Below are 55895 nucleotides of genomic sequence, written 5' to 3'. Positions count from 1 at the left end.
GCGGCGTGCATTGCCTGAAGTACGGGCTCACCGTGCACAACGTGCTCAAGCTGCGCGCCTATACCATGGAGGGCGAACTGCTCGAACTGGGGGCGGAAGCGCTGGATGCCGCGGGCTACGACCTGCTGGCGCTGTTCACCGGCAGCGAAGGCATGCTGGGCGTGATCACCGAGGTGACGGTCAAGCTGCTGCCCAAACCCGAACTGGCGCGCGTGGTGATGGCGGCGTTCGACAGCGTGGCCAAGGCGGGTGCCGCGGTGGGGGAGATCATCGCGGCGGGCATCATCCCGGCCGGGCTGGAGATGATGGACAAGCTGTCGATCAAGGCGGCGGAGGATTTCGTCCATGCCGGCTACCCGCTCGATGCCGAAGCGATCCTGCTATGCGAATCGGACGGCACGCCGGAGGAGGTCGCCGAGGAGATCGCCAGCATGGAGGCGATCCTCACGCGTTGCGGCGCCGTCTCGCTGCGCACTTCGGAGAACGAGGCGGACAGGCTCCGGCTGTGGGCCGGGCGCAAGGCCGCCTTTCCTGCCGTTGGCCGCATCTCGCCCGACTATTACTGCATGGACGGCACCATCCCGCGCCGCGAACTGGCGCATGTGCTGAACCGTATCGAAGAACTGTCGCGCGAATACGACCTGCGCGTCGCCAACGTGTTCCATGCCGGCGACGGCAACCTGCATCCGCTGATCCTCTACGATGCCAGCCAGCCCGGCGAATTCCATCGTGCCGAAGAGATCGGCGGCAAGATCCTGGAGTTGTGCGTGGAAGTGGGCGGCACCATCACCGGCGAGCACGGCGTGGGCATCGAAAAGATCAACCAGATGTGCGCCCAGTTCAAGTCTGCGGAACTGCAGCGTTTCCGCGAAGTGAAGCTGGCGTTCGATCCCTCCGGCCTGCTCAATCCCGGCAAGGTGATCCCCACCGCGCATCGCTGTGCGGAATTCGGCGCCCAGCACGTGCACCACGGGCAGCTGCCATTCCCAGAGCTGCCGCGTTTCTGAGCAGTCGTTCTTGTGAGTACGGATAAAGCCATGCAGAACATCATCGAACAATACAGCCAGGCCGTGCTGGACGCCGGGCGCGAGCGCCGCCCGCTGAGCATCCTGGGCTCGGGCAGCAAGGCGTTCTACGGCCGCGCCACCCAGGGTGACGCGCTGGACGCCACGCGCTACCGCGGCATCGTCTCCTACGAACCCACCGAACTGGTGCTCACGGCTCGCGCCGGTACGCCGCTTGCCGAGATCGAGGCGGAGCTGGCCGCCAGGCGGCAGATGCTGCCGTTCGAGCCGCCGCACTTCGGCAGCGGCGCCACGCTGGGCGGCTGCATCGCCGCCGGACTGTCGGGACCGCGCCGTGCCTATGCCGGTGCGGCGCGCGACTATGTGCTGGGTGTGCGCATGATCGACGGCAAGGGCGAAGTGCTGAACTTCGGCGGCCAGGTCATGAAGAACGTCGCCGGTTATGACGTGTCGCGCCTGATGACCGGCTCGCTCGGCACGCTGGGCCTGTTGCTGGAGGTGTCGCTGAAGGTCCTGCCGATCCCGGTGGAAGAGATGAGCCTGCGTTTCGTCATGGCGGAGCAGGAAGCGCTGGAAGCGGTCAACCGTTGGGCCGCGCAGCCGCTGTCCTTGTCCGCGACCTGCTATCACAACGGCGTGCTGACCGTGCGCCTGTCCGGCGCCGCCGCCGCAGTGCGCTCGGTGCGCAGCAAGCTCGGCGGCGACATCGTGGCGGATGCGGAGGCGTTCTGGCGCAGCGTGCGCGAGCAGCAGCACGCGTTCTTCCAATCCACTGGCGGCAAGGAGCAGGCGTTGTGGCGCCTGTCGCTGCCGTCCACCGCAACCGTGCTCGACCTGCCCGGACGGCAACTGATCGAGTGGGGTGGTGCCCTGCGCTGGCTGGTCAGCGATGCGCCCGCTGCGCAGATCCGGCAGGCCGCATCTGCAGTCGGCGGCCAGGCGACGCTGTTCCGCAGCGCTGCCGCCAGCGACGAACCGTTCCATCCGCTGCCGTCCGCCTTGCTTCAGTTGCACCGGCGCCTGAAGCAGACCTTCGACCCGCACGGCATCTTCAATCCCGGCCGCATGTATCCGGAGTTCTGACGCCATGCAAACCAACCTCATCGAATCCATCAGACACACCGCCGACGGGCAGGAAGCGGAATCCATCCTGCGTGCCTGCGTGCATTGCGGTTTCTGCACCGCCACCTGTCCCACATACCAATTGCTGGGCAGCGAACTGGACAGCCCGCGCGGACGCATCTACCTGATCAAGGAAATGCTGGAAGGCGCGGCAGTGACGGAAAAGACCATGCTGCACCTGGACCGCTGCCTCACCTGCCGCTCCTGCGAAACGACCTGTCCGTCCGGCGTGCAATACGGCCGCCTGGTGGACATCGGCCGTGCCTATGCCGAAGAAAAAACCGCGCGCAGCGTGGGCCAGCGCATCCAGCGCGGGCTGCTGCGCAGGGTGCTGCCGCGTCCGGCGGTGTTCAATTCCCTGCTGGCGGTCGGTCGCCTGATGCGTCCAATGCTGCCGCGCGGCGTGGCCAGGAGCATTCCCGTTGCACAGAAGGCGACAGCGCGTCCGACGGCGCGCCACGCCCGCACCATGCTGGTACTGGAAGGCTGCGTGCAGCCGGGACTGGCGCCCAACACCAACGCCGCGGCAGCGCGGGTACTCGACAGGCTGGGCGTCTCGCTGGTCAGTGCCGAAAAGGCCGGCTGCTGCGGCGCGGTCAGTTATCACCTGAACGCGCATGCGGACGGCCTCGACTATATGCGCCGCAACATCGATGCGTGGTATCCGCATGTCGAGCAAGGTGCGGAAGCGATCGTGATGACCGCCAGCGGCTGCGGCGCGATGGTCAAGGAATACGGGCACCTGCTGCGCAACGACTCCGTGTATGCCGCCAGGGCCGCGCGCATCTCCGCACTGACGCGCGACTTGAGCGAGGTGCTGGCGGCCGAGAAAGACAGCCTGCTCAAGCTGCTCACTCCGGCACAGCGCGGCAAGGTGGCGTTCCATGCCCCCTGCACCCTGCAGCACGGGCAGCGCATCGTCGGCGTGATCGAGCAATTGCTGGCCGGGGCCGGCTATGAACTGACGCCGGTAGCCGACAAGCACCTGTGCTGCGGCTCGGCCGGCACCTACTCGATCCTGCAGCAGGAGTTGTCGCAGCAATTGCTGCGCAACAAGCTGGCTGCGCTGCAAAGCGGAAAACCCGTGCAGATAGCCAGTGCCAACATCGGCTGCCAGACGCACCTGCAAAGCGGCACCGACCTGCCGGTGCGTCACTGGATCGAGCTGCTCGACGATGCGCTGGGCGCTGCCGCAAGCGAACGGAATTGAATCGAAGAACGAAAGGGGATCGAATATGGCGGGAGTGTGGGACGAACGTTATGCCGGCGAGGAATATCATTTCGGCACCGAACCGAACGCTTTCCTGGTTACGCAGCGCAGCCTGCTGAAGCCGGGGATGTCGTGCCTCGCCGTGGCCGATGGCGAAGGGCGCAACGGCGTGTGGCTGGCCCAGCAGGGCCTGGACGTGCTGGCGGTGGATTCCTCATCGGTTGCGCTGGAAAAGGCGCGGAAACTGGCGCAGCAACGCGGCGTCACGGCGAAGTTCGAGCAGGTCGACCTGACGCAATGGAACTGGGGCGAGGAACGCTTCGACGTGGTCGCCGCGATCTTCATCCAGTTCGCCGCGCCCGATTTGCGCGAGCAGATGTTTGCCCACATCAAGCGCTGCCTGAAGCCGGGCGGGCTGCTGTTGCTGCACGGCTACACGCCGCGCCAGCTGGAGTACAAGACCGGCGGCCCTTCGCAGGCCGAGAACCTGTACACCGAGGCGCTGCTGCGCAAGGCGTTTTCCGACATGGAGATACTGCACCTGCGCGAGCACGACGACGTCATCCGCGAAGGAACCGGTCACAGCGGCATGTCGGCATTGATCGATATGGTGGCGCGCAAGCCGCGCTGATCGATCCGCCTGGCCGACCTGCATGAACGGCGGCGATTTTATTTCTTCTGGCCGCTGTGCTTCCATCCACGTCGCGAGTGCAATGATCAGCACTCGTCGAGGCCGTGTTACCTGGCAGACTGCGCGTCGCGTTCCTTCCTGTATTCGTCGTAGCTGGGGGCCGGCGCCATGGCGCGTTCCTCCGGCGTCCGCTTCGCATCGTTGTTGCCCTTGATGCCTTCGTACATGTTGCGGGCCGGGTCTGCATCGCACGCAGCCAGCAGCAACAAGGTCATCCAGACGAGCAGAGATCTCATGGTTCCTCCAGTCAGGAGCGAGCTTTCACCCACGCTTCGATACCGGCGGCATCCATCGCACCGGCCTGCCGCGCCACTTCGCGTCCGCCCTTGAACAGCGCCAGGGTCGGGATGCTGCGGATGTTGTATTGCGCGGCGAGCTGCTGCGCCTCTTCCGTGTTCAGCTTGGCGACGCGCAGCTGCGGTTCCAGCCGCTGCGCGGCTTTCTCGTAGGCCGGCGCCATCATGCGGCAGGGGCCGCACCACGGCGCCCAGAAATCCACCAGCACCGGGATGTCGTTGCGCCCGATGTGCTGCATGAAATTCTGCCCGGTCAGTTCCACCGGATGTGCAGTGAACAGGGGCTGCTTGCATTTGCCGCAGGTGGGCTGGGCCGACAGTCTGTCGGACGGGACGCGGTTCACCGCATCGCAATGCGGGCAGACGATATGTTTGGGATCGCTCATGATGGCCTCAATAAATCAGGAGATTCTAATATATGGGGCGAATAACGAGATTTCAAGATGGTGTCGAGTAATCGTTACGAGTGGCCAAAGTACAAGGCGCACGGAGCACAGGAGCCGGAATGTACATGAAGTACATGAGGACTCCGAGCACCGCGCAACGCAGCACTTTGGCTACGCAGTAGATTAGGCGGCGCCAGCTTCAAGGGAGGGCAATGCGCATCGACAGGTCGATGGCCTCGATATCCTTGGTCAGCGTGCCGATGGAGATGCGGTCCACGCCGGTCTCGGCGACCAGGCGCACGTTCTCCAGCGTGATGCCGCCGGAGGCTTCCAGTTCGGCGCGCTTGGCGGCATGGGCCACGGCCAGGCGCATATCCGCCATCGAGAAGTTGTCCAGCAGGATCAGCCGCGCACCGGCGTTCAGCGCTTCCTCCAGCTGGGCCAGCGTCTCCACCTCGATCTGGATCGACGTGCCCGGCGGGATGATCTGGAACGCCTGTTCCAGCACCTCGCGGATGCCGCCCGCGGCTGCGATGTGGTTCTCCTTGATCAGCACGCCGTCGGACAGGCCGAAGCGCTGGTTGTGCCCGCCGCCCACACGAACCGCATGTTTCTGCGCCATGCGCAGGCCGGGCAGGGTCTTGCGCGTGTCCATGATCTTCGCCTGCGTACCTTGCGCAGCCTCGACGTAAAGCCGCGTCCTGGTGGCGGTGGCGGAAAGTGTCTGCAGGAAATTCAGGGCCGGCCGTTCGGCGGTGAGCATGGCCCGTGCATTGCCGTGTATCTCGCACAAGGTCTGGTTCGCTTCGGCGACCTGGCCTTCCTGCACCAGCCATTTGATCTTGCATTCCGGGTCGAGTGTAAGGAAGCACTCCTCGAACCACAGCGTGCCGCACAGCACTGCCGGTTCGCGCGTGATCACCGTGGCTCGGGCCCGGGCGCGCTCGGGAACGAGTTGTGCGGTGAGGTCGCAGTCGTAGCCGTCTTCCGCCAGGGCGGCGGCGACATTGGCGCGGATGTGGTGGGCGAGGCTGGTGTGTGGCATGGGGGGCTGTCCTTGAAAGAGGGCGTAGTATAAGGGAAGCAGCAGGGGGTTGAAATCGCCGTGCCTTGCCCCATTTACCCTGCAGTCAGATATCTCTTTGAGGGAACAGCCATGCGATTCGACAAGTTCACCACCAAGCTGCAACAAGCCCTGTCCGATGCCCAGAGCCTGGCCGTCGGTGCCGACAACCAGTTCATCGAGCCGCAGCACCTGCTGCTGGCCTTGCTCAACGATGCCGACAGCGGCGCGGGTTCGCTGCTGGCCCGCGCGGGTGGCAACGTCAATGCACTGAAGGCGTCGCTCAACGATGCCGTAACGCGCCTGCCCAAGGTGGAAGGCCACGGTGGCGAGGTACAGGTCGGCCGCGACCTGGCCAACCTGTTCAACCTCACCGACAAGGAAGCGCAGAAACGCGGCGACCAGTTCATCGCCAGCGAGATGTTCCTGCTGGCGCTCACCAGCGACAAGGGCGAATGCGGGCGGCTGCTCAAGCAGCACGGCGTGGCACGCGCACCGCTGGAGCAGGCCATCAATGCCGTGCGCGGCGGCGAGTCGGTCGGTTCGCAGGAAGCCGAAGGCCAGCGCGAAGCCCTGAAAAAATACACCATGGACCTCACCGAGCGCGCCCGCCAGGGCAAGCTCGACCCGGTCATCGGCCGTGACGACGAGATCCGCCGTGCCATCCAGGTGCTGCAGCGCCGCACCAAGAACAACCCGGTGCTGATCGGCGAGCCGGGCGTGGGCAAGACCGCCATCGTCGAAGGCCTGGCGCAGCGCATCATCAACGGCGAAGTGCCCGAGACCCTGAAGGGCAAGCGCGTGCTGTCGCTGGACATGGCGGCACTGCTGGCCGGCGCCAAGTACCGCGGCGAATTCGAGGAGCGTCTGAAATCGGTGCTCAAGGAACTGTCTCAGGACGAAGGCAAGAACATCGTGTTCATCGACGAGCTGCACACCATGGTCGGCGCGGGCAAGGCCGAAGGCGCGATGGATGCCGGCAACATGCTGAAGCCGGCGCTGGCGCGCGGCGAGCTGCACTGCATCGGCGCGACCACGCTGGACGAGTACCGCAAATACATCGAGAAGGATGCCGCGCTGGAGCGCCGCTTCCAGAAGGTGCTGGTGGACGAACCTAGCGTCGAATCGACCATCGCCATCCTGCGCGGCCTGCAGGAGAAATACGAACTGCACCACGGCGTCGAGATCACCGACCCCGCCATCGTCGCGGCGGCGGAACTGTCGCATCGCTACATCACCGACCGCTTCCTGCCGGACAAGGCCATCGACCTGATCGACGAGGCCGCCGCACGCATCAAGATGGAGATCGATTCCAAGCCCGAAGTGATGGACAAGCTCGACCGCCGCCTGATCCAGCTGAAGATCGAGCGCGAAGCGGTGAAGAAGGAGAAGGACGAAGCCTCGCGCAAACGCATGGGCCTGATCGAGGACGAGATCAAGAAGCTGGAACGCGAATACGCCGACCTGGAAGAAATCTGGAAGGCGGAGAAAGGTGCGGCACAGGGTGCGGCGTCGGTGAAGGAAGAGATCGATCACGTGAAGGCCGAGATGGCTGCCTTGCAGCGCGAAGGCAAGCTGGAGAAAGTGGCCGAGCTGCAATACGGCAAGCTGCCGCAACTCGAAGCGAAATTGAAGGAAGCCGCCCAGCGCGAGGCCGAAGGTGGCGGGCAGAAGAACAAGCTGCTGCGCACGCAGGTCGGCGCGGAAGAGATCGCCGAAGTGGTGAGCCGCGCTACCGGCATCCCGGTCAGCAAGATGATGCAGGGCGAGCGCGACAAGCTGCTCAAGATGGAAGACAAGCTGCACGAGCGTGTGGTGGGACAAGACGAGGCGGTTCGCCTGGTGTCCGATGCCATCCGCCGTTCGCGCTCGGGACTGTCCGACCCGAACCGTCCGTACGGCTCGTTCCTGTTCCTCGGCCCCACCGGCGTGGGCAAGACCGAGCTGTGCAAGACGCTGGCCAATTTCCTGTTCGATTCGGAAGAGCACCTGATCCGCATCGACATGAGCGAATTCATGGAGAAGCATTCCGTCGCCCGCCTGATCGGCGCGCCTCCCGGTTATGTCGGCTATGAGGAAGGCGGCTACCTGACCGAGGCCGTGCGCCGCAAACCGTACAGCGTGATCCTGCTCGACGAAGTGGAGAAGGCGCACCCGGATGTGTTCGGCGTGCTGCTGCAGGTTCTCGACGACGGACGCATGACCGACGGCCAGGGCCGCACCGTGGACTTCAAGAACACCGTGATCGTGATGACCTCCAACCTGGGCAGCGACATGATCCAGAAAATGGAAGGCGACGACTACCAGGTGGTGAAGCTGGCAGTGATGGGCGAAGTGAAGAACTACTTCCGTCCCGAGTTCATCAACCGCATCGACGAGGTGGTGGTGTTCCACTCGCTGGACGAGAAGAACATCAAGTCCATCGCGCGCATCCAGATGCTGGGCCTGGAGAAACGCCTGGCTGCGATGGAGATGAAGCTGGAAGTGACCGATGCCGCACTGGCGGAGGTTGCCAATGCAGGCTTCGATCCGGTGTACGGCGCGCGTCCGCTGAAGCGCGCGATCCAGGCGCAGATCGAGAACCCGCTGGCCAAGGCCATCCTCGAAGGACGCTTCGCCGCCAAGGACACCGTCAAGGTGGATTGCAAGGCAGGCGTAATGCGCTTCGACAAGGGCTGATCGCGTGCAGATCAAATATGCCTCCCTTGCGCCGGGGAAACCTCGCGGCCCGTTGCGCAAGCTGGCAGCGCTGATCCTGACCGTGGCGATGGTCGGTCTGGCCCTGATGTTCTCGGCGGTATTGCTCGTGGTCATCGCGCTGGTCGGCGCGATGGCCTGGGCATATCTGTGGTGGAAGACGCGTGAACTGCGCAAGCAGATGCGCGACCTGCACTCCCGCGCGACGAGGGCGGCAGCGACGGCGAGCAATGACGCCGTGTTCGAGGGCGAAGTGATCCGCGTAGTCGAGCCGCACGAGGTGAAGTGAACGCGGCTGGCTAGTGCATTGCGAACCCGGCCCTGCTGGGCTCGCCAAATACAAAGCCCGGCATCGCCGGGCTTTTTTCAATCAATGTGTGGCAGGTTGCGTGATCAGGGGCTGCACATCCTGGCTATGTTTCTTCGCATGTTTGGCCGCGCGTTTTTCCTTCGGCGTCATCAGCGGCTTCTTCTTGGTATCTTTGTCCCGGCTGGAATGATGTGAGTGGGGCATGATCGGACTCCTTATCGTGGTTAAGGAAAATTCATGCTACTCCAATAAATCGGCCTTGTGAATGGCGGGCTGGCCCATGATCGGCAGCGCGTTGCGCGGCAGAGCCAGCGCCTCCAGCACCTTCAGCGCGGCGTAGGCATCGTTGGCGGCGTAGAGCATCTGCTGCGGCGTGAGTTCCTGCTGCGACCAGTTGGTGGTGGTGATCTTCTTCGATTTGGCAAAGCGCCGGTTCAGCACCAGCCCCACTGCCGCCCGTGCGCCCATCTCCTTGCGGTAGCCCTGCATGCTGAACACCGTATTCAGATCCACCACGCCGCTGAACCTGACGCCCAGTTTTGCGTAGATGTGGCTGCTATCCGACTTGAGGCCGAAGCCGACCTTGATGAGCTGTTCCGACTGCAGCAACTCGACCAGGAAGGGATGCCCGTCGCTGCGGTGAACCTGGAACAGGTAGGCCTTGTCGTGCAGGGCGAACTGCACCACGTGCGGCCCTTCGCTCACATCGCCGGTGACGAAGGTCGGCCTGGATTCGGTATCGAAGCCGACGATGCCCGCCGCCTTGATCGCCGCTGCGGCAGCGGCGAACTCCGGGCCGCTGGCAGGCACGTGGATGCGTTCCAGCGTGAGGCCGGCGAACGGCGCCAGCAGCGCGATCTCATCCTTGGTCGGGGCGACTTTTTTCATGCATCAGGAATAGGTCAGGCCCTGCTGCGCGGGAATCGCGATCGGATGGTCGCCGGACTGGAAGATGAACAGGCCGACGAAAAAGCTGAGCACCGCGATGAAGATGCTGGCGAAGAACGCGGTCCAGAATCCGGACACCTTGAAACCGGGCACCGCCGACGAAACGAACATCATCATCAGCGCATTGATCACCAGCAGGAAAAAACCGAAGGTGACCATCGTCAGCGGAAAGGTCAGGAAGATGATGATCGGCCGGATGAACGCATTGGCCAGGCCGAGCAGGAGCGCGGCCATGACCAACGCGCCGTTGTTGGCGAATTTGATGCCGCGGAAGATGAAGCTGGCCAGCCAGAGCGATAGCGCGGTGATAACCAGGTGTACCAGAAACAGAAAGATGTCGTCCGTCATGTGCCTGTGCGGGTGAATGGGTGAGTGAGGTCTGCTCGTGCCGGTATTATGCGCGATGCAGCCGTTGCTGGCGACTGTTTGCATGCCCGGTGCAACGGCTGATCCGCAGGCCCCGCAAAACGAAAGCCCGGCAATGCCGGGCTTCCTTATGCGTGGCAGTCGGGGCGGTCAGCTGAACGTTGCGGCCAGCACGTTCTGCTGGATGTCCGCAGTCGCTTTGGCGGCATCCAGCCCGCGCAAGGTTGAGTCGCCGATCCGGCGGCTCTGCGTATCGTCCGCTCCCCAGACCAATTGGAACACCTCCAGCGCATCCTGCTTGCCGCGGAGCGATGCGCGGGCGATGGGGATCGCCCGGTGGCCCAGTTCCGCAGGCAGGACGTCGATGACATCCTGCGTGGTCATGATCTGCCGCGCCCTGGTGATCGAGGCGATGCGGGCGGCGATATTCACGGTATCGCCGAACACATCGTTGGCCTTGAGGATGACATCGCCGAAATGCAGGCCGATGCGCACCGCGATCGGATGTTCGCCGCCGGGCTTCTCGGCATCGAGCACCTGATGCATGGCGCGAGCCGCCTGGGCCGCCCGCGCGGCGTTGGGGAAGGTGCACATGATTTCGTCGCCGATGGTCTTGATCAGCGTGCCCTTGTGGCTGGCGACTTCCTGCTTCAGCAGATTCAGCGTGCGCGTGATCATGTTCAGCGCAGCCTCGTTCCCCAGCTGGTCATACAGGGCGGTGCTGCCGCAGATATCGGCAAACAGCACGGCCATCTTCCTCGTCTGATGGGACGAATAGACGGCGCGGTTCTGGATGGCCATGTTCTGCGTTTCGGCGTAATGCAGGATTTTGGCGATGCGCGCGAAGCGGAGCTTCAGCGCCAGGTCGGTGGGCGTCTGCCCATACTGGTTCTTGATCCTGAGTTTCGCCCCGTGGATCAGCAACAGCAGGACGATATCGGCATTGCCTTTTTCGATGGCGAGGAAGAGCGGGATCTGGCCGTCCTGGCTGAAATTCACTTCCACATCCGAGATGAGCAGCTGATGCAAGGCGGCAAAGTCGCCGTTCAGGATGGCCGAGATGATCGAGAACCTGGAATCGGGGGTGTCGCGCAAATGGCTCACCGATACCGGCACTTCCATCGTCGCCTCGCTGACGCCCTCGGTTGCCGTCGCTGCGCCGGTCGGTTTGCGCTGTTGATACAGCTTGTACAGCAGCGCAACCACCACCAGCAGGCCGGACGCCACAATCATCGCAGTCCGGCTGATGCCGAGCTGGGCGGCCAGCTGATCCGGCAGGTTGGCACCGATGGCCAGGATCGAGACGGACAGGAACAGCATCAATTTGAGGTAGCGGAACAGCGCTATGAAGACCGTCACCGACAGCATGACCAGCAACAGGTTGCGGTCGACCGCGCTCCCGACCAGGTTGTCCGGAAGATTGGCGCCCAGCGCCATCAAGGAAACGATCAGCAGAAGCCAGACTTCGGTGCTCTTGATGTTCAATCGCATGATTCCTCCTGACCGGCACACGCTATCGGGGGAGGGGGCGCAAATTTCGGCAGGACAAGCCTGTGAGGAGCTAACGGAAACCACCCAAAGGGTGTGTGGTTACCGGCAGTCCCGCTGTCCTAGGGCTTCAGGGCCCCTTAGACCGGAAACTTTGCGTCCCTATCTTTCGATAGGTTTGCCTTTAATCGGGCAATATCGCCCAAAACGTAGGGGCATTATGGCCTTGTTCTTTTCGCGCTGGCAAGTGCTTTATTGCGGCACGTTCTGGCGTTGTGGGCGGGCGATGGTGGCCATCCTGGCTGTTGCCGCCCGTGCCCGCAACTGCCCGCAGGCGCCCTCGACCTCCTGCCCGGCCGAGTCGCGCAGGCGGGCGAGGATGCCCCGCTGCTTCAGCGTGCCCACCATATAAGCCATCCGTTCGGCCGAAGGGCGGCGGTAGGGCAGACCCTCCACGTCGTTGAAAGGAATGAAGTTCATCACCGCATACTTGCCGGAAAGGAGCTGCGCGATCCGTTCCACCTCGGCATCGCTGTCGTTCACACCCTCGATCAAGGTCCATTGATATTGCACCGGATAGCCGGTGGCGCGCGCATAGTCCTCGCCGCGCTGCACCAGCTCGGCCACCGCAATCTGCCGCGCCTGCGGCAGCAGCCTGGCGCGCAGCGCCGCATCGGTACTGTGCAGCGAGAGCGCGAGCGCGGGTTTCACCAACTGCTGCGGCAGTCGTTCGAACACGCGCAGGTCGCCCACCGTGGAAAGCACCAGGTTCTTGTGCCCGATGCCGCCCAGCGTCCCCAGCACCTCGATCGCCTCCAGCACGTTGTCCAGGTTGTGCGCCGGCTCGCCCATGCCCATGAACACCACCTTGCTCACCGCGCGGCGTTTGCGTGCCAGCACCACCTGCGCCACGATCTCGGCGCTGCCGAGCTGGCGCAGCAGGCCGTCGCGCCCGCTCATGCAGAACACACAGCCCACCGCACAACCCACCTGCGTCGATACGCACAGCCCGCCGCGCGGCAGCAGCACGCTTTCCACCATCTGGCCGTCGGCCAGCCCCACCAGCAGCCGTGCCACCTCGGCATCGGCGGGGTATTCGCCGTGCAGGCGTGCCAGCCCATCCAGCTCCGCTTCGATGGCGGGCAACTCGTTGCGCAACGCAGCGGGAAAGAACGTCTGCGCGGGGCTGCCTTTCTTGTCGTACGAGCAGAGCTGGCTCCAGCCGCGCAGCAGGCGGTCCTGGTGGCAAGGCTTGCAGCCGAGGTCATGCAGGCGTTGGCGGAGTTGGGAGATGCGCATCGGAAAGATCGGCGTTAGCCTGGGTGGGGCAAGCGTGGCTGGAATGTGGAAATGAAAAATTGGTTCGCAAATGGATGCTGACGGACTGCGGCTGATTTTAACCCAGGATACAGCGCGGATTTGCCGCATCTGCGGCGGGCGCTGCGCAATTGCCCTTTGGGGCCGCACCGGCAAGCCCTTGTTGCGAGCCAGTTCATTCGCTGCCGGTTTGGCACTATCATCCAGTTACTTCAACTTGAAAGTCCTTTTCATGCAAACGCGCAAGCCGATCAACATCCCCGTCGTTGCCGCCGCCACGCAGCAGGACGCCGCACCCGAAAGCAACTGCTCCGGCAACGAACTGGTCGCGCTGATGGTGCTGGGCGACAGCATGCAGCCGGAATTCATCGAGGGCGAGATCCTGGTCATCGAGATGGGCAGGCCGGCAAGGGATGGCTCGTTCGTGATCGCCGAGGTGGCGAAGGAAGACTTCATCTTTCGCCAGCTCAGGCGCAACGAGCAAGGCGGCTGGCTGCTGCATGCGCTCAATACGGCCTACTTGGATACCCCCATCGCCAGTCTCGATTGCCTCAAGGGTGTGGTCATCCACAAGAAGAAGCCGGGGGCGCGGAAGTCGGTCAAGTACTACGAATGAGTTGGGGTGGGGCGGCCATTGCGATGCTGACCCCTCTGACTCCTCATATCGGCACTAATGCACTATTGCAGAATACTCGATGTGTTCTAGTGGACACTTGATAGGTTGGAAATTGCAGGATAGGCCCTTTGGGGCTGTGTTGTGGCGCGGTCGAAGCTGCTGCACCAATATATCGCACGCCAGTTATACGACGATCCTCCGACATATGCAGATGCCCGTGTAACAGCAGTCGAACCTTGTGCGTGACACAAAGCAGATTGAGCATCCGCCTTTGCGACTCCGGCACTTGGTGCCCAATGCGATCGAGCTGCGAAAAAGGGCGCTGTCCACGTTTGATCGCCGTTTTCTCTTCAGGGATGTTCGGGCTGTGGTGCATGGCAATGATTTTCACAGGCACCTCCCGATGCTTGTATAACAAGCTCGCCAAGTCCTTTAGTTGATAGTAACCAATATCACCCATGGCATTGGTGGCCGCGGTGAAATTTCCCAGATTATTCGAGTTAAGTCCAAACACCACGACGCGAGGATCAGGACTATATGCCCAAGGAAACTTGGTCGGCTGGCCGCCCATCAGTAGCCCCTTGTGAGCCTTTGCCATGTCCTCTTCGCGGTACTGTTTACCTGTTTTTGGAAGACGCGCACCCAAACAGCAAACATCATGGTTGCCAGGCACCACACGCACCCGATCTTTGATATTGGCCTTCTCCACTGTGTCCCAGAAAAATTTCCATGTATCGATATCACCACGATCGGTGACATCGCCCGTCACTAATACCAGATCAGATTCCTGGATCGCCCTTGAGGCGACAATCTTTCGGAAGTTGGCATTCATGCCGGTTAGTGCGCCAAAGAGCTTGGGTTCTGAGCGTGCGGCGTTGTCCTTCGCTGTCAGATGCAAGTCGGAAAGATGGGAAATTCTAAAGCTGTTCACTGCGCCTCCTGATGTGCAGAATTCGAGCTGAGCAGCTTCAACCGGAAGCATTTTGATGCTGACCCCATATCATTCTAAAGTAGCCGCTTCTCTGGTTCCAAGATACATCGCTTGTTCAGGGCCATTGAAGGCAGGCCTCCATTCTCGATCCATATCGCCACATGGGTACTTGAAGTCTGTGGAGGAAACCATAATTTGGCCATCTTTTTCGGCAGCTAACTGACTCAGTTCACTAAGGAAGTGTAAAAGATCATCCGTATGGATTTCATGTTGCTTGGGGGTATCCATAATTAAGAATCGGAATGGGGCATCCGGCTTTTCCAGATTGATCTCAAATAAGGCTGCATGAATGGAGAGCACAAGCCGAATCTTGGTACTGCCTTTGATAATAGAGAGTGGCTCTTTTCCGAAGCGGATATCTAAATCATTTTCGATAGTCACATTTCTAGAAACATTAGGTGTCTTAAGAATATCCATCCATTTGACGATCTTTTCCTTCAGGGTAACTTTGAACTTCGAGAAAGTTAGGTCCGTCGCCCCGCCTGTTTCAAGGAGTCCTAGGCGATCCTGCAGCTCATCACGGGAAGTAATGAGTTTGTTGTACTGCTCGATCTGCCCATGAAAGGCAAGAACTTTAGCAAAAAGTTTTTCGGCTTCTATATGCTCTATTGTCAAAAGGCGAATTGCTTCGACGACGCCGGTGGTTCTTCCTTTCTCTTGAGTCTTTTGTAGGCTTTCGCTAATTGATCTAGCCTCGGATTTTAATGCGGCATGTTGACCGTCTAAGAACGCTATTCGCTGCTGTGCGATGTCGGCATTTCTGTCTAAATCCTTAATCTGGTCTTTCAGGTAGAGCAAGTTTTTTGCATAGGCTTGGAAGCTTTTCTCAAAAAGGCAGCATTTTTCAGAGGCGCATATTTCAGAGAAGGACGTGAATATCCGCCGCGCCTCTTCGTTCAAACTGAGAGTGTCTGCTTCTGCAGCTATTTCATTCTTTATACGATCGATGCCAGTTAGTCGATCTCTAAGCAAGCTAATTTCTCTTTCAATGACCTGCACTGTCTGTAACTTTTCGGCGTGCATACTACTGAGGGCTGAATCAGCTTCCTCCTTTTGAACTGTGGATTTCTCAAATTCCTGCAATTGATTTTCCAGCGAACTAATCTTTCTTTGAAGATCCCTCGCATCTGGGATAACGCCAAAGTCTGATCGTAGGTTTTGAATTGTTTGCTCTTGTGTCACGACTTTTCTGTCGATGGAATCAAGTTCCGCTTTGAGCTTTAGTTGTTCCTTTTTTCGGTCATAGGAGTTCTTTGGGGGAAATCCGAAAATGAAACGTACTGTCTCGACAAACTGGTTTGTTATAAATGCTGAGGATGTGGCGTACGGTGTTGTATAGCCACTATCCTGATCTAAATAAAATATTGGCAGCGTTGTCGCCATGTATGGCTGTGTTGGCAGCCCTTTGGTGGATGTCAAAGTCGGAATCTGTAGTTTAGCCTTTTCAAACAAAAAGTTTGAAAAGGCCTTCTCATTGTTGTACTCATAATGCTCCCCATCATCGGTATTGATGGTGGCAAAGAAGTCTTTATCAATGATGCGTTCAATAGTGTAGCTTCCCTCGCCGTGAGTGATCTTAAGGCGGACACTTTGGCATTTGCTAGAAATGTCATCTCTAAAAGTGGCTGGATAGCCAAGGGCATATACAACCATCATTACTATTGGGGTCTTCCCACTACCATTAGGGGCATGAAGGGATGTTAATTGAGAGCCTAATACAAGCTCTCCTGATCCCCATCCCATCTCGCCGCGAGGAATAACCTCTACTGAGTGTATTCTCATAAGACTTTCAACCTTATTTGAGTTTCTCTATTCATGTCGCCATAAAGGCGTTCGGCATGTTTCAGGGTAATGGCCAAATTGCCTTCTCCTTCACTAGCAAGCGCATAAAGGCTGGTTCCCTTTTGAGTGGTGCTGATGAACTTGGTGTTTTGATTCACGTGTACCAGGTCGGCAAGCTCAAGGAAGGCTAAGGCATTGACAGTGCGTACTCTTAAATTACCAGACCATCCAATGTGCTGGCTTGATCCTTTAAATCCAGCTAGTGTTCTCTCGATACATTCCCCCACGGTCTGTCCAAGCTCATCGATACGTGGCTTTTTCCTTCCTTTGGCCATCATCAAAATAAACATAGCGAGGAGAGGAAGATGGAATAACGCTTCATTGGATAGCAAAGGTGAGTCGGCAGCGCCTTCCCCCATAGGCCCTAAACTTAGTTTATTCTGCTTAGCACTTTCCCAAAATTCTTCAATATTCATAGCATTTCTGTTTTTACAAGTGTCGAGAAAATTCCGCCTAGCAATAGTTCCGGTGTAACCGAAGTGCCAACCGGTTTGGCTTTCCACTTATCAGAGAGTGTTTCTAATTTTTCCTGTAACCATTCCCAATTGCTTCCATTCCAGTCCCGGATTACTTGGTGAAGTTCTTGCTGTAAAAGGTTGAAGTCAAACTCAGCCATATCATGGCGTTTCTCCCTCGACCATGCGTCCCAAGCGATCTTTTGGCGGCTGCAAAACTCAATGATGCTAGGTGCCGCGTTGCACCGCGACAACCTCCTTTGAATGATGGATGCTGACTTTAGTGCCTTTGCATCACCGCCATCAGCAAGGACTTTGTAAGCATCCTTGGAAATAGAGAGGACTTTCAGTAAATCATCCAGACCAACGCCAGCAACTTCGTCTAGCTGAATTTCTGTGATGCTGGGGAGAACTTGCTGGAATGATTTGCTGAAAAAGAGCTGTATGCAGCTAAGGGCTATTTCACATGCCTCCTCGTGTTCGAGATCAATCTCACTGTATTTATGAATGGCGTCCCTTGTGCGCATAGTGAAATCGCTAACATTGGGGTCGACATAGCTAACATCAGGTTCAATCGTTAGCTTGGAGAGGAAATCGACTACAGCTTCTTCTACATGCGGAGTTGCAGAGGGATATATTTGATTGAAGTTCTTCTTGATTAAATCGATTCGTCCAGATGTGCTTTTGCTCTGAATGGATGAAATTAGGCTTTCTACGTCATCCTCAAAATGAACATTTGTAAGCAGGGTGGACTCTTTGCAGCTCGATCCGAAGTTGATGCAATGAAGTAGTAGCTTTCCGAAGAAGCTGTTACGAATCTTCTTTATTTCATCCTCATTAAGTTCTCGGGCCTCTTTATCTTTTTTCGTAAGCCCCCATGTGTCATTCAACGACCATTGGTATTTTCTTTTTTCATTGGTTTTAACCTGGAAAAAGTGATAGCTGCGTTTCCCATTTTCGTTAAAACGCACCACGAAATCGTCATGGAAGTCACTGTAGACTCGATCAACACCTTTTCCATCAAGTATTCGCAAGCTGGCATAAGCAGCGGCCATTAGTTGCGCTCTATAGCGTGCTAACGTATCTCGCCCCTTTTGTTCCCTAGGTTGAATTTCGTGTATTTCAGTCATCACTACACCCCCACCCCCAACCACGCATCCGAAGTCAGCGGCCTCTTCAGCGTAGGCAGTGTTTCTTCCAGCCAGGCCAGCGCAAGCTTTTCCTTCTCGCGCCATGCTGAAATTCCTAAAGTCTGCATTTCTTGGCTATGTAGTAACAGCGAGTATTGCAGATTTTCATTACATCGCCGTCATCTGGGTCAATATGCTCGTCAGGTGTATGCATGGGGCGGCCTAACACTTTATTTTCTGGAAACCTTCTCCATACTCCTTTTTTTAATTCCAGTAATTCGCTTCGTAAATCTTGAGTGAAATTTACTCTATGGCCTTGGCCTAGCTTCTCAATAAGCTCTTTGAGTCTTGGATGCGTAGATTTCCAAGATGAGGTGCCTGCCTTCCCAAAATAGCGAAAGTTGCTTGCAACAAGTGCGTTCGCCTTGGGATAACGTCCGTCCTCTCCAAGATCACTGATCCATGCGGTTGGAAAGTCGTGAAATTTCGCATCCGTTCTGCGTACTAACTTTCCTGACTGATTCCGCTCATAAATACAGTCTCCCCTATTTTTGAATTCATCAAGCTCAAAATATTTACCGCCAGAAAATTTGCGTCCTACTTCTGCGATATAGACCAAGCGATTGTTAGGCGTTTCATTGTTTGAGCCAAATGCAAAAATCAAATCACCTTCTCTGGCTGTACTGCGAATGTAGGGTTTGCATATGGTTAGGCTAAGTATGTTGTTGTCGATGCAGGGCGCCCCGCCGTCATCAACGACACATTTATACACATAGAATCGTGGTTCGCGCATTACAGCATCCTTGGAATTATCAAAGATGCATGCGTTTTTGTATTGAGAGTCAACGTCCTCACTTTACCCCCCCCAACCACGCATCCGAAGTCAGCGGCCCCTTTAGCGTAGGCAGTGTCTCTTCCAGCCAAGCCAGCGCAAGCTTTTCCTTCTCGCGCCTCAGCGCTTCGCCCAATCCTTTCTGCATTATCTGTATCGGCGCGCGGCCCTTGATCATGTTGTTCCAGAATCCTTCGGTGCTGCCGGTGGGGAGGGCTTTGGTGACGGAGCGTTGCGGTTGCGGCAGGTAGGGTTTGCTGGCGGCGATGGCTTCGTCGGCGAATTTCTCGAATACCAGCATGGTGGTTTCGGCGCAGCCGTCGGCGACGAGATTCCGGGGTTCTCTGGCGGAGAGGGGATTGGTGGGCTGGCTCATGGAGTCTACCCCCGCCCTAACCCCCCCCTGCATGGGGGAGGGGATGGGTGTGTTGGGTGATGCTGGATGCGTGAGACAAGTGCTTCCCCTTCAGTTCGTGTGCTGGCTACCCGCTGTGCGGGTTCTTGTCTTGCGCCAGCTCCTAATCCGGGGAATCTGCCGTGAGCCTCGCGCTGTTCGTGCGGCGCAATGTGCATCTGGCAAATCTGCAAGAGGGGCAAACTTTATTTGAGGCGGGCGGGGAGTGTCAATGCGAATAGCAGGGAAATGGATAAGCGCTTGCTGGTGCGATATTTCTTGAGGTGAAATTAATGTGAAGTGCCATCAAGCTGCAGATTTGCTGGATGCTTATGCCGCCATCGGTAGTGGCAATTGGAAGTGTCCTTCAACGATACCGCTTACGGAAATATCTTCGTCCAGTTCGTCCCAGCGCAATGCAGTGCCATTTGCTCGCAGTGTGACATTCTTGAGTTGCTCGTCGCTCGCTTTGCTCAATAATTTGAAGCGGGCAGCGGGGAATCCGATCTGCCGACCATCTGTGAGCTCCACAAAGACGATACGACCAGTCACCCAGACGCGGGTGGCGCAATGCTCCAATTCAGTGATGGAAAAACTCATGCCATTTCTCCTTGAACAAATCCTGATGCTCGAATACTGCCGCTTCGATACGTCGCAATTCGACAGGGCCGATGTTGCGGCTTCTGGCCAGTCTGATCGGCTCTAGCCAATACTTGCATTCACCTTCTCCCGTGTCCACATGGATATGTGGCGGCTCCATACCTTCATCGGAATAGAAATGGAAACGCCAGTTTAGTAATCGTAGAACGGGGTTGGCATGCCCAATGAGGCAAGGAGTGGATGAAAAGAATTCTACACCAAAGTAACGCATGCAATTGGAGTGGCAAAATCATAAGGGCCGGGTTAAAGCCCGCGCATGTAATACGGCCGCAGCGGCCGCTGTCCCTCCATCGCTTCACGCAGTTGCTGCAGCAGTTTCTCTTTGTCCCTGGGCAGGTTGCCGGCGAGTGCCAGCGCATTGGAGGCGTGGTTGGAGCGGAAGATCACCGGCTGCGGCGGGTTGAGGCCGCTGACGAGTCTTTCCTGTTCCTTCAATATCGCCAGGTCGTTTGGCATCTCGAATGGTTCGCCGTATTTGCGCCGGAATTCTTCGGCGATGCTTTCGTCCGGATACAGTTGCAGCGTGGAGAGGTAGCTGACGGGTGCGCTGTTGAGCAGGGCGATGGTGCCGTCGATGTGCTCTTCGCTGTGAGTGGTGCCGCCGAGTCCGAGGATGACGGTGGCGGAAACTTTCATGCCGCTGGCATGCGCCTTGTGCAGTACTTCGGCCATGCGCCATTGCGTGGCGCCCTTGGTGATCTTTTTCAGGATGAGGTCGGAGCCGGATTCGATGCCGAAGTAGAGCAGGCTCAGCTTGTGTTCGTGCAGCAGGGTCAGTTCTTCGGTGCTCTTGCGTTGCAGGTTGCCGGGCGTGGCATAGCAGGAAACGCGCGTCAGGCGCGGGAACGTTGCGGCCAGTTCGCGCAGGATGGCGAACAGGTGTTCCGTCGGCAGGGCTAGCGCATCGCCATCGGCGAGGAACACGCGTTGCGCATCCGGCCAGTCGGCGGCGGCAGTGCGGATATCGGCACACACGTCAGCCAGCGGGCGTTCGACATAGTGCTTGCTGCGATACATGGCGCAGAAGCTGCACTGGTTGAAGCTGCAGCCCAGCGTGGCCTGGATGATCAGGTTGTCGCCTTCGGAGGGAGGGCGGAACAGCGGCATGTCATAGGGCAGGGGCATGCCGAATTGTAATATATGAACAAGGCCATTCACCCTTCCGCTGGCTCAGGGCGAACGGGGAACCTGGTTCTCCAACACGCTGAGGATTTGATCAGCGCATTCTCAGGCAAGGCGACATGGGAACAGGCAATGGCGGCGCAGATCGGTCTGCCCAGCCTGCGCCGTCCGGTTACGCCGGCGTGGGGGTGACTGCGCCGCGATAGCCAAAATTTGCGAGCAGCTGCCACACGCTATGGAAGCGGTCGCCGCTCTTGTCGGGCTCGACGCCGACCACGGTGAAGTCGTCGATGTCGTGCTTGATGGCGGCGGGGCTTTCCTCCGCGCCCAGCCAGACGCCGAGCGGCCAGCCATGATCGTATTCGCGGCGGATCAGTTCGGCGCGGCGCGCGCGCCATACTGCCAGCGGCACCAGCACCGGTCCGACCGGCAGCTTGACGCCATGTGGCGTTTCCCCTGCGGCGAGGCGCAGGACCTTCCAGTTGTCTGGCACGTTCTCGAATCTGTCTTTCAGTGTGGACATATGACGCCTTCCTTTCCGTGGATGAGCAGTTGAGTCGATCAACTTGGAGTGCAGTCTAGCGGCGTGCCATATTCCGGTGAAATACTTGTTTGTTACATCCTAATAACCAATGGATATAAGCGGGGTGTGTCGGGGGAGCGGATTTAGAATTGCTGGATGTCGTCCTCCGCTCAGGCCGCGACGGGGTCGGCACGAACGGAGGGCGCGGCTGGAGCAGCCGTTGAATCTATTCTTTGGACGGTTTGACGAAGTTGAGCACGTTCGAATTCGGTTGCTCGCCGTCCTTGTAATAAGGCTTGGCCTGGTCGAAGCCGAGTTGCCCGGCCAATTCCTTTTCGCGGTCGGAGATCAAGGCGAAACAATCCTTGATCTCCTGGATAGTGGTGTCCTTCAGTGGATTTGGGCGTCCGCCGAGCGGGGTGGCGTCCCTGACGACGCTGCCCAGCGTTTTGCGCATCAGGCGCAGGATCTGTTGTTCCTTGCTTAACTCTTCTGTGCTCATGGATATATCCCGGGGTAAGTGGCAGGGAACCACTTTACTGGAATTGCATGGGGCGGGGCCGAATTATTTTCGGGCAATATGCCGCGCATCCGCAGCAGGCGGTCTGCTTACCGCTGCCGACTGATTCTGCGCAGCGTTTCGATCAGTGTATCCGCTTCGGCGCGGGTGTTGTAGAACGCGAACGAGGGACGCACGCTGGATTCGAGCCCGAAGCGCGCGAGGATGGGTTGCGCGCAATGGTGGCCGGTGCGTACCGCGATGCCTTGTGCATCCAGCATTTTGGCGACCTGCAGGTCGGGGATGCCGTCCATCACGAACGAGATGACGCCGCCGCGGTCGCGGGGCATGCCGATCACACGCAGGCCGTCGACGCTGCGGATGCCTTGCAGCGCGTAGGCCAGCAGTTCTGTCTCGTGGCGTTCGATCGCCTCCATGCCGATGCCGTCGAGGTAATCGATGGCCGCACCCAGCCCCACGGCGGACGACACCGAGGGCGTGCCCGCCTCGAACCTTCTCGGCGGTTCCGTGAAGGTGCTTTCCCTGAAGGTGACGTGCCGGATCATGCCGCCGCCGCCCTGCCAGGGCGGCATGTCGTCCCACAGCGCCTGGCGGCCGTAGACGGCGCCGATGCCGGTGGGGGCGAACAGCTTGTGGCCGGAGAATACATAGAAGTCGCAGCCGATGGCCTGCACGTCGACGCGGCGATGCGGCACGCCCTGCGCGCCGTCGATCACCACGGTGGCGCCGTGGCGCTTGGCCAGCACGGTCATCTCGCGGATCGGCATGACGGTGCCGAGCGCGTTGGAGACGTGGGTGATGGAGACGATGCGGGTGCGCGGCCCGAGCAGGCGTTCGTATTCTTCGAGGATGAGGTCGCCGTTGTCGTCCACCGGGGCGACGCGGATGACGGCACCGGAACGCCGGGCGGCGAACTGCCAGGGCACGATGTTGGCGTGGTGCTCGGCCTCGGTGAGCACGATCTCGTCGTTGGGGCGCAGCAGGTGCTCGGTGAAGATGGCGGCGAGCAGGTTGATGCCTTCGGTGGTGCCGCGCACGAACACGATCTCCTGTGGCGATTGCGCGCCCATGAAGGCGGCGACCTTGGCGCGCGCGCCTTCGTAGGCGGCGGCGGATTCCGTGGCCAGCGTGTGCGTGCCGCGATGGATGTTGGAGTTCTCGTGCTGGTAGAAATGCGCTACGCGGTCGATCACTGACTGCGGCTTCTGTGTGGTGGCGGCGCTGTCCAGCCAGATGAGCGGCTTGCCGTGCACCTGGCGCTGCAGGATGGGGAAATCGTGGCGGATGCTGTCGACGTCGAGCGTGGTCGAGTCCGGCTTGAGCTTGCTGGCAGAGTGCGAGGAGGCGTTCTGGCTCATGGCTTCACCCTTGGGGATGGCAGTTATCTTACGCCATAATGTAGCGCATCATTCCGTTTCCGGTGACTTTGCCATGTGGCTGCAAAAAGAAATCTCGCTCAAGCCCCGTTCCCGCGGTTTCCACCTGATCACCGATGAGGTGCTGCGCGAATTGCCGGAGCTGCGCAACTTCAGGGTCGGCATGCTGAACGTCTTCATCCAGCACACCTCAGCGTCGCTGACCCTTAACGAGAACGCCGATCCCACGGTGCGGCAGGATTTCGAAAGCTACTTCAACCAGGCCGTGCCGGAAGACGAACCTTATTACCGGCACCGGGACGAGGGACCTGACGACCTGCCTGCGCACATCAAGTCCAGCCTGCTCGGCAGCAGCCTGAACATCCCGGTCGGCGATGGGCGGTTAAAACTCGGGACGTGGCAAGGGATATACCTGTGCGAACACAGGAACAACGGCGGCAGTCGGCGTATCATAATCACTATTCAAGGTGAATGACCGAGGGAACGACCATGTCTCCTACGCCTCCAGATGCACTGCTTTTCATCACGCCGGTGTGCACGCATTGTCCTGCCGTGCTGCAGTCGCTGACCGAGCTGGTGAAGCAGGCGCAGGTGGGGAAGCTCACGGTGGTGAACATCGCTGCGCATCCCGAACAGGCGGCGCAATACGACGTGCGCAGCGCGCCCTGGGTGCGCCTCGGTTCCTTCACGCTCACCGGCGCGCAGAGCATGGCCGAGCTGAAGCAGTGGGCCGAGTGGGCGAGCGGGGACGAGGGAACGGCGCATTACGTCGAGCACCTGCTGAAGGAGGGCAGCTACCCGCAAGCGGTGGCCTTCATCGCGGCAGATGCGCAGCGCCTCAAATCGCTGCTTTCCATCGTGGCCAATCCCGAAGCCAACATCTCGGTGCGGCTCGGCGTCAGCGCGCTGCTGGAGGCCTATGCCAACACGCCGGAACTGCAGGCGCTGTTGCCCAAGCTGGCCGAACTGACCTTCCACTTCGACCATCGCGTGCGCGCCGATGCCTGCTATCTGCTGGGCCTCACCGGCACGGCCGCCGCACGCACCTATGTCGAGGCCTGTCTCAAGGATGCGCACGAAGAAGTGCGGGATATCGCCGGGGAGGCGATGGAAGCGCTGGGGCAGGACAGCAAATCCTGATACCGGGCCGACCGCCTCAAGTCGTTGTTCAACCGATCTTCAACTCATCTTATTTGGAGGTGTGCAATGAAGAACTATAAGCGAATCATCAGTATCGTCATGGCGTCCCTGTTGCTGGGGATGGTTGCAAACGCGGCGGTCGCCGATCCGGACTGGCGCGGAGGTCCGGGCATGATGGGCGGCTATGGGCCGGGCTATGGCATGGGCCCCGGCATGATGGGGGGATATGGTCCCGGCTACGGCATGGGGCCGGGGATGATGGGCTACCGGAATTACCGCGACCTGAATCTCAGCGCCGATCAGCAATCGAAGATCGCGCAGATCCGCAAGTCGATGCGCACGAAACAATGGGCGCTGATGGACGAAATGATGGATGCCCAGGATGCATTGCAGGACCTGTATGACGACGACAAGCAGGACGCCGCCGCGATCAACAAGCAATACAAGGCGATCGACGATTTGCGTCGCCAGATGGTGGACAACGCGGTGGACGCGCACAACCGGATCAACGCCATCCTGACCAAGGAGCAGCGCGAGAAACTCAAGGACCGGGGCCGCGGTTATGGCCCGATGATGCGCGGCTATTGAGCGCGGCCCGTATCGGCGGGCGGCGCAGTTTGCCGTCGCAGTTGCGTGTCGCCACGACCAGCTTCGGCTGGTCGTTTTTTTCGACCTCCTGAACCGGTTCGCTAAGGCATAATCGCGCCCATCGAAAATGCAGCAATCGTTTGTCCAACCCGAATCCGGTTTTGCCGATGAAATATAGTCGAACACAGATAGCGCTGGTGACGATCGTGCTGATCGTCGTGTGGAATCTCGTGGCGCTGTTCATCGCGAACCAGTATTACCTCGGGCAGGTGCAGATCACCATCGCGCAGAAGACCAGGCTCTCCAGCGAGCTGGCCTCCGACCTGTCGGACAGTATCCGGCGCAACCTCGGTTTCATCGCCGGCATCCCCGATCTGCTGGTGCAATCGGAAAGGGTGAAGAATGCGCTGGCCCGCTTCGGTACTTCCGGCGTCCCTTCGCCGCAACCGCTCGCGGTGCGCAAGAAGCGCTGGAGCGACGATCCGGCATTGCGCGAATTGAGCTTGTACCTGCGCGGGGTGCAGGGCAATCTGCAGGTCAACCTGATCTATGTGGTGAACGCGGCAGGGGACTGCATCAGCGCAGGCAACATCGATACGCTGGGCAGCTCCATCGGCAGCAATTACGCCGAACGCGAGTTCTTCCACGAGAACATGAATGGCCGGCCGGGCATGCAATATGCGGTCGGCAAGACCACGCATATCCCCGGGATCTTTTTCGCGGCCCCGGTCATGGTCAAGGGGCGCTTCGTCGGGGCCGTCGTGGCCAAGAGCGAAGTGCCCAACCTGACTGCGATGATCAGGCAGGTGAGCGCCTTCGTGACCGACAGGAACGGCGTGATCATCCTGGCCAACGAGAAGGAGCGCGAGCTGCATGCCTTGCCGGGTGCCCCGATCGAGGGCGTTTCCGAACAGGACAGGTTCGACCGCTACCGGACGACGTCCTTTCCCTTGCTGCAGATCGAGCCATGGGGCGACCGGCGTTTCGCTGCGTTGTTCCGCGTCCAGGGCGATACCGACCCGCATATTTTTTCGTCGAAAGAACTGCCCGAATACCGCATGCGGGTTCACATAGACACCGATGTCACCGAGTTCCATACCCTGAGCCGCGACAGGCTGTGGTTTGCCGTGCTGCTCGGGATGGCGGGCAGCATCCTGATCCTGATCGCCAGCGGCACGTTCCTGTATGTGGATTCGATCAAGACGGCGGAGGCCGCGCTGAAACGGGCCAGCATCGCCGAACGCAGGATCATCGGCGTCACCGAGGAAACCCAGGAGAAGATCGGCCGCGAGCTGCATGACGATCTGGGACAGCACCTGACCGGCATCGCCTTCATCTCCGAACTGCTGTTCCAGGACCTGAAGAAACACGGCTATCCCGATCATGAGGCGGCCGCGAGGATCACCACCATGATCAATGAGGCCATCAGCAAGACGCGCGGCCTGGCACAAGGCCTGTATCCGGTGGAGCTGAAAGGTGCCGGCCTGCAAGCCATGCTGGGGCAGATCGCCTTCAACGTCGTCTCGATCTACCACATCGAGTGCGAGGTCGTCTCCGGGAGCGAGATCGAGATCGATAATCCGCAAGTGCTGATCAACCTGTTCCGCATCACCCAGGAGGCGGTGAACAATGCCATCAAGCACAGCGGTGCCACCCGCATTACGATCCGCATCAGCGAGACGCCCAGCAACATCGAGCTGGAGATCGCCGATAACGGTAGCGGCATCGCCACGGGCGCGGCGGATTCAAGCAAGGGGCTGGGCATGCACACCATGCACTACCGCGCTTCCCTGCTGGGGGCCAGCTTGCGCATCGCCGCCAGGCCAGAGGGGGGCACCAGCGTCACCGTCAGCCTGCCCAGGCCGGAGTGACGATTCAATCGTCGCGGTCGGGGAAGTAGGCCAGCCAGGCGGAGCTGGAACCGGCAAGCAGGCTCAGCCCGTCGCGCGAGGGCTGGGCGCAGGGATCGGCGGCGACCGCATTTGCCACGGCGGCGGCCTCCGGGGTGAAGTAGGCTTTTACCTCGCAATGCAGCCGTCCTTCCGATTCGTGGCGGATGAAGATCGCGGCCTTGCCGTGTTCCCCGGGATCTCCATATGTCGACCCGAACAGCGCCTCCAGCCCGGTTAACGCTTCCCCGGCCAGCATCGCGTCGCCGAGATTGCTGGTGAACCATGCGCTCGTCATGATTTCCGATCCTGGCCGATGTATCCGAGCGACTGCAAATCCTTGAAGATCTTCTCCGCCAGCAGCACATGCCCGGCGGCATTCGGGTGCAGCTGGTCGACTTTCAGTTGCGGGTCGGACAGGACGCCGGCCATCTCATCCTTGAGCAGCGGGACCTGTTGCGCGTCGGCCAGCTGCTGGTAGAAATCCGCTGCCGTCAGGTGCTGGAAGACCGCGCCCATCAGGCTCGGGTTCGGCGTTGCCAGCAGCACCGGTTTCGCTCCGTGCGCCCGGACCAGTGCGACGATCCTTTCCAGGTTGGCGATGGTCTCTTGCTGCGGCAGACGGCGCAGCATGTCGTTGCCGCCCAGGGTCACCAGGACCAGCACCGGTTGATGCTGGTCTAGCAGGGCGGGCAGGCGCTGCAGGGCCGCCCCGCTGGTGTCGCCGCTGACGCCGCCGTTGATCACCACCCAGCCGGTCTTGCTTGCCAGCAGGCTGGGCCATGCTTCCTGGGGCGCCACGCCTGCGCCTTCGGTCAGGCTGTCCCCCAGCGCCAGCACATGACTGCCGGCAGGGATGGCTTCTTCCTTGGGTTTGCCGCAGGCAGCGAGCAGGACGATGGCGATGATCGACAGGAGCAGCTGCAATGCCGGGCCGGTGCCCGATCGGTGGCGGCGGTCTGGCGGGAAGGATAGGAGGTCTGTACTCATCGCGACGAAATGTATCCTGACCTGGTGGTTGGCTGCGCGCGTCGGCTGCGGCAGCTCGTTTTGCCGTCAAGGATACTCTCAAGGTAGACTGCAAGGACAGTAGGTGAAACTCCGGAAAATTCTGACAAGGGTGGGCGATATGGAGAGTGCCAGCGGCGAGCAGGCGCAGGGAAAGAAACTGACCCCGAGTGCGATCTCGAATTATCTGGATCAATACGTGGTCGGCCAGGACGAGGCCAAGAAGACGCTCTCCGTGGCGGTGTATTCGCATTACCGCAAGCTGGGCAAGCAGCGGCACAACGGCGTGGAGGTGGTCAAGAGCAACATCCTGCTGATCGGCCCGACCGGCACCGGCAAGACGCTGCTGTGCGAGACGCTGTCCAGGGTGGCGCGCGTGCCTTTCGCCACGGCCAATGCCACTTCGCTGGCGCAGTCGAAATACGTCAATGAGGAGATCGAGGCATTGATGCAGCGCCTGCTGGACAAGGCGGATGGCGACATCGCCCGCGCCCAGCACGGCATCGTCTTCATCGACGAGATCGACAAGCTGAAATCGCCGGAAGGCGACCCGCACGGCGCATCGGGGGAACGGGTGCAGCATGCGCTGCTGAAGATCATGGAGAGCGCGCTGGTCCGGCTGGACGGCACGCGCACCATCGACACGACCGATATCCTGTTCATTTGCGCGGGGGCATTCGTCGGCCTGGAAAGCATCACCGCCAAGAACCAGGCGTTCGGCTTCATCTCCACCGGCGGGAGCGACGACCAGCAGATCCTCAACCGGCTGAATTCGCGCGTGAAGCCCACCGACCTGTTCAAGTTCGGGCTGATCCCCGAGTTCGCCGGACGCCTGCCGGTCATCGCCAGGCTGCAGAACCTGTCGAAGGAACTGCTGACGAGAATCATGGTGGAACCGCGCAACTCGATCTACAACCAGTTCTGCGAGATTTTCAGGGACGAGGGAGTCGAACTGGTGATCGAGCCGGACGTCTTCCGGCAGGTCGCCGAGATGGCATACGAGTACAAGGTTGGTGCGCGCAGCCTGCGCGGCATCTTCGAGGAGATGCTCACGCCGGTGCTGTACCAGATCCCCGACCGTCCGGAGATCCGCAAGGTGCTGATCAGATCGCTGTTCGAAGAACCTGGCCTGATTGCTGCATCGTAAGCGGCGTCAGGACGACTTCCATGTTCACGCCGATACGCCAGCGATGAAAGACCTGCAGAGCCAGTACGCGAACCAGCAAAGACTCATCGCCGCGCTGCGCGAACCGCGCCGCTATCCCCATGCCGCGCGGTCGGTGGAGGTGATCGAGACGCATATCTCGTGGGTGCTGCTGGCCGGCAGTTATGCCTACAAGATCAAGAAGGCGGTCGACCTGGGCTTCCTCGATTATTCGACGCTGTCATTGCGGCGATCATGCTGCGAGGAGGAGATCAGGCTCAACCGGCGCACCGCGCCCGAGCTCTATCTCGATACGGTGGCGATCGGCGGCAGTGCGGAGATTCCGCAGTTCGGCATGCAGCCGGCGATCGAGTATGCCGTGAGGATGCGCCGCTTCGTTTCCGCCGACCTGATGGACAAATCGCTGCAACGCGGCAGGATCGAAGCGCGACACATCGACAGCCTGGCTGCCGCCATCGTCCGTTTCCATGCCGCCATTCCGGCGGCGGCACCGGGTTCCGGATTCGGCACGCCTGCGTCGATCAGGAACGCAGCGATGCAGAACTTCGAACAGTTGCGCCTGCTGCTTGCCGACGATGCGGACCTGGACGGGATCGCGGCGCTGGAAGCGGCCACCGAGGCCGAATTCGCCGCATGCCGCGCGACCTTCGAGGCGCGCCGGGAGCAGGGATGGGTGCGCGAATGCCACGGCGATCTGCATCTCGGCAACATCGTGCTGGTCGGGGATCAACCGGTGCCGTTCGACTGCATCGAATTCAATCCGGACCTGCGCTGGATCGATGTGATGGACGAGATCGCGTTCCCGATGATGGACCTGCTGCATCGCAACCGGGCCGAGCTGGCCTGGCGCGTGCTGAACGGCTGTCTGGAGGGCAGCGGCGACTACGGCGGCGTATCTGTGCTGCGTTTCTATCTCGCCTATCGGGCGGCGGTGCGCGCCAAGGTCAGCGCCTTCCGGGCTGCGCAGCCCGGCATGTCGAGACACGCCAGGGCACCCGCACTGGCAGCGTGCCGCAGTTATCTGGCGCTCGCGCGGCAATGCCTGGGCCGGTATCGCCCGGCGCTGATCGTCATGCACGGCCTGCCCGGCTCGGGCAAGACCACGTTCTCGCAGCTGGCGCTGCAGCAGTTGGGCGCCATCCGCATCCGTTCCGATGTCGAGCGCAAGCGGCTGTTCGGTCTGGGCGGGCTGGAGAGCAGCCGTGCGCATGTCGGCGACATCTACGGTGCGGAGGCGACCCGGCAAACCTATGCGCGGCTGCACGAACTGGCGCGCGGCATCTTGTTGGCGGGCCTGCCGGTGATCGTGGATGCGGCGTTCCTAAGGCAGGAAGAGCGCGAGGCGTTTCGCAGGCTGGCGCAGGGCATGTCGGTGCCGTTCGCCATCGCGTCGCTGCATGCATCCGATGCGGTGCTGCGCGAACGCGTGCAGCTGCGCCGCAACGATGCCTCGGAGGCGGATGTGGCGGTGCTGGACTTGCTGCAATCCAGGCAGCAGCCGCTGGCGCAGTCCGAGCTGGCATGCGCGGCGTTTTTCACGAGCGAGGAAGCGCCGGACTGCGAGGCGAATGCGCGCGCCTGGGAGCAGCTCGGCAGTTTGCTTGTTGCCGCATCGCGGTGATGCGCGGGGCGGCGAATACCCATGCCAAGTAGTTGACTGTTTGACTGCAATGATCGAATTGCAACACTTGCCAGCGATTTTCTTAGGCGCATACTGTGACAAGCAGGAGCAGGATTTTCTGTTCGTCGTACGTACTTTGCAGCCCGAGGAGAACGTCATGAAACTGGAAAATACAGGCAGTATCGCCAGCAACCGGGAATTCAACCCCGACCATTACCTCATCGATTGAAACCCTGCGGGCGCGCAAGGCCTGCTTGTCTGTTGAGGCCTGTCAGCGCGCCGCGGGGCAACGATCTTTTCTTGAACTACTGTGAAAGGAGCGCTGTCATGAATCTGATCAAATGGGATCCATTCAGGGAACTGGAAGACGTTTCCAGCCGCTTGAACCGTATGTTCGGTCGCCCCGTCGGCCGTCCGGAAGCGGATAGCGAGATGCTGGCGGTGGCGGACTGGATGCCTTCCGTCGACATCAGCGAGACCGATGCCGCATACACGGTCAAGGGCGAGATTCCCGGCGTGAAAAAGGAGGATGTCAAAGTCACCATCCAGGACGGGATGCTCACCATTCAGGGCGAGCGCAAGATGGAGAAGGAAGAGAAGGGCAAGAAGTTCCATCGTGTCGAGTGCTCGTATGGAAACTTCGTGCGCAGCTTCCGGGTGCCGGACGATGCGGACGAGTCCGCCGTCAAGGCCGAATTCAAGGATGGCATGCTGAATGTCACGCTGCCGAAATCCGCGAAGGCCAAACCGAAATCGATCAACGTCTCGGTATCGTAACCAACTCCCTTCCCTGTGGGATCGCACGGGGAGGGCACAGAGGAGGCAATCATGACTTACCCATCACATCCCCCCGGGTTTCACCTCGTGCGCCGCGACCAGCTGCTGCAGGAGGCGGTGCACGATACCTATAAAACCAAGGGCAAGCTGCCCGAGCCCACGGTCTGTCCGGATTGCGGCGCCGTTTACCATGCCGGGCACTGGCAATGGCTGGACAAGCCGAAGGATGCACACCAGACGTACTGTCCGGCCTGTCATCGGGTGCGCGACCGCTTTCCGGCGGGATACGTGTCGCTGAGCGGGGATTTCTTTGCGCAGCATGAACAGGAAGTGCTGCAGCAGATACGCCATCACGAAGCGAAGGAGAAGGCTACGCATCCGTTGCAGCGTATCATGGCCATCGAGAAGACCCAGCAGGGTACGCTGGTGACCACCACCGATATCCATCTGGCGCGCGGTATCGGCGATGCGTTGCACCATGCGTACCAGGGCAAGCTGGAGTTTCACTACAACCCGGAGCAGAATCTGCTGCGGGTGAACTGGAAGCACTGAGCGGACGAGGCGGTACGACGGCAACTTGAACTTTGGAGAAGAATTCATGCAAATCCCATTACAGATCACCATTCGTGACTTCGAGCAGTCTGCAGCGCTGGAGACTCATATCCGCGAGAAGGTGAAGAAACTCGACGAGTTCTTCAATCACATCATGTCGTGCCGGGTCGTGGTCGAGATGCCCCACAAGCATCACCAGCAGGGCAAGCAGTTCAACGTGCGCATCGACATCGGCGTGGCTGGCGGCGAGATCGTGGTCAACCGTGACCATGCCGAGGATGTCTATGTCGCGCTGCGCGATGGTTTCGATGCCGCCAAGCGTCAGCTCGAGGACTATGCCCGCAAGCTGCGCGGCGACGTCAAGAAGCATGAAGAGCGGCGCAGCAGCGAAGGTTAGCCAGCAGCCGGGCAGGCTGGCTCAGAATCCCATTGCCGATGAGCACCGTACGCATCCCCGCCGGCCCGGTCGAACTTGATGGCGAGTTGGTCCTGCCGCCGGGCGCGAGGGGCGTGGTGCTGTTTGCGCATGGCAGCGGCAGCAGCCGTTTCAGCCCGCGCAACACTTATGTGGCGGGGGTGTTGCAGCATCGCGGCATCGGCACATTGCTGTTCGACCTGCTGACCCGCGAAGAAGACCGCGATTACGATACGCGTTTCGATATCGCACTGCTTACGCGGCGGTTGCTGGCGGCCACCGCATGGCTGCAGGGCGACCCCGGGACGCAGGGGCTGCGGCTCGGCTATTTCGGTGCCAGCACGGGAGCGGCGGCGGCCTTGCAGGCGGCCGCGGAGATGGGCGGCAGGATCGCCGCGGTGGTGTCGCGCGGCGGACGTCCCGACCTGGCCGGAGAACGGGCGCTGGCGAGCGTGACCGCACCGACGCTGCTGATCGTCGGTGCCGACGACTACGGCGTGATCGAGTTGAACCAGCAGGCGTATGGGCTGATGTCCTGCAACAAGGAACTCATCCTCGTCCCAGGTGCGACGCACCTGTTCGAGGAGCCGGGCACGCTGCAACAGGCGGCTGGCGCAGCTGCGGAGTGGTTCGCAGCCCACCTTTAGGAGCTGCTACGCCATCGCTCCCAGCAGCTTGATGACCTCGCCGTCGCTGACCTGCGGGAACGACTGGTAGAACTGTCCCACCGCATAGAACATTTCCGGCGCACTCAGGCATACCACTTCGTCGGCATACGGGCGCACCTTGTCCAGCGTATCCGGCGGGGCCACCGGCACGGCGCAGACCAGTTTCAGCGGATGTTTCGCGCGCAGCGCATGCAGGGCGGCGATCATGGTGGAACCGGTGGCCAGGCCGTCGTCCACCACGATCACGATGCGTCCAGCCGGGTCGAGCGGCGGGCGCACCGGGGTATAGCTGGCACGGCGTTCGCGCATCACCTCAAGCTGGGCCGCCTTCTCGGCATCGATGTATTCCTGGCTCCCTGCCACGTGCTTTGCATAGTCGCCGAGGTAGGTCCAGCCGGTCTCGTCCACCGCCCCGATGGCGAACTCGGGATTGCGGGGCGCACGCAGCTTGCGCACCAGCACGACGTCCACTTCCCCCTCCAGCGCATCGGCGATGATCCGGCCCATCGGCACGGCGCCGCGCGGAATCGCCAGTACCAGCGGATGGCGGCCGCGATATTGTCCCAGTGCGGTTGCCAGCTGCCGTGCAGCGTCATCGCGATCGCGAAACATCATCATGGTCTTCTCCTTGCCAATCTGCCTGCGTCCGACAGGCCATGCAGGCTGGACGGCAACCGCACCGCAATGTGGTCAGGTGTGCAGATGCTTGTGCCTGGATTTTGCCGGTTCCGATGCCTGGCAGGCGCGACGGTAAGCCAGCAAGGTACGCTGTGCCCGACCCAGCACGCTGCCATGCGGATAGTTGCCGGTCGCATTCGCGACGCCTGCAGGCAGGCCGGTGAGCAGTTCGATGCCGGCGCTGACGTGTTCCGCAGTATGGATGTGGAACAGGCCTTGCTCGACGGCCTGGATGACCTTGCGTTCCAGCATCAGGTGGCGGCGGTTGCGGTGCGGGATCAGCACTCCCTGCCTGCCATCCAGCCCGGCGGTCGTGCACACGCGGAAGTAGCCTTCGATCTTCTCGTTGATGCCGCCGACCGGCAGGACTTCGCCATGCTGGTTGACCGCACCGGTCACTGCGATGCCTTGCCTGATCGGCACGCCCGACAGCGACGAGAGCAGGGCATAGAGTTCCGCGCAGGATGCGGAATCGCCTTCCACCCCTTCATATTCCTGCTCGAACACGATGGCGGCGTTGAGCGCCAGCGGTGCGTTGTGGGCGAACAGTGCGGAGAGGTAATTGTTGAGGATGAACACGCCCTTGTCGTGGATCGGCCCCGACATTTCCACTTCGCGCTCGATGTTGAGCAGGCCGTCTTCGCCGGCATGGGTGCGCGCGGTGATGCGGACAGGGAAGCCGAAGCGGTAGTCCCACAGGTCCACCTGGGTCAGTCCGTTGATCTGGCCCACTTTTTCGCCTTGCACCGCGATCAGCACATCGCCTTCGGCGATGGCCTCCTGCAGCCGCTGTTCCGGGTAGTCGTGGCGTTTCGTGCGCGCTGCCAGGGCGGCCTCGACGTCGGCCGCTTCGACCAGTCGGCCTGCGCGGGCGCGGCATAGTGCGGCGCTTTCCATCACCAGCGACTCGGTACGTCCGAAGATCGCGCTCTGGCGCGACTGGTCGTCTACTTCGCGGTGTCCGTCCTCCAGCAGCTGCGCGACTGCGGCGGCGGAGAAATGCGGCAGCCCGAGCCGGCGGCAGGCGTGCGCAACGAAGGCCGCGGTCGCACGGCGCGTCGCGGCGCTGGACGAGAAGCTTTCCGCGAAATCCACCTTGACGGCGAAGTGGCGTGCGAATTCCGGATCCTCTTCCTGCAGTTCGTAATATTGTTCGCGCGAACCGACCAGCACGATCTTGATGTCGACGTCCACCGCTTCGGGTTCGAGCGACACCGTTGCAATGGGGGTGAATGCGGTGCCGGGCTCCTCGATCTGCAGCCTGCCGCTGCGCAGCAGGCGCCGCAGTTTTTCCCACACCAGGCCGTCGCTCAGCAGGTCGCGCAGATGCAGCATGAGGAAGCCGCCATGCGCCTTGTGCAGGCTGCCTGCGCGGATGCGGGAGAAGTCGGTCACCAGCACATCGTTCTCGGACTGGTATTCGATGCTGCCGAACAGCGAGCGGAACAGGGGGTTGTCTTCCACGATCACCGGTGCGCCGGCGAGGCCGTCGTTGTCGACCACCAGGTTGACCCGGTAGCGGGACAGCACCTTGAGCAGCGCTTCCTGGCGGATGTCGTCTTCCGCATCCAGTGCCTCAAACAGCTCGATGTTGCCGAGCACGTCATGCATCACCTGTTCCAGGTAGGTGCCGAGCTTGACCGAGTCCTTGATCTGTTTCTTCAGGCCGTTGCGGATCTCCTGCAGCTGCATGTCGAGCAGCGGCTTCACGGCCTGGCGCCGCAACGCGGCGAGGGCTTCGTCCTTGATGCGCTCCATCGCGCCGGTCTTCTCGAAATAGCGGGCGATCTCGACGCGCAATTCCTGTTCGGCATGATCGATGGTGACACGGTTTTCCTTCGGCAAGGCCAGCATCTCCTCTTCGGTCAGCGTGTGGCCCCTGGCATCGCGGTAGGTGAATACCAGGTGCCCGCTTTCGCGATGCAGCGTGAACATGCGGGCTTCGGCGTAGGCATCCAGTTCCGCATAGACTTTCGCTTCTTCGGTCTTGTAATTGTCCTCGATGCGCTTGCTTTCGGATTTGAACTCCTGGCCGTTCAGGCATTGCGGGATCTGCTTCTGCAGCGACTTCATCATCTGCGCCATGAACTGGCGCAGCAGGCGTCCCTGGCCGGCGGGCAGGCGCAGCGCGCGCGGACGCTCCGGTGCATCGAAGTTGTACAGGTAGCACAGGTCGGGCGGCACCTGCCGGTTTGCGGCGGCATCCTGCATGGCGCGCTGGAGCAGCGAGGCGCGGCCGCTGCCGACCTCGCCCAGCACGAACAGGTTGTAACCGGGCTGGTCCATCTGCAGGCCGAAGCGGGCGGCCATCTCGGCGCGCTCCTGGCCTATCCACGGCAGTTGCTGGTCCAGCAATTCGGAAGTGTCGGAGAATCCGAGGGTGGCGGGATCCACCGTGAGGCGGAGCTCGGCGGGGGACAGGGTCAGGGTCGGCATGGCTGGTTTCCGCAGTATCGGGTTCGCATATCGAACGCTCTCGTGTGGGTTCGATTAAACGCCATATGCGGCTCCGCGGCAACCGCGATTTGCGAAACTGCCACAGGCCTTCCATTGGGGCAAAATAGGCATAGAATGAAAACAGCCCGTATCGTGGAAGGAGGACACCATGTACCAACGCATACTGATTCCGGTCGACGGCAGCGAGACTTCCGAGTGTGCATTGCAGGAAGCGATCAAGCTGGCGCACCGCGAAGCGCGTTTGCGCCTGGTTTACGTGCTGGAAGAGATTTACCTGCTCGATGCCGAAGGCTATGCGTATATCGATTTCACCTCCTTGCAGGCGGCCATGCGGAACACCGGGGAGCGCACGCTGGCGCTGGCCCTTGAGCAGGTGAAGCAGGCGGGGTTGTCGGCCGAGACCGCGCTGCTCGAAGCCAAGGGCGAGCGCATCGCCAGCGTGATCGAGAGCGAAGCGCGCCATTGGCCTGCCGACCTGATCGTGATCGGCACGCATGGGCGTTCCGGACTGAACCGCCTGCTGCTGGGCAGCGTTGCCGAAGGGCTGGTGCGCGTGGCAACCGTGCCGGTGCTGCTGGTCCGTGCGGAGTGATGCGGAATGAAGCATATGCGCCGCCGGCTGCATCAAGCGGGCAAGGGAGGGAGCCATGACCACGACTGTAACCATTCCTGAGACACCGCCGGATTATGACCATACCCGCGTATTCGAGCGGCCGGACGGCTTTTACTGGCAGGACAAGCGAACCGAAGAATTGTATGGGCCCTTCCCGACCCTGCTGGGGGCAGTCGAGGATATGCAAGCAAGCGGCGGCGACGATTATGAAGAGGGCGAATCGCTACAGGAAGCGGAATCGGAGATCGGCATCTCCGACTGGATAGATCCGGAAACCGGCGAACCGGCAGAAGGATCGACGCCGCACCGCAACGACGAATGATGGCGTGCAGGATGGCGCCGCTTCTTCAGGTATATCCGTTGTGCCGCTTCCGGCCGGGTGTGAGCAGGGTCATACCGGGCACGGCATGACACTCAAGCACATCGTCTTCGTGCCGGGCAAGAATCCCAAGCCGCGGGCGGCACAACACCGTGAATTGCTCTGGCGCACCCTCATCGAAGGAGTGCGGCGTGCCGACAGCCAGGTCGCGGAGTCGTTGCAATCCGGCCGGGATCGATTCCACCTGGTCAGCTGGAACTACCTGTACTACCACAAGTACAAGGACATTACCCGCGAGATTCCGTGGATCGACGCGCTGATCAACAAGCATGGCCCGACCGCACAGGATATCCGGCAGGCGAGTTCCTGGGAGATACGCATCAGCAGCTTTGTCCTGAACATGGTGGATCATGTGCCCGTGCTGATCCGCTTCCTGCCCGAGGATGCGCGCAGCACGGAGCAGGAGATCAAGCGCTACTTCAACAATGGCGACGGCGTGGCCGCCGACATGCGCAAATTGCTGAAACACATCGTGCGTCCCCTGCTGGAGAAACGGGAGTCCGTGCTGCTGATCGGCCACAGCCTGGGATCGGTGATCGCCTACGATGCGCTATGGGAGCTGACGCATCAGGAGAAGCTGCAAGGAAAGGTGGACTTCCTGACCATCGGCAGTCCGCTGGGGATGCACTATATACAGCGATCCCTGATGGGCATGAATGGAGGGCGTCCCAGGAGCTATCCCGGACTGATCCGGCATTGGGTGAACGTGGCGGCGGAAGGCGATCTCGTCGCCATGGGGCGCAAACTGCACGACAGCTTCGGTGCGATGCTTGAGCTAGGGCTGGTCGACTCGATCGATGACCACTGCCAGGGGATCTACAATTTCTTCTGCACCAACGAAGGCCTGAACAGCCACCGCTCTTTCGGTTACCTGGTGAATCCGGCGGTGGGCAGCATCATCGCGGACTGGTGGAAACGGAACTGAATGCCGTTCTGTCCGCGATGCACTCAGTCGAGGAACGACTCGGCGGGCAGGTAGTCCATGCCGAACGCTTCCGCGACCTTGCGGTGGGTGACCTTGCTGTTGATGATGTTGAGACCGTTCAGCAATGCCGACGATTCCTTGAGTGCCAGCCGGTATCCCTTGTTCGCCAGTTTCAGCACATAAGGCAGGGTGGCGTTGGTCAGCGCCAGCGTCGAGGTGGTCGGCACGCCGCCGGGCATGTTGGCCACACCGTAATGGACCACGCCGTCGACGATGAAGGTCGGGTTCTCGTGCGTGGTCGGGTGCGTCGTTTCGATGCAGCCGCCCTGATCGACCGAGACATCCACGATCACTGCGCCGGGGCGCATGGTCTTGAGGTCTTCGCGGCGGATCAGCTTGGGGGCGACGCCGCCGTGTATCAGCACCGCACCGATGATCAGGTCGGCATTGGCGATCTGCGCCAGCAGGTTGTGACGGTCGGAGAACACCAGCTGCACGTTGGCCGGCATGACGTCGCTCAGATAACGCAGCCGTTCCAGCGAGATGTCGAGGATGACCACGCTTGCCCCCATGCCGGCGGCGATCTTGGCTGCATTCACGCCGACCACGCCGGCGCCGAGTATCACCACCTTGGCCGGCGGCACGCCGGGCACGCCGCTCAGCAGGATGCCGCGGCCGCCGTTCAGCTTCTCCAGATACTTGGCGCCTTCCTGCACGGCCATGCGTCCGGCCACTTCCGACATGGGCGTCAATAACGGCAGTTCGCGCGACGGCAGCTCGACCGTTTCATAAGCGATGCAGATGGCACCCGAGGTCAGGTGCGCGCGCGTCAGCTGCTCGTTCGCGGCAAAGTGGAAATAGGTGAAGATGACCTGGCCGCGGCGGATGCGTTTCCATTCCGGCTCGATCGGTTCCTTCACTTTCACGATCATGTCGGCTGCCGCCCATACCGCATCGGCATCCTTGCCGATCTGCGCACCGGCTGCCTGGTATTGCGCATCGCTGAAACCGCTGCCGAGTCCCGCGCCCGTTTCCACTATCACCGTGTGGCCGGCTGCTGCCAGCGCTTCTGCTCCGGCGGGGACGAGCGAGACGCGGTTCTCGTTGGTCTTGATCTCTTTGGGGATGCCTATCTTCATGTGCGCTCCTCTGTGCAGTGGGATGGGGCCGGCCGGGCATGGCCACGATGCTTAAGGTACATGAGTCGTACCGTCTTAGCCAGTCCGGGCGGACGGTGCGGGACCCGGAGGGAAGTGAAGCCGCAAGCGGGATGGGGGCAGTTTGTCGCGTACGGCGGCTTCGTCCCGCCAGTGAGCGGCTCAGTCTGGCTGCCCGAAAAAACGGATCGTATTGCGTCCCGCCATCTTGGCCCGATACATCGCATCGTCTCCCCACTTGATCAGGTCGTCCGGGCTGCCCTGGTGGTCGGTGAACACCACTACGCCGATGCTGGCCGTGCAGTTATGCTCGACGTCGGCGACCGTTTCATCCGAGTGGGCGAGCGTGAACCGGTAGGGGCCGGCGATGGCGGCGAGGATTTTCTCCGCCACGGTGCGGGCGAGCGCGAACGATGCGGACTGGTCTTCTCCCAGGTCGTTCAGCATCACCACGAATTCGTCGCCGCCGAAACGCGCAACGGTATCCGTCTCGCGCACGCAGGCTTGCAGCCTGGTCGCCGCTTCCATGAGCAGCAAGTCGCCGACCACATGCCCGTGCAGGTCGTTGAGCGGTTTGAAATTGTCCAGATCGAGGAAGATCAGTGCGGCGTAGCTCTTCTTCCGCTTGCTCGCGGCGACGGCCTGTTCCAGTCTGTCCAGCAGCAGGCGGCGATTGGGCAGTTCGGTGAGCGAATCGTGGAAGGCCAGTTGCCGTATCTGTTCTTCCATCTTCTTGCGTTCCGCCACTTCTGCGGATAGCTGGTCGTTCAGGGCGTTGATCTCGACAAGGCTGCCGCTGATCTCGTTGAAGCGGTATGACAGCGCCAGCGCAAACAGCGTCGCCTCGATCACCATGCCGAATTCGAGCGCGTGGTAGGTGACCGCGTTGAACGGTATCCCGCCCCATACCGCCAGCGTCGTGCTGCCGGCGCCGAGCATGCCGAAGATGGCCGCGATGAGGAAGTAGCGGCCGGATGGCCGGCTGTTCCGTATGGTGAGCAGGCCGAGCAGCACCATCGACACGCTGAACAGTGCGGCAAAGTTGAAGGCGACCAGTGCGGCGGCGAGCTGGCTGTCGAGCAGGATGCTGATCGCAATGGCCGCCAGTCCCGCGGCGGCGAACGACTGGACGAAGCGCAAGACACGCGGGGCATGTTCCTTGAGGGCCAGGAAGCGGCTGGCGAACAGCAATCCGCAGCAGCCGTAGATCACCATCGCGACCAGGATCGCATAGCGTTGCACTTGCGGCCGGTCCGGCCACAGCCAGGCAAAGCCATGTCCGGTATAGCAGGCGATCAGCACGACCAGGCTGACCAGGTATACCGCGTAGTAAAGGTGGCTGCGTTTGCGCAACCCGAAGAACAGGGTCGCGTTGTAGGCGGCAAGCGCCATCATGAAGCCGAAGATGAAACCGTAGCTGTAGTGCACCCGCTGCTGCAGTTCCCTGGCCTGTTCATCCGTCAGCAACTCGATGGGGAAGATCAGCGGGTCGGTCGAATCCACGCGCAGGAACAGATCGCTCCGGCCTGGCGCAAAGCCGGGAGACAGGATGTAGCCTATTCCCTGGCTGAGCCCCGGAGCTTGCGCAAGCTCGTCGCCGGTCTGCCAATTGAGCGTGGGCTGGCCGTCATGTACCAGATAGGTGTCGATACGATCCGTCCAGGTCGTGCCCACGGCCAGCTTCAGCGAGATGGGGGCGGCAGTGGGGTTGATCAGCGCGAGGTGCAGCCATCGCGGTTTGCTGCCGATTCCTTGCGACAGTATCGGCTGGCCGCCGGGGTGGAACTTGCCTTCGTGCAGCAGCGCTTGCGCCTCCGCCAGGCCAAGCGCACGTCCTTCTTCAACGTACAGGTCGGTCCAGCCGCCCAGCGAACCCGCCGGCAATTCGTTCAGCGACAGCGGTTGCGCATGCGCCAAACCGGCGGTCATCGCCAGCAGGCAAGGCGGGAGCAACAGTCGGCAAAGTGTGTTGAACACGGGGGATGCGAATCGGGTGAACATTTCAGCTAGTTTGTGTCTCGGCAATCCAAGGGACCCGATCCCGGATCACGGGCAGGCAGACCGTACCCTAGCGGTGTACACCGGGTTTGTCTATCTTTTAAAGCGTCATTGATCGCACCGAGAAGTGCGGCTTGACGCGTGTATCGGGAGTAACCCCCTGAGTGCCGCCTGATTTTTGCTGTCGTGGAGGAAGCCGCTCTTCCGGCCGGCTGACTTCAGAGCACCGCAGCCAGCCTGATTGCGATGAAGGCGATTGCAACGGTGACCGTGACCAGCCAGGCAGGGGCGATCCATTTCCAGAACCACCTGAATGCATCGATGGCAGGCGACTCTACCAGGGCGACCCATTTGGCCCTGGCCCGGTGCGGAAACCAGATCGCGATCGAGATGATCAGCGAAAAATAATAGAAGCCGAGGAACAGGGCGAGTATCGCGGTAAGGATGATCATCGGTACTAAACTCATGGTCGTTCTTCCTGGGGGTGATGGGTGATTGGCCGAATGGGTAGATCCGGCAACGAATCCGCCCGGCGAAGTTTCATTTCGTCTGCTGCTCCATCGCCTTGCGTTGTTCCTCGTCCTGCTTTTGCGCAGCGGGATCGACGGTCCTGGCCTTGTCGAGCGTATCCCGCTGTTCCTGGAACAGCTTGGGCGCAGGCGGATTGTCGTTCTGTCCGCATGCGCCGAGCAGCAGGACTGCGCAGAGGATTGAAGCGGTTCGGCAGGTCATGATGGATTCCTTAGTCGTTGTTCGAATACAGCCTGGCCAGCAGCCGGTCGAAGGCGGCGCTGCGCTGTGTTTCGGTCTGGTTGAGGATGCCGTTCTGTTGCAGGACGGCGATGAGTTTGCGCGGCGCGACGCGCTGGTCGCCGACGATCTCGACATGGCCGGCCTTGACCTCGACGTTTTTCACCGGCTGGGCGCGGTCGACGGGCGGGTAATACTGTTCTTCCAGGCTGAAGGTATAGTCTTTGGCCCTGCAAGTGCCATCCTCGTTGCGGTAGCAGGCATCGCGCTCGTCGGTGTCGATCTTGAGGTAGGAGCTTACCTGCTTGCGCAGGTCGCCCGGCTGGCGGATGAAGTCGGAGGCGGAGGTGATCTCGAACCATTTGTCGCCGCTGATGATCTGGCAGACCTGTTTCACCATCCCCAGCGTCGCGATGCGCCAGAGCAGAGAGGGCGAGCCGCATGTTTCGGCCGAGGCGATGCCCGAGAACGGGCCGGATATGGTGACCAGCCGCAGTTGCGCCTCCTGGTCTTGCATCGGATCGGGGCGCTCTGCGACCAGCGCCTTGCGCGAGATCAGCGCGCCCTGGCTGTGGCCGATGACGGTGATCTGTTTGTTGCGCAGATGCCCGGCCAGGCTGTCGAGCGAGGCGGCCAGTTGCGCCGAGCTGCGCATCAGGCTGTCGCGGTCGTCGTAGTCGAAGCAGGCAGTCTGCTGGCCGTTGAACGCCATCACTTCGGCCAGTGCGCGGAAATTCCCGGTGGAGCCGCGGCAGCCATGCACCAGCACCGTGACGGGCTGCTGCGAGTTGAGATGCAGCGTGCGGTCCGGATTGTTGGTGCATGGCCCCAGATGGGGGATCGCCAGGTCGAGGTCTGCAGGCGGCAACCTCGATTGATCGAAGGTCAGCAGCGACGGATCGGTGCGCTCGCTGGCGCAGCCGGCCAGGCCGAGCAGAGCGCATGTTGCTGCGATGAGGGCGAGGGATCTCATGGGTTCAGTCGCTGGGGAGGCTTGCGCCGATGGGGCGGGCGAAGATCTCGTCGACGCGGTTCTTGTCCATGTCGACCACCTCGAAGCGCCAGCCGTTCCAGTCGAAGGTCTCGGCCTTCTTCGGGATGTGCCCCACGGCTGTGATGACGAAGCCGCCTACGGTGTGATAGTTGCCCAGTTCTTCTTCGGGCAGTTCGGTGAGGCCGAGCTTTTCCTTCATCTCGTCCAGCGGCAGCAGCCCGTCCAGCAGCCACGATCCGTCTTCGCGCTGCACGGCAAGCGGCATTTCATCCACCGAGCTGGGCACGTCGCCCACGACGGACGAGAGCAGGTCGCTCATGGTGACCAGTCCCTCGGCTTGGCCGAATTCGTTCACCACGACGGCGAGGTGCGTCTTCTGGGCGCGGAAGAATTCGAGCACGCCGATCAGCGACTGGGTGTTGGGGATGTAGTGGATGGCGTGCGTCGGCAATTTTCCGAGATCGAGCTGCTCGTTCTCCAGCAGGTGCTGCAGCAGTTCCCGGCTCTCGATGTAGCCGACCAGCTGGGTGAGCCCGCCCTTGCAGACGAGGAAGCGCGAGACGCGCTGGGTCTTGATCTTCTCCAGGTTGACCTGGCTCGGCGCCTGCAGGTCGAGATAGATGATGTCGTTGGCGGGCGTCATCACGCTGGCCACCTTGCGGTCGTCCAGGCGGAACACATTGCCGAGCAGTTCGCCGGAAGTCTCGTCCAGGCCGCCGTCGCGCCGTCCGGCGGCGATCATGGCGCGGATCTCGTCGGCAGCCAGGTATTCCGCGCTTTCCTTGAACGGAAACAGCGCGAGTATCTTTTCGCTCGCCACCGACAGCGCCCAGATGAACGGACGGTTCAGCCTGGCGAACAGCGCCATGAGCGGGGCGAGCGCGGAGGCGATGGTTTCCGGCCTGGCCAGCGCGATGCGCTTGGGGATGATCTCGCCGACCACGATGGTGGCGAAGGTGATGCTGCCGACCACCAGCAGCAAGGACAAGGGGTATTTGGCGAAGGCGAGTGCGCCGGTGCTGGATTCAATGGCGGATTCGATGCGCGGCACCCACATCGATTCGCCGAACACGCCGAGCAGGGTGGCCAATGCGGTGAGGCCGATCTGCGTTGCGGCCAAAAGGCGGGAAGGCTGGTTGCGCAATTCGGCGGCGATGCGGGCCCCCTCGTTGCCGGCCTCGGCCATCTGCGCGAGGATCGCGGTGCGGCTGGCACCAATGCTCATCTCTGACATGGCGAAAAAGCCGCTGAGCAGGATCAGCAGCACGAGTATCCAGATTTCCATGCGATCTCCTTGGACGGGAGGTTAAATTTTGCCGTTATCTTGGTCGTGGCCGTGTTTCTTGTAAAGCAGGCCCATGAGGCCCGCCATCAACAGCCCGAACACGAGAATGATGATGTTGAGGTGGAGCTCGAGTTTCTCCATCAGTGCGTAGAGGCCCAGCAGGAGGAAGATGCTGATGTTCTCGTTGAAGTTCTGCACGGCGATGGAACGTCCTGCACCGATCAGCAGGTGGCCGCGGTGCTGCAGCAGTGCGTTCATCGGCACCACGAAGAAACCGGCCATCATGCCGATGCAGATGAGCAGCAGGATGGCGAGCAGGGGATTGGTGATCGGGATCATCACCAGTACCATCAATCCCATGCCGATGCCGACCGGCAGCACGTTCACCGCGTGTTCCAGCTTGACCAGGCGCGCCGCCAGCACCGCGCCGATGGCGATGCCCACGGCGAACCAGGCGATCAGTTTGGCGGCTTCACCGATGCTGTAGTGCAGCGCGATCGCTGCCCACGACAGTACCAGCAGGCGCAGCGTCGCCCCCGCTCCCCAGAACAGCGTGGTGACGGCCAGCGAAACCTGTCCCAGCGGATCCTTCCACAGCAGCGTGAAGCAGTGCCAGAAATCCTTGAGCAGGAACAGCGGGCTGCGGCTGAACGGCTTGTGTTCGATGGGCACCAGCGGGATGTAGAGGTTGAACAGCGCTGCGATCAGGTAGATGAAGAAGATGATGAAGATGGAGAGTTCCGGCGGCGTCACCTGCAGCGGGACGTGCATGTATTGCAGCAGCGACGTGGCGATGCTCGGCGTGATCAGCATGCCGCCGACCACCGCTCCCAGGATGATGGCGCTGACCGTCAGTCCTTCCATCCAGCTGTTCGCCCATACCAGCCTCGCCGGGGGGAGGTACTCGGTGAGGATGCCGTATTTGGCAGGGGAATAGGCCGCCGCGCCGAAGCCGGCCAGGCCATATGCCAGCAGCGGGTCGATGCCGGCCAGCATGGCCAGGCAGCCCGCCATCTTGATCGCGTTGCTGATGAACATCACGCGCCCCTTGGGCAGCGAGTCGGCAAACGCTCCGACAAACGGCGCAAGCAGGATGAACGACACGATGAAAGCCTGCTGCAGCACCGGCGTGTGCCAGCTCGGCGCATGACCCTGCTTGAGCAGGGCGATGGCGGCAAACAATAGGGCGTTGTCGGCGAGCGCGGAGAAAAACTGTGCCGCCAGGATGGTGTAGAAGCCGCGATTCACTATAGGTTTATCGTTTGAGGGACGGGCTTTTATAACACGAAAATATGTGGCCTGCTATCATTCGCGCCAGTTTATCCAGCCCTGCCATGAATTTCATGTCCCGCCCGATACAAGCCCGCATCGACCTTTCCGCATTGCAAAACAATCTGCGCGTGGTGCGGCGTGCCGCATCCAGCCGCATCATGGCGGTCATCAAGGCCAATGCCTATGGCCACGGCCTGCTGCGAGCGGCGGAGGCGCTGGCCGAAGCGGAGGGTTTCGCGATGCTCGATGTGCGCGATGCAGTCGCCTTGCGCGAAGCGGGTTTCCGGCAAACCCTGCTGCTGCTGGAAGGCTTCTTCAAGGCGGACGAGTTGCCGCTGCTGGCCGAATACGAACTGGCCAGCGTCATCCACAGTCCGCAGCAGCTTGCCATGCTCGATGCCTTCCCGCGCCGCAACGCCTTGCAGGTTTGGCTCAAGGTGAATACCGGCATGAACCGTCTGGGGTTCACGCCGGAACAGTTTCCGGCCGTGATGGAGAAATTGAAGCGGCATCCCGCTGTGCGTGAGATCGTGCTGATGACGCATTTTGCCCATGCCGACGAGCCGGAAGGCATCGCGGAACAGCTGGAGCGTTTCAGGGGACTGACAGACGCTTATCGCATGCCGCGCTCGCTGGCGAATTCCGCAGCGCTGCTGCGTTATCCTTCTTCGCACAGCGAATGGGTGCGTCCCGGCATCATGCTTTACGGCGCATCGCCGTTCGCCGGCACCGGCGCGCAACAGTTCGGCCTGCGCCCGGTGATGACGCTGAATAGCGAAATCATCTCGGTACGCGAACTGAAGGCCGGCGACCGGGTCGGTTATGCGGGGCTGTTTTGCGCCGACCGGGCGATGCGCATCGCGACAGTGGCCTGCGGTTATGCCGACGGTTACCCGCGCCATGCGCCGACGGGAACGCCGATCCTGGTGAACGGGCAGCGCACGCGCACGCTGGGACGGGTATCGATGGACATGCTGAGCGTCGACCTGAGCGAGGTGGCAGATGCGGTTGTGGGCAGCCCAGTCACCTTGTGGGGAGAGGGCCTGCCGGTGGAGGAGGTGGCCACTGCGGCGGGAACCATCAGTTACGAGCTGATGTGCGCGTTGACGGCGCGCGTGCCGGTGACGGCAGCCTAGGACAGGTTGCGGATGATATCCGCGATCACCTTCTCCGCCTGCTCCGGCCTGCCGAACAGATAACCCTGGTGCACCACCTGTCCGCGCAGGTTCAGGAAGCTCGCCTGTTCGGGCGTCTCCACGCCTTCCGCGACCACCTTCACGTGCATGAGCCTGGCTACAGCAAGGATGGCCTCGACCAGGGCATCGTCATCGGGATCGATAGTCAGATCCTGGACAAAGCTCTTGTCGATCTTGAGTTCGTGGATGGGCAGTCGCTTCAGGTATGCCAGCGATGAATAGCCGGTGCCGAAGTCGTCCATCGAAAAATGGATACCCATCGCGCTCAGCTCGTTCATCTTCGCGACCACATCGTTGATGTTGTCGATCACCATGCCCTCGGTCACTTCCAGAGTAAGGTGGGTGGGGTCGGCGCCGGTGCTGGCGAGGCCGTCCTTGATCTGCTCGACGAAATCGGCCTGGCGGAAATGACGGGGGCTAATGTTGACGCCGATCCGTATTGGTAGCGTAGCCACGTCTTCGCGTGCCAGCAGGCGGCAGACTTCGACGAACATCCAGCTGCCGATCTCGATGATCAGGTTGGACTCTTCGGCAATCGGGATGAATGCACCGGGCTGTATCAGGCCGCGTTGCGGATGCTGCCAGCGCACCAAGGCTTCCGCACCGACGCACTTGCCGTTCTCTTCCACCTGGGGCTGCAGGAATACCTGCAGGTCACCGCGCTTGATTGCCTGCTGCAGTTCGCGCTCGGTCTCGAAACGCTGCTTGGCATTGCCGTCCAGAGTGTCGTCGAAGAATGCGGTCTGTCCGCTGCCCCGGGTCTTGGCATGATGCAGGGCAGTATTACCACGACGCAGGATATCCAGTGCAGAGTCGGCATCGTTGCCCGGAAAGAGCGCGATCCCCAGGCAGGCTGTGAGGGTGATGCTTTCAGCGCCGATCACGAAAGGCTCCTGCAGTTCTGTGTGTATCCGGTTCGAGATATGCATCGCCATGTGGGCCGCGGCCTGTTGCTGGGGGGCGAGGTCGGTCAGCAGGATGGCGAACTCGTCCCCTGCGATGTGCGCCACGACATCGCCCTGGTGCAGGATATGCGACAAACGCTCGGCCACCGCCTTGATCAGCACATCGCCCATGGCCTGTCCTCCCGCATCATTGATGGTCTTGAAGCGGTCGATATTGAACGAGATCAGCGCGCTGCGCTGGCCGATGCGGCGAATTGTAGCCAGCGCTTGCGCGGTACGTTCCAGGAGCAGTGCCCGGTTGGGCAGTCCGGTCAGGGTGTCGTAAAAGGCCAGGCGGTTTATCTCGGCCTCGGCGCGTTTCTTTTCCGTGATGTCTTCCTGTACCGAGACGTAATGGGTGATGTGCCCGTCGGGCTGGCGGATCGGGCTGATGATGGCGTGTTCGATATATTCACTGCCATCCTTGCGCCTGTTGTGGAAATCACCCTGCCAGGTATTGCCGGCCAGGAGGTTTTTCCAGAGATCCTCGTACGTGCTCGATGGCGTTTTCCCGGAATGCAGGATGCGCGGGTTCCGTCCGATGATCTCGCTGCGGTCATAACCTGTCTTGCGCACGAAAGATTCGTTGACATATTCGATGGTGCCGTCGAGATCGGTGATGTAGATATTCTCCGGGCTTTGTTCCACCGCCAGCGAGAGTTTGCGCAACGTCGATTCCTTTTCGCGCAGCGCTCGCAGGTCGAGATAGCTGGCCACGAAACCGATGTATGTCCCTTCCTTGCCATGGATCGAGGCAATGGTTGCGAGGGTGGGTATCAGCGAACCATCGCTTGCCAAGCGGTCTACCTCCCCCGACCATGTGCCGTGCCTGCGAAGATGGCGCTCGATTTCATCGCGTTCGGTTCTGTGCTTGTCGGTCTTTGGGACAATGAGAGAGATATGCCTGCCCGTGATGTCGTCCAGATGGTAACCGAACAGGCGCGAAAAGGCTGGATTGATGTAGGTGATGCGGAACTCTGAGTCGGTCAGCATCAGGGGATGTGCTGACTGGCGCAGCGCATCGCTCAAGAGGTCGCGTTTCGCTTCGGCCTGCTTGCGGGCGGTGATGTCCAGGAGGATGCCGATGGTTGCCGGGCGACCTTCATGCTCATATGGGCGTCCGTACACTTCGACTTCTATGCGCTGTCCATCGCGGCGAATGCAGCTGGCAGTGTTGTATACGGCACCTTCATCCCCCTCTTCGCGCCTGTGGATGTTTTGCAGTACGCGTTCCTGATCGTACGGGCTGATCAGATCGGCCGCAGGCACGATGCCGATCATCGATTCGGGCGATTCGTAACCGAAGATCGTGGCGAAGCCGGGATTGACATAATTGAGTTGGCCGTCCTGGACGATGAAGATGCCGGCTATCGATTGTTCTACCAGTGCGCGGAAACGCGCTTCGCTGTCGCGCAGCGCCAATTCGGCTTTCTTTCGTTGCGTGATGACATCGAAAACGGCAACGAAATGTTGCGGTTTGGGGCTGTATACCGAGATCTCGAACCACATATCCAGCGCTTTGACATAGGTCTCGAACTGTTCCGGCTTGCCGCCGGAGGCAACCCGGCTGTAAATGTCGAACAGTTCCGGATCGGCCTCTCGGATGCCCGGGATGACATCGGAGACCTTGCGTCCGACGACATCCTTCAGTCCGGTCTGTGTCTCGAAGGCTTCGTTGACGCTGAGGTAGATGAAGTCGTCCGGGCGACCGTTGGTGAACAGCATGCGGCAATAGGCGAAGCCGTTGAGCATGTGTTCGAAAAGAGAGCGATAGGTGGCCTCGCTCTCGCGCAGCGATTCCTCTGTTTTTTTGCGTTCGGTGATATCTTCGCCGGAACTCAGTGTGCCGACGATGTTGCCTGCCTCGTTCCTGAAATAGACGTTGCGCCAGGAGATCAATCGCAGGCTCCCATCCCGGCAAACGACGGTATTTTCGTGATGGTGTGCGTCTTGCATGTCTCCGGCCAGTATCTGGCGGAACATCGGCAGTATGATCTCGGTGCCTTCCGGCTGCGGCAGGCAGGTCTTGAACCAGTTCTCCCCGAGCAGTTCATTTTCCCGATAACCCAGCATCTCGCAGCCGTAGCGGGTGATCATGGTGATGCGTCCTTCAGTGTCCAGAGCGATCATGATGGACTGGACGGTATCGAGGTAGCGCTGGTTGAGGTCGCGCTCGCGCCGCAAGGCGAATTCGGTCGTCTTGATTCCGGTGATGTCGCGCGAGATGCCGAACACTCCGGACACTTTGCCAGTCAGGTCATGTAGCGGCCCCTTGGTGGTGAGGAAGAACGATTTGCCGTTCCGGGTTTCCAGGGTCTCCTGGAAAGTGGTGACCTGATTGCCTTGCATCACTTCGCGATCGCTTTGCCGGATGAAGGTGGCCTGGTCGGAAGGGAAGATCGCCGTGTCATCCTTTCCCAGCACCTCCTGCACCGATCTTCCGACGAAGTGGGCAGCGGCCTGGTTGAACAACAGATAGCGTCCTTCACTGTCCTTGACGAAGATCGCATCGGTGGAACCTTCGCTGATGGCATCGAGCAATTTCAGCGCATGCATCTTTTCTGCCAGATTGGCTTCGGCATTCTGCCTGTCCCGGTCAGACCGGTAGCGCGCTTCGTGCAGCAGTGCACTGAGGAGGCTGACGAGCAGGCCATTGGCGAGCAGGAGGCCAAGTTGCAGCATGTCCTGCAGGCTTTTTACCGCAAAGCTGTCGAGCGGCGGGACGGCGAAATAGTCTTCAGCTGCTACGGCGATGAGCGTGGCGAGCATTCCGGGACCCAACCCGCCCAGAGCCGCGCTGGCGATGATCGGGAACATGAACAGGATCAGCAGCGGGCGGTCGGCAAACGAAATGGCGATGTGCTGGCGTATCAGCAAGGTCAACAGCGTCACCACGGCCGCAAACAGGTACAGTTGCCAGCGTGGCCAGTTGATGAGGCCGGTGTGCACCACCGGAATGGGGGCATGGCCCGGGGCGACCGTCAACCGCTTGAGCAGGAAATAAAGCAGCAACGAGGTGATCGCAACGAACAGCCAGCCTTTGAGGGTTTGTGCGACCTTCAGGGCGGCGCCGTCGGCGAATATCCATTCCGTCAATCGGTCCGAGAACAGGATCCACAGGCCGGCGAAGATGGCATAGATCAAGACGATCTTGAGGATACTGGCATGCGGTGTAGGGTTGGAGCCGGAACCGTGCATCGTATTCTTCCCGAATAGCCAGGTTGGCGTCCTCGACAGGAATCGAACCTGTAATTGACCCTTAGGAGGGGCCGGTTATATCCATTTAACTACGAGGACAGATGTGCGCGATACGGGCGACATTCTAACGTAAAATCCATTCTCGCTTATCCGCTTCAAGGAGCTTACAAATGAAATGGCTGATCTTGTTCGGCCTGATGGCCGCAATGGCAATGCTGGCGAGCCAGATGGCACGTGCCGGCGAGTTGCCCAAGGTGGGGGCGGACGCCCCCGGTTTCGAGCTGCCGGACCAGAATGGCGTGAAACACGACCTGAAGGAATATGCGGGCAAGTGGCTGGTGCTCTATTTCTACCCCAGGGACGATACGCCGGGCTGTACGCAGGAAGCATGTTCCTTCCGCGACGATTTGCACAAGCTGACGGCATTGGGTGCGCAAGTGGTCGGTATCAGCGTGGACGATAGCGACAGTCATGCCGAATTCGCCAAGAAATATCACCTGCCGTTCCCGCTGCTGGCGGACAAGTCCACCGAGGTGGCGGCACGCTATGGTGCGCTGATGAACCTGGGGCTGGTGAAGTTCGCCAGGCGTTATACGTTCCTGATCGACCCGCAGGGCAAGGTGGCCAAGGTGTACGAAAGCGTCGAGACCTCCAGGCACTCGACCGAGGTCATCGAGGATCTGACGCGATTGACCGCGAAAGGGGCGTGATGAAACATCCGGGCTCGAATATATTCGCTGCATGGTTTTTCATGATGCAGACGCTGGCGATGGGCTGGGTGGCGGCGGCCGGGAACCTGCTGCTGGAGATGCTGGGTGTTCCCGTGCATGAAGGCGATGTTCCGGGGCGTCTCGTCGGCGCGTTGCTGCTGCTGTTGCTGGTCTACCTGGCCTGGCATTTCATGCGCGGCCTGCCGCCGCAGGGCAAGCCGGGCGGCAACGGTTACAGGATCGGGCACAGGCTGCTGCTGGCGGGAAACATCTTGGCGGGCTTGCTGTTCGTGTTCCATTTCTTCGCCGGCAGCATCGACAGCTATAACACGCATCTGGTGTTGAACACCTTCACCACCTCGTTCGGCTATTTCGCGATGGGCTGTTTTGCCATCGGGTTCTCGCTCATCTATCAATCTGCATTGCCTCAGGAAGAAAAGAAAAACTAAATGCCGTATATCACGCTGGATAAAGCCGCACTGGCCTTCGGCCACGTCGCGCTATTGGATCATGTGGAATTTCAACTGGACGAAGGCGAGCGCGTCGGCCTGATCGGCCGCAACGGCGGCGGCAAGTCCAGCCTGCTCAAGGTGCTGGCCGGCCAGGCACAACTGGATGACGGCTCGGTATGGCGCCAGCCCGGCGCGCGCATCTGCTATGTCAGCCAGGAACCGGTGCTGCATGCGGAGGCGACCGTGTTCGACGAAGTGGCACGCGGCCTGGGCGAGTTGCATCAGCTGATCACCGACTACCACCATCTGTCGCATCAATTGGCGGAACCGGATGCCGATTACGAGAAGTTGCTGGAAGCGATGCAGCCGCTGCAGACCAAACTGGAGGCGCAGGACGGCTGGGCGGTGCAGGCGCGCATCGAGACCGCCATCGACAAGCTGGAACTGGATGCCGATGCGCTCATCGGCTCGTTGTCCGGCGGCGTGCGCAAGCGCGTGGCGCTGGCACAGGCGCTGGTGGCCGAGCCGGAGGTGCTGATCCTGGACGAGCCGACCAACCATCTGGATTTCGCTTCCATCGAATGGCTGGAAGGACTGTTGACCAGTTTTCGCGGCAGCGTGTTGCTGGTCACCCACGACCGGCGCTTCCTCGACAACGTTGCCACGCGCATCGTCGAGCTGGATCGCGGCAAGCTGGCGAGCTTTCCAGGCAACTTCGCCGCGTACCAGAAGATCAAGGAGCGCATGCTGGCGGACGAGGCGGTGGTGAACGCCAAGTTCGACAAGGTGCTGGCGCAGGAAGAAGTGTGGATACGCCAGGGCGTGAAGGCACGCCGTACCCGCAACGAGGGCCGCGTACTGCGGCTGGAGCAGCTGCGGCGCGAACGCGCTGCGCGTCGCGAGAAGCAGGGCACCGTCGAGATGAACCTGGACAGCGGCGAGCGCTCAGGCAAGCTGGTGACGGAGCTCACGCATGTGAGCAAAGCGTTCGGTACGCGCAAGATCATCGACGATTTTTCCTGCCGCATCCAGCGCGGCGACAAGATCGGATTGCTCGGTCCCAACGGGGCGGGCAAGAGTACGCTGCTCAAGATCATCCTGGGCGAGCAGGCTCCGGACAGCGGCGATGTGAAGCTCGGCACCAAGCTGAGCGTGGCCTACTTCGACCAGTTGCGCGCGCAGCTCGACGACAACGCCACGCTGGCCGATACCATCAGCCAGGGCTCGGATTTCATCGAGATCGGCGGTGCGAAGAAGCACGTCATCAGCTACCTCGGCGATTTCCTGTTCGCGCCGGAGCGCGCGCGTTCGCCGGTGAAATCGCTTTCCGGCGGCGAGCGCAACCGTCTGCTGCTGGCGCGCCTGTTCACCCGCCCCAGCAACGTGCTGGTGCTGGACGAGCCGACCAACGACCTCGACATCGAAACGCTGGAACTGCTGGAAGAACTGCTGGCGCAATACGACGGCACGCTGTTTCTGGTCAGCCATGACCGCGCCTTCCTCGACAATGTGGTGACGCAGGTGATCGCCTTCGAAGGCGACGGCAAGCTGATGGAGTATGTCGGCGGCTACGAGGATTGGGTGCGGGCGAAAAAGTTCGAGGCGAGCCAGAAGGCGAACAAGCCAGCTGCGTCTGCGCCGAAAGAGGGCGGAGGCAAGGCAGGCTCACCTTCTCCCCAGCCTGCTCCCTCGAAGGGAGAGGGGGTAAAGGTGAAGCTGAGCTTCAAGGAGCAGAAAGAGCTGGATGAGATGCCGCAGCGCATCGAAGCGCTGGAGCGCGAGCAGGAGGAGATCGCTGCCGCACTGGGGGCTGGAGCGCTGTTCCGCGATAATCCTGCGCATGCAAAACAGTTGCAGCAACGTGCTTCCGAGATCGAGGGCGAACTGGTCAAGCTGATGGAACGGTGGGAAACGCTGGAGAAAAAATAGTTCTCATGCGGTGATGAGGTCGTGATGCCGAAAAGCGGCCGGCTTGGTCATCGCTCCTGCCGGATTCACTCGCGTACCGCGGGACGATAGGTGTCGAGGAAGCGGGAAAAGGCGTCCGCCGGCATCGGCCGTGCGAAGTGGTAGCCCTGCACTTCGTTGCATTCCAGGGAGCGCAGGAGGTCGACTTGTTTTGCCGTCTCGACGCCTTCGGCGATGGTGCGCAGATTGAGGGTGCGGCCCATCTGGATGATGGCATGCACGATCGCGGCGTCGTCGGGGTCGTCTGCCATGTCGCGCACAAAGGACTGGTCTATCTTCAGGCGGTCGGCCTTGAACCTCTTCAGGTAGGCGAGGCTGGAATAACCGGTGCCGAAATCGTCGATGGCGAGGGTGATGCCGATTTCCTTGAGGCGTTTGATCAGGCCGAGCATGTATTCCATGTCGTGCAGCAGGACCGATTCGGTGAGCTCGATTTCCAGCAGGGTCGGATCCAGGCCGCTTGCGGCGATGGCCTTGCGTATCGACTGCTCCATGTTGCCGCGCCTGAACTGCACTGCCGACACATTCACCGCCACCATGAGCGCCGGCCGATCGCTGCGCTGCCAGCTGACCGCTTGTTTGCATGCCTCATTGAGCGCCCATTCGCCCATCTGCACGATGAGGCCGGTCTGCTCGGCGACGGAAATGAAGCGTGCCGGCGGGATCAGCCCTTCGGTCGGATGGTTCCAGCGGATGAGCGCTTCGGCACCGATCAGCTGTCCGCTGTCCAGGTCGATTTGCGGCTGGTAATGCAGCACGAACTCGTTGCGCTGCACGGCGTGGCGCAGGTTGTGGGCGATCCGCAGGTGTTCGAGACTGTCGCTGTTCATCTGCTCGGTAAAGAAGTGGCACGCATTGCGTCCGGCCGCCTTGGCTGAATACAGCGCCAGGGAGGCTTTCTTGAGCAGGATGTCGTAGCTCTCGCCATCATCGGGATAGACGGCGATGCCGATGGAGCAGGAGAGCGACAGGGGGCTTCCTTCCATATCCAGCGGCTTGGCAACCTGGTCGAGGATGTGCTGCGCGATCGTGCCGACGGTATCGCTGTCGGGCAGCTCAGCCAGCGCGATCAGGAACTCGTCGCCGCCCTGCCTGCTGACGGTGTCGGTCGCCCGCACGCAGTTCTTGAGCCGGGCGGCGACATTGCGCAGCAGCGTATCGCCGACGGCGTGGCCGAGCGAGTCGTTGAACAGCTTGAAATTGTCGAGATCGACCGTGAGCAGTGCGACACGGCTTTGCGTGCGCTCGGCATGGGCCAGGGCATTCTCCAGCCGGTCCTTGAACAGGATGCGATTGGGCAGGTCGGTCAGTGGATCGTGCGACGACAGATATTGGATCTGCGCCTCGGCATTCTTGCGTTCGCTGATGTCGCTGAAGATGCCGACATAGTGGGTCGTTTTTCCGGTGGCGTCTTTGACGGACGAGACGGACAGCCATTCCGGGAACACCTCGCCGTTCTTGCGCCGGTTCCATATCTCGCCGCGCCAGTGGCCGAAAACCTCGATGCTTTCCCACATTGCGCTATAGAAAGACTTGTCGTGATGGCCGGAAGCCAGTTTCCTTGGCGTCTCGCCGATGACCTCTTCGGGTTCGTAACCGAGCACCTTGCAGAAAGCGCGGTTCACCGACAGGATGCGCTGGTTCAGGTCGGTGATCATGAAACCTTCTTCGCTGCCGTCATACACCTTTTCGAACAGCCGCAGCGACTCCTGCGTC

Annotated in this window: 58 protein-coding genes, 1 tRNA gene and 1 riboswitch (2 of these 60 cut by a window edge); of the genes, 25 read left to right on the top strand and 34 right to left on the bottom strand. The window is 60.8% G+C overall.

Features of this window, described 5'->3' with window-relative positions; translation table 11 throughout:
* The 4 genes in view from glcD to L6418_RS09510 are tightly spaced (at most 30 nt apart) and all read left to right on the top strand, a layout consistent with a single transcriptional unit that may run on beyond the window.
* Positions 1 to 1007: the 3' portion of a glycolate oxidase subunit GlcD gene (glcD, locus tag L6418_RS09525; protein ID WP_237246688.1), read on the top strand. It extends 448 nt beyond the left edge of the window; the window shows 1007 of its 1455 coding nt (coding positions 449-1455); its start codon lies off the left edge, out of view; the stop codon is at positions 1005 to 1007.
* Between the two features lie 30 nt (positions 1008 to 1037).
* Positions 1038 to 2108: a glycolate oxidase subunit GlcE gene (glcE, locus tag L6418_RS09520; protein ID WP_237246687.1), complete on the top strand. Its 1071-nt coding sequence runs from the start codon at positions 1038 to 1040 to the stop codon at positions 2106 to 2108.
* A gap of 4 nt (positions 2109 to 2112) precedes the next feature.
* Positions 2113 to 3357, top strand: a complete 1245-nt coding sequence (glcF, locus tag L6418_RS09515; RefSeq protein ID WP_237246686.1) for a glycolate oxidase subunit GlcF — start codon at positions 2113 to 2115, stop codon at positions 3355 to 3357.
* Positions 3358 to 3382: 25 nt separating this feature from the next.
* The gene (locus L6418_RS09510) at positions 3383 to 3988 is read left to right on the top strand and encodes a cyclopropane-fatty-acyl-phospholipid synthase family protein (RefSeq protein ID WP_237246685.1); all 606 of its coding nucleotides are present in this window, start codon (positions 3383 to 3385) and stop codon (positions 3986 to 3988) included.
* Positions 3989 to 4095: 107 nt separating this feature from the next.
* Here L6418_RS09510 and L6418_RS09505 read toward each other — a convergent pair whose 3' ends face one another.
* The 3 genes from L6418_RS09505 to nadC all read right to left on the bottom strand — a co-directional run bounded on the left by L6418_RS09505 (position 4096) and on the right by nadC (position 5775).
* Positions 4096 to 4284 (bottom strand): hypothetical protein, encoded by a 189-nt coding sequence (locus L6418_RS09505; protein ID WP_237246684.1) that lies wholly within the window; start codon positions 4282 to 4284, stop codon positions 4096 to 4098.
* An 11-nt stretch (positions 4285 to 4295) separates the two neighbouring features.
* The gene (gene trxC, locus L6418_RS09500; RefSeq protein ID WP_237246683.1) at positions 4296 to 4730 is read right to left on the bottom strand and encodes a thioredoxin TrxC; all 435 of its coding nucleotides are present in this window, start codon (positions 4728 to 4730) and stop codon (positions 4296 to 4298) included.
* A gap of 199 nt (positions 4731 to 4929) precedes the next feature.
* Complete coding sequence (gene nadC, locus L6418_RS09495; RefSeq protein ID WP_237246682.1) at positions 4930 to 5775, bottom strand: carboxylating nicotinate-nucleotide diphosphorylase; 846 nt, start codon at positions 5773 to 5775, stop codon at positions 4930 to 4932.
* A 111-nt stretch (positions 5776 to 5886) separates the two neighbouring features.
* Here nadC and clpB point away from each other — a divergent pair, with 111 nt between their 5' ends.
* Positions 5887 to 8472 carry an ATP-dependent chaperone ClpB gene (gene clpB / locus L6418_RS09490; RefSeq protein WP_237246681.1) on the top strand — a complete coding sequence of 862 codons (2586 nt, stop codon included), beginning with the start codon at positions 5887 to 5889 and terminating at the stop codon, positions 8470 to 8472.
* A 4-nt stretch (positions 8473 to 8476) separates the two neighbouring features.
* The gene (locus L6418_RS09485; RefSeq protein WP_237246680.1) at positions 8477 to 8779 is read left to right on the top strand and encodes a hypothetical protein; all 303 of its coding nucleotides are present in this window, start codon (positions 8477 to 8479) and stop codon (positions 8777 to 8779) included.
* A gap of 81 nt (positions 8780 to 8860) precedes the next feature.
* On the opposite strand, the gene L6418_RS09480 is transcribed toward L6418_RS09485, so the two are convergent.
* The 5 genes from L6418_RS09480 to L6418_RS09460 form a co-directional block, all read right to left on the bottom strand.
* Positions 8861 to 9004 (bottom strand): hypothetical protein, encoded by a 144-nt coding sequence (locus L6418_RS09480; protein WP_237246679.1) that lies wholly within the window; start codon positions 9002 to 9004, stop codon positions 8861 to 8863.
* Positions 9005 to 9040: 36 nt separating this feature from the next.
* Positions 9041 to 9688 carry a 3'-5' exonuclease gene (locus L6418_RS09475; protein WP_237246678.1) on the bottom strand — a complete coding sequence of 216 codons (648 nt, stop codon included), beginning with the start codon at positions 9686 to 9688 and terminating at the stop codon, positions 9041 to 9043.
* A gap of 3 nt (positions 9689 to 9691) precedes the next feature.
* Positions 9692 to 10096: a phage holin family protein gene (locus tag L6418_RS09470; RefSeq protein ID WP_237246677.1), complete on the bottom strand. Its 405-nt coding sequence runs from the start codon at positions 10094 to 10096 to the stop codon at positions 9692 to 9694.
* A 168-nt stretch (positions 10097 to 10264) separates the two neighbouring features.
* A complete protein-coding gene (locus tag L6418_RS09465; protein WP_237246676.1) occupies positions 10265 to 11605 on the bottom strand; it encodes an adenylate/guanylate cyclase domain-containing protein in 1341 nt (446 codons plus the stop codon).
* A 101-nt stretch (positions 11606 to 11706) separates the two neighbouring features.
* Positions 11707 to 11795, bottom strand: a riboswitch (cyclic di-GMP riboswitch).
* 59 nt (positions 11796 to 11854) lie between these two features.
* Positions 11855 to 12901, bottom strand: coding sequence for an RNA methyltransferase (locus tag L6418_RS09460; RefSeq protein WP_237246675.1), 1047 nt, complete (start codon positions 12899 to 12901; stop codon positions 11855 to 11857).
* Positions 12902 to 13151: 250 nt separating this feature from the next.
* Between L6418_RS09460 and L6418_RS09455 the strand changes: the two genes are divergently transcribed.
* Positions 13152 to 13535, top strand: coding sequence for a S24 family peptidase (locus L6418_RS09455; protein WP_237246674.1), 384 nt, complete (start codon positions 13152 to 13154; stop codon positions 13533 to 13535).
* Positions 13536 to 13578: 43 nt separating this feature from the next.
* Here L6418_RS09455 and L6418_RS09450 read toward each other — a convergent pair whose 3' ends face one another.
* The 12 genes from L6418_RS09450 to L6418_RS09395 form a co-directional block, all read right to left on the bottom strand.
* On the bottom strand, positions 13579 to 14466 hold the full coding sequence (locus tag L6418_RS09450; protein ID WP_237246673.1) for a metallophosphoesterase: 888 nt from the start codon (positions 14464 to 14466) through the stop codon (positions 13579 to 13581).
* Between the two features lie 69 nt (positions 14467 to 14535).
* Positions 14536 to 16308, bottom strand: coding sequence for a hypothetical protein (locus tag L6418_RS09445; protein ID WP_237246672.1), 1773 nt, complete (start codon positions 16306 to 16308; stop codon positions 14536 to 14538).
* The gene (locus tag L6418_RS09440; RefSeq protein WP_237246671.1) at positions 16305 to 16784 is read right to left on the bottom strand and encodes a hypothetical protein; all 480 of its coding nucleotides are present in this window, start codon (positions 16782 to 16784) and stop codon (positions 16305 to 16307) included. The genes L6418_RS09445 and L6418_RS09440 overlap by 4 nt, the downstream gene beginning before the upstream one ends.
* Entirely contained in the window at positions 16781 to 18058 is a 1278-nt protein-coding gene (locus tag L6418_RS09435; RefSeq protein ID WP_237246670.1) for a dsDNA nuclease domain-containing protein, read from the bottom strand. Before L6418_RS09435 ends, L6418_RS09440 begins: the two co-directional genes overlap by 4 nt.
* A gap of 10 nt (positions 18059 to 18068) precedes the next feature.
* Positions 18069 to 18746, bottom strand: a complete 678-nt coding sequence (locus L6418_RS09430) for a hypothetical protein (RefSeq protein WP_237246669.1) — start codon at positions 18744 to 18746, stop codon at positions 18069 to 18071.
* Positions 18747 to 18804: 58 nt separating this feature from the next.
* Positions 18805 to 19161, bottom strand: coding sequence for a hypothetical protein (locus tag L6418_RS09425; protein WP_237246668.1), 357 nt, complete (start codon positions 19159 to 19161; stop codon positions 18805 to 18807).
* Positions 19162 to 19509: 348 nt separating this feature from the next.
* Complete coding sequence (locus L6418_RS09420; RefSeq protein WP_237246667.1) at positions 19510 to 19779, bottom strand: DUF2442 domain-containing protein; 270 nt, start codon at positions 19777 to 19779, stop codon at positions 19510 to 19512.
* A complete protein-coding gene (locus tag L6418_RS09415; protein ID WP_237246666.1) occupies positions 19760 to 19939 on the bottom strand; it encodes a DUF4160 domain-containing protein in 180 nt (59 codons plus the stop codon). Before L6418_RS09415 ends, L6418_RS09420 begins: the two co-directional genes overlap by 20 nt.
* A 143-nt stretch (positions 19940 to 20082) precedes the next feature.
* Entirely contained in the window at positions 20083 to 20964 is an 882-nt protein-coding gene (locus tag L6418_RS09410; protein ID WP_237246665.1) for a radical SAM protein, read from the bottom strand.
* Between the two features lie 169 nt (positions 20965 to 21133).
* On the bottom strand, positions 21134 to 21484 hold the full coding sequence (locus L6418_RS09405) for a hypothetical protein (RefSeq protein ID WP_237246664.1): 351 nt from the start codon (positions 21482 to 21484) through the stop codon (positions 21134 to 21136).
* A 226-nt stretch (positions 21485 to 21710) separates the two neighbouring features.
* Positions 21711 to 21986 carry a segregation and condensation protein A gene (locus L6418_RS09400; RefSeq protein ID WP_237246663.1) on the bottom strand — a complete coding sequence of 92 codons (276 nt, stop codon included), beginning with the start codon at positions 21984 to 21986 and terminating at the stop codon, positions 21711 to 21713.
* A 107-nt stretch (positions 21987 to 22093) separates the two neighbouring features.
* On the bottom strand, positions 22094 to 23362 hold the full coding sequence (locus L6418_RS09395; RefSeq protein ID WP_237246662.1) for a cysteine desulfurase: 1269 nt from the start codon (positions 23360 to 23362) through the stop codon (positions 22094 to 22096).
* Between the two features lie 73 nt (positions 23363 to 23435).
* Here L6418_RS09395 and L6418_RS09390 point away from each other — a divergent pair, with 73 nt between their 5' ends.
* From L6418_RS09390 to L6418_RS09375, 4 genes are all read left to right on the top strand, one after another.
* Entirely contained in the window at positions 23436 to 23855 is a 420-nt protein-coding gene (locus tag L6418_RS09390) for a secondary thiamine-phosphate synthase enzyme YjbQ (protein WP_237246661.1), read from the top strand.
* A gap of 14 nt (positions 23856 to 23869) precedes the next feature.
* Positions 23870 to 24520, top strand: a complete 651-nt coding sequence (locus L6418_RS09385) for a thioredoxin family protein (RefSeq protein WP_237246660.1) — start codon at positions 23870 to 23872, stop codon at positions 24518 to 24520.
* A gap of 66 nt (positions 24521 to 24586) precedes the next feature.
* A complete protein-coding gene (locus L6418_RS09380) occupies positions 24587 to 25108 on the top strand; it encodes a Spy/CpxP family protein refolding chaperone (RefSeq protein WP_237246659.1) in 522 nt (173 codons plus the stop codon).
* 167 nt (positions 25109 to 25275) lie between these two features.
* The gene (locus L6418_RS09375) at positions 25276 to 26979 is read left to right on the top strand and encodes an ATP-binding protein (protein WP_237246658.1); all 1704 of its coding nucleotides are present in this window, start codon (positions 25276 to 25278) and stop codon (positions 26977 to 26979) included.
* Between the two features lie 4 nt (positions 26980 to 26983).
* On the opposite strand, the gene L6418_RS09370 is transcribed toward L6418_RS09375, so the two are convergent.
* Together L6418_RS09370 and L6418_RS09365 are read right to left on the bottom strand one after the other, a co-directional pair.
* Positions 26984 to 27295 (bottom strand): hypothetical protein, encoded by a 312-nt coding sequence (locus L6418_RS09370; RefSeq protein WP_237246657.1) that lies wholly within the window; start codon positions 27293 to 27295, stop codon positions 26984 to 26986.
* Complete coding sequence (locus L6418_RS09365) at positions 27292 to 27987, bottom strand: arylesterase (protein ID WP_237246656.1); 696 nt, start codon at positions 27985 to 27987, stop codon at positions 27292 to 27294. Before L6418_RS09365 ends, L6418_RS09370 begins: the two co-directional genes overlap by 4 nt.
* 139 nt (positions 27988 to 28126) lie before the next feature.
* Here L6418_RS09365 and clpX point away from each other — a divergent pair, with 139 nt between their 5' ends.
* From clpX to L6418_RS09330, 7 genes are all read left to right on the top strand, one after another.
* Complete coding sequence (clpX, locus tag L6418_RS09360) at positions 28127 to 29152, top strand: ATP-dependent Clp protease ATP-binding subunit ClpX (RefSeq protein ID WP_237246655.1); 1026 nt, start codon at positions 28127 to 28129, stop codon at positions 29150 to 29152.
* Between the two features lie 43 nt (positions 29153 to 29195).
* Positions 29196 to 30791 carry a bifunctional aminoglycoside phosphotransferase/ATP-binding protein gene (locus L6418_RS09355; protein WP_237246654.1) on the top strand — a complete coding sequence of 532 codons (1596 nt, stop codon included), beginning with the start codon at positions 29196 to 29198 and terminating at the stop codon, positions 30789 to 30791.
* 40 nt (positions 30792 to 30831) lie between these two features.
* The gene (locus L6418_RS09350; protein WP_237246653.1) at positions 30832 to 31020 is read left to right on the top strand and encodes a hypothetical protein; all 189 of its coding nucleotides are present in this window, start codon (positions 30832 to 30834) and stop codon (positions 31018 to 31020) included.
* Between the two features lie 98 nt (positions 31021 to 31118).
* The gene (locus L6418_RS09345; RefSeq protein WP_237246652.1) at positions 31119 to 31568 is read left to right on the top strand and encodes an Hsp20/alpha crystallin family protein; all 450 of its coding nucleotides are present in this window, start codon (positions 31119 to 31121) and stop codon (positions 31566 to 31568) included.
* Between the two features lie 51 nt (positions 31569 to 31619).
* Positions 31620 to 32120 (top strand): BCAM0308 family protein, encoded by a 501-nt coding sequence (locus L6418_RS09340; RefSeq protein WP_237246651.1) that lies wholly within the window; start codon positions 31620 to 31622, stop codon positions 32118 to 32120.
* A 46-nt stretch (positions 32121 to 32166) separates the two neighbouring features.
* Positions 32167 to 32517: a ribosome hibernation-promoting factor, HPF/YfiA family gene (hpf, locus tag L6418_RS09335; protein ID WP_237246650.1), complete on the top strand. Its 351-nt coding sequence runs from the start codon at positions 32167 to 32169 to the stop codon at positions 32515 to 32517.
* Between the two features lie 38 nt (positions 32518 to 32555).
* Positions 32556 to 33182, top strand: coding sequence for a dienelactone hydrolase family protein (locus L6418_RS09330; protein ID WP_237246649.1), 627 nt, complete (start codon positions 32556 to 32558; stop codon positions 33180 to 33182).
* Between the two features lie 6 nt (positions 33183 to 33188).
* On the opposite strand, the gene L6418_RS09325 is transcribed toward L6418_RS09330, so the two are convergent.
* Both L6418_RS09325 and L6418_RS09320 read right to left on the bottom strand, forming a co-directional pair.
* A complete protein-coding gene (locus L6418_RS09325; protein ID WP_237248723.1) occupies positions 33189 to 33818 on the bottom strand; it encodes a phosphoribosyltransferase in 630 nt (209 codons plus the stop codon).
* A 75-nt stretch (positions 33819 to 33893) separates the two neighbouring features.
* Positions 33894 to 36317 (bottom strand): Lon protease family protein, encoded by a 2424-nt coding sequence (locus L6418_RS09320; protein WP_237246648.1) that lies wholly within the window; start codon positions 36315 to 36317, stop codon positions 33894 to 33896.
* 169 nt (positions 36318 to 36486) lie between these two features.
* On the opposite strand from L6418_RS09320, the gene L6418_RS09315 reads away from it, so the two are divergent.
* The 3 genes from L6418_RS09315 (at position 36487) to L6418_RS09305 (ending at position 38255) form a co-directional block, all read left to right on the top strand.
* The gene (locus tag L6418_RS09315; protein WP_237246647.1) at positions 36487 to 36930 is read left to right on the top strand and encodes a universal stress protein; all 444 of its coding nucleotides are present in this window, start codon (positions 36487 to 36489) and stop codon (positions 36928 to 36930) included.
* 55 nt (positions 36931 to 36985) lie between these two features.
* The gene (locus L6418_RS09310) at positions 36986 to 37273 is read left to right on the top strand and encodes a hypothetical protein (RefSeq protein ID WP_237246646.1); all 288 of its coding nucleotides are present in this window, start codon (positions 36986 to 36988) and stop codon (positions 37271 to 37273) included.
* A gap of 85 nt (positions 37274 to 37358) precedes the next feature.
* Entirely contained in the window at positions 37359 to 38255 is an 897-nt protein-coding gene (locus L6418_RS09305; RefSeq protein ID WP_237246645.1) for a hypothetical protein, read from the top strand.
* 23 nt (positions 38256 to 38278) lie between these two features.
* Here L6418_RS09305 and ald read toward each other — a convergent pair whose 3' ends face one another.
* The 7 genes from ald to lplT form a co-directional block, all read right to left on the bottom strand.
* Positions 38279 to 39394 carry an alanine dehydrogenase gene (gene ald / locus L6418_RS09300; protein WP_237246644.1) on the bottom strand — a complete coding sequence of 372 codons (1116 nt, stop codon included), beginning with the start codon at positions 39392 to 39394 and terminating at the stop codon, positions 38279 to 38281.
* A gap of 180 nt (positions 39395 to 39574) precedes the next feature.
* Positions 39575 to 41389: a diguanylate cyclase gene (locus tag L6418_RS09295; RefSeq protein ID WP_237246643.1), complete on the bottom strand. Its 1815-nt coding sequence runs from the start codon at positions 41387 to 41389 to the stop codon at positions 39575 to 39577.
* 239 nt (positions 41390 to 41628) lie between these two features.
* Positions 41629 to 41877 carry a hypothetical protein gene (locus tag L6418_RS09290; protein WP_237246642.1) on the bottom strand — a complete coding sequence of 83 codons (249 nt, stop codon included), beginning with the start codon at positions 41875 to 41877 and terminating at the stop codon, positions 41629 to 41631.
* A gap of 73 nt (positions 41878 to 41950) precedes the next feature.
* Complete coding sequence (locus L6418_RS09285) at positions 41951 to 42142, bottom strand: hypothetical protein (protein WP_237246641.1); 192 nt, start codon at positions 42140 to 42142, stop codon at positions 41951 to 41953.
* Positions 42143 to 42152: 10 nt separating this feature from the next.
* Positions 42153 to 43133, bottom strand: a complete 981-nt coding sequence (locus L6418_RS09280) for a triacylglycerol lipase (RefSeq protein ID WP_237246640.1) — start codon at positions 43131 to 43133, stop codon at positions 42153 to 42155.
* 4 nt (positions 43134 to 43137) lie between these two features.
* Positions 43138 to 44439, bottom strand: coding sequence for a hemolysin family protein (locus L6418_RS09275; RefSeq protein ID WP_237246639.1), 1302 nt, complete (start codon positions 44437 to 44439; stop codon positions 43138 to 43140).
* 21 nt (positions 44440 to 44460) lie between these two features.
* Positions 44461 to 45687 (bottom strand): lysophospholipid transporter LplT, encoded by a 1227-nt coding sequence (gene lplT / locus L6418_RS09270; protein WP_237246638.1) that lies wholly within the window; start codon positions 45685 to 45687, stop codon positions 44461 to 44463.
* Positions 45688 to 45782: 95 nt separating this feature from the next.
* Here lplT and alr point away from each other — a divergent pair, with 95 nt between their 5' ends.
* A complete protein-coding gene (gene alr, locus L6418_RS09265) occupies positions 45783 to 46847 on the top strand; it encodes an alanine racemase (protein WP_237248722.1) in 1065 nt (354 codons plus the stop codon).
* Here alr and L6418_RS09260 read toward each other — a convergent pair.
* A complete protein-coding gene (locus tag L6418_RS09260; RefSeq protein ID WP_237246637.1) occupies positions 46844 to 51049 on the bottom strand; it encodes a PAS domain S-box protein in 4206 nt (1401 codons plus the stop codon). The genes alr and L6418_RS09260 overlap by 4 nt on opposite strands.
* A gap of 24 nt (positions 51050 to 51073) precedes the next feature.
* Positions 51074 to 51148, bottom strand: a tRNA-Arg gene (locus L6418_RS09255).
* Positions 51149 to 51219: 71 nt separating this feature from the next.
* On the opposite strand from L6418_RS09255, the gene L6418_RS09250 reads away from it, so the two are divergent.
* Genes L6418_RS09250 through L6418_RS09240 form a run of 3 tightly spaced genes read left to right on the top strand, consistent with a single transcriptional unit; the run spans position 51220 to position 54140 of the window.
* On the top strand, positions 51220 to 51759 hold the full coding sequence (locus tag L6418_RS09250) for a peroxiredoxin (protein ID WP_408641561.1): 540 nt from the start codon (positions 51220 to 51222) through the stop codon (positions 51757 to 51759).
* On the top strand, positions 51759 to 52208 hold the full coding sequence (locus L6418_RS09245; RefSeq protein WP_237248720.1) for a hypothetical protein: 450 nt from the start codon (positions 51759 to 51761) through the stop codon (positions 52206 to 52208). Before L6418_RS09250 ends, L6418_RS09245 begins: the two co-directional genes overlap by 1 nt.
* A complete protein-coding gene (locus tag L6418_RS09240; RefSeq protein ID WP_237246636.1) occupies positions 52209 to 54140 on the top strand; it encodes an ATP-binding cassette domain-containing protein in 1932 nt (643 codons plus the stop codon).
* Between the two features lie 65 nt (positions 54141 to 54205).
* Here L6418_RS09240 and L6418_RS09235 read toward each other — a convergent pair whose 3' ends face one another.
* Positions 54206 to 55895, bottom strand: the 3' portion of a protein-coding gene (locus L6418_RS09235) for an EAL domain-containing protein (RefSeq protein WP_237246635.1). 581 nt of this gene lie beyond the right edge of the window; the window shows 1690 of its 2271 coding nt (coding positions 582-2271); its start codon lies off the right edge, out of view — the gene reads right to left on this strand; its stop codon occupies positions 54206 to 54208.

The sequence above is a fragment of the Sideroxyarcus emersonii genome (genome assembly GCF_021654335.1).
Taxonomy (GTDB): domain Bacteria; phylum Pseudomonadota; class Gammaproteobacteria; order Burkholderiales; family Gallionellaceae; genus Sideroxyarcus; species Sideroxyarcus emersonii.
Note: the sequence above shows the minus strand (reverse complement) of the source record. Positions and strands in the feature narration are given on the sequence as shown.

Bases quoted from the DNA above. Each gene is read 5' to 3' on its own strand.
- L6418_RS09470 (WP_237246677.1), bottom strand. From the start codon at position 10,096: ATGACGGACGACATCTTTCTGTTTCTGGTACACCTGGTTATCACCGCG.
- L6418_RS09340 (WP_237246651.1), top strand. From the start codon at position 31,620: ATGACTTACCCATCACATCCCCCCGGGTTTCACCTCGTGCGCCGCGAC.
- L6418_RS09410 (WP_237246665.1), bottom strand. From the start codon at position 20,964: ATGCCCCTGCCCTATGACATGCCGCTGTTCCGCCCTCCCTCCGAAGGC.
- clpB (WP_237246681.1), top strand. From the start codon at position 5,887: ATGCGATTCGACAAGTTCACCACCAAGCTGCAACAAGCCCTGTCCGAT.
- L6418_RS09310 (WP_237246646.1), top strand. From the start codon at position 36,986: ATGACCACGACTGTAACCATTCCTGAGACACCGCCGGATTATGACCAT.
- alr (WP_237248722.1), top strand. From the start codon at position 45,783: ATGTCCCGCCCGATACAAGCCCGCATCGACCTTTCCGCATTGCAAAAC.
- L6418_RS09320 (WP_237246648.1), bottom strand. From the start codon at position 36,317: ATGCCGACCCTGACCCTGTCCCCCGCCGAGCTCCGCCTCACGGTGGAT.
- L6418_RS09480 (WP_237246679.1), bottom strand. From the start codon at position 9,004: ATGCCCCACTCACATCATTCCAGCCGGGACAAAGATACCAAGAAGAAG.
- clpX (WP_237246655.1), top strand. From the start codon at position 28,127: ATGGAGAGTGCCAGCGGCGAGCAGGCGCAGGGAAAGAAACTGACCCCG.
- L6418_RS09415 (WP_237246666.1), bottom strand. From the start codon at position 19,939: ATGGAGCCGCCACATATCCATGTGGACACGGGAGAAGGTGAATGCAAG.
- ald (WP_237246644.1), bottom strand. From the start codon at position 39,394: ATGAAGATAGGCATCCCCAAAGAGATCAAGACCAACGAGAACCGCGTC.
- L6418_RS09245 (WP_237248720.1), top strand. From the start codon at position 51,759: ATGAAACATCCGGGCTCGAATATATTCGCTGCATGGTTTTTCATGATG.
- L6418_RS09505 (WP_237246684.1), bottom strand. From the start codon at position 4,284: ATGAGATCTCTGCTCGTCTGGATGACCTTGTTGCTGCTGGCTGCGTGC.
- L6418_RS09445 (WP_237246672.1), bottom strand. From the start codon at position 16,308: ATGAGAATACACTCAGTAGAGGTTATTCCTCGCGGCGAGATGGGATGG.
- L6418_RS09400 (WP_237246663.1), bottom strand. From the start codon at position 21,986: ATGAGCACAGAAGAGTTAAGCAAGGAACAACAGATCCTGCGCCTGATG.
- L6418_RS09460 (WP_237246675.1), bottom strand. From the start codon at position 12,901: ATGCGCATCTCCCAACTCCGCCAACGCCTGCATGACCTCGGCTGCAAG.
- L6418_RS09405 (WP_237246664.1), bottom strand. From the start codon at position 21,484: ATGTCCACACTGAAAGACAGATTCGAGAACGTGCCAGACAACTGGAAG.
- L6418_RS09375 (WP_237246658.1), top strand. From the start codon at position 25,276: ATGAAATATAGTCGAACACAGATAGCGCTGGTGACGATCGTGCTGATC.
- L6418_RS09285 (WP_237246641.1), bottom strand. From the start codon at position 42,142: ATGACCTGCCGAACCGCTTCAATCCTCTGCGCAGTCCTGCTGCTCGGC.
- L6418_RS09380 (WP_237246659.1), top strand. From the start codon at position 24,587: ATGAAGAACTATAAGCGAATCATCAGTATCGTCATGGCGTCCCTGTTG.
- L6418_RS09510 (WP_237246685.1), top strand. From the start codon at position 3,383: ATGGCGGGAGTGTGGGACGAACGTTATGCCGGCGAGGAATATCATTTC.
- L6418_RS09465 (WP_237246676.1), bottom strand. From the start codon at position 11,605: ATGCGATTGAACATCAAGAGCACCGAAGTCTGGCTTCTGCTGATCGTT.
- L6418_RS09305 (WP_237246645.1), top strand. From the start codon at position 37,359: ATGACACTCAAGCACATCGTCTTCGTGCCGGGCAAGAATCCCAAGCCG.
- L6418_RS09425 (WP_237246668.1), bottom strand. From the start codon at position 19,161: ATGAGCCAGCCCACCAATCCCCTCTCCGCCAGAGAACCCCGGAATCTC.
- trxC (WP_237246683.1), bottom strand. From the start codon at position 4,730: ATGAGCGATCCCAAACATATCGTCTGCCCGCATTGCGATGCGGTGAAC.
- L6418_RS09280 (WP_237246640.1), bottom strand. From the start codon at position 43,133: ATGAGATCCCTCGCCCTCATCGCAGCAACATGCGCTCTGCTCGGCCTG.
- L6418_RS09395 (WP_237246662.1), bottom strand. From the start codon at position 23,362: ATGAGCCAGAACGCCTCCTCGCACTCTGCCAGCAAGCTCAAGCCGGAC.
- L6418_RS09365 (WP_237246656.1), bottom strand. From the start codon at position 27,987: ATGAGTACAGACCTCCTATCCTTCCCGCCAGACCGCCGCCACCGATCG.
- nadC (WP_237246682.1), bottom strand. From the start codon at position 5,775: ATGCCACACACCAGCCTCGCCCACCACATCCGCGCCAATGTCGCCGCC.
- L6418_RS09390 (WP_237246661.1), top strand. From the start codon at position 23,436: ATGTGGCTGCAAAAAGAAATCTCGCTCAAGCCCCGTTCCCGCGGTTTC.
- glcF (WP_237246686.1), top strand. From the start codon at position 2,113: ATGCAAACCAACCTCATCGAATCCATCAGACACACCGCCGACGGGCAG.
- L6418_RS09430 (WP_237246669.1), bottom strand. From the start codon at position 18,746: ATGCGCGAACCACGATTCTATGTGTATAAATGTGTCGTTGATGACGGC.
- L6418_RS09260 (WP_237246637.1), bottom strand. From the start codon at position 51,049: ATGCACGGTTCCGGCTCCAACCCTACACCGCATGCCAGTATCCTCAAG.
- L6418_RS09370 (WP_237246657.1), bottom strand. From the start codon at position 27,295: ATGACGAGCGCATGGTTCACCAGCAATCTCGGCGACGCGATGCTGGCC.
- L6418_RS09250 (WP_408641561.1), top strand. From the start codon at position 51,220: ATGAAATGGCTGATCTTGTTCGGCCTGATGGCCGCAATGGCAATGCTG.
- L6418_RS09385 (WP_237246660.1), top strand. From the start codon at position 23,870: ATGTCTCCTACGCCTCCAGATGCACTGCTTTTCATCACGCCGGTGTGC.
- L6418_RS09275 (WP_237246639.1), bottom strand. From the start codon at position 44,439: ATGGAAATCTGGATACTCGTGCTGCTGATCCTGCTCAGCGGCTTTTTC.
- L6418_RS09475 (WP_237246678.1), bottom strand. From the start codon at position 9,688: ATGAAAAAAGTCGCCCCGACCAAGGATGAGATCGCGCTGCTGGCGCCG.
- glcE (WP_237246687.1), top strand. From the start codon at position 1,038: ATGCAGAACATCATCGAACAATACAGCCAGGCCGTGCTGGACGCCGGG.
- L6418_RS09325 (WP_237248723.1), bottom strand. From the start codon at position 33,818: ATGATGTTTCGCGATCGCGATGACGCTGCACGGCAGCTGGCAACCGCA.
- L6418_RS09315 (WP_237246647.1), top strand. From the start codon at position 36,487: ATGTACCAACGCATACTGATTCCGGTCGACGGCAGCGAGACTTCCGAG.
- L6418_RS09420 (WP_237246667.1), bottom strand. From the start codon at position 19,779: ATGAGTTTTTCCATCACTGAATTGGAGCATTGCGCCACCCGCGTCTGG.
- L6418_RS09240 (WP_237246636.1), top strand. From the start codon at position 52,209: ATGCCGTATATCACGCTGGATAAAGCCGCACTGGCCTTCGGCCACGTC.
- L6418_RS09345 (WP_237246652.1), top strand. From the start codon at position 31,119: ATGAATCTGATCAAATGGGATCCATTCAGGGAACTGGAAGACGTTTCC.
- hpf (WP_237246650.1), top strand. From the start codon at position 32,167: ATGCAAATCCCATTACAGATCACCATTCGTGACTTCGAGCAGTCTGCA.
- L6418_RS09355 (WP_237246654.1), top strand. From the start codon at position 29,196: ATGAAAGACCTGCAGAGCCAGTACGCGAACCAGCAAAGACTCATCGCC.
- L6418_RS09330 (WP_237246649.1), top strand. From the start codon at position 32,556: ATGAGCACCGTACGCATCCCCGCCGGCCCGGTCGAACTTGATGGCGAG.
- L6418_RS09440 (WP_237246671.1), bottom strand. From the start codon at position 16,784: ATGAATATTGAAGAATTTTGGGAAAGTGCTAAGCAGAATAAACTAAGT.
- L6418_RS09435 (WP_237246670.1), bottom strand. From the start codon at position 18,058: ATGGCGCGAGAAGGAAAAGCTTGCGCTGGCCTGGCTGGAAGAAACACT.
- L6418_RS09455 (WP_237246674.1), top strand. From the start codon at position 13,152: ATGCAAACGCGCAAGCCGATCAACATCCCCGTCGTTGCCGCCGCCACG.
- L6418_RS09290 (WP_237246642.1), bottom strand. From the start codon at position 41,877: ATGAGTTTAGTACCGATGATCATCCTTACCGCGATACTCGCCCTGTTC.